At 64.4% G+C, this 57245-nt stretch carries 51 protein-coding genes (1 of these 51 running past the window's edge); 36 read left to right on the top strand and 15 right to left on the bottom strand.

The window, feature by feature from the left end:
* Positions 1-23 precede the first annotated feature (23 nt).
* Positions 24-233: a hypothetical protein gene (locus EV665_RS22760; protein WP_133035814.1), complete on the bottom strand. Its 210-nt coding sequence runs from the start codon at positions 231-233 to the stop codon at positions 24-26.
* Positions 234-552: 319 nt separating this feature from the next.
* On the opposite strand from EV665_RS22760, the gene EV665_RS22765 reads away from it, so the two are divergent.
* From EV665_RS22765 to EV665_RS22790, 6 genes are all read left to right on the top strand, one after another.
* Positions 553-1989 (top strand): NAD-dependent succinate-semialdehyde dehydrogenase, encoded by a 1437-nt coding sequence (locus EV665_RS22765; protein ID WP_133035815.1) that lies wholly within the window; start codon positions 553-555, stop codon positions 1987-1989.
* Between the two features lie 10 nt (positions 1990-1999).
* Positions 2000-2815 (top strand): HpcH/HpaI aldolase family protein, encoded by an 816-nt coding sequence (locus EV665_RS22770; RefSeq protein WP_133035816.1) that lies wholly within the window; start codon positions 2000-2002, stop codon positions 2813-2815.
* Entirely contained in the window at positions 2816-3805 is a 990-nt protein-coding gene (locus EV665_RS22775; RefSeq protein ID WP_133035817.1) for a hydroxyacid dehydrogenase, read from the top strand. It begins immediately after the preceding gene.
* Positions 3806-3807: 2 nt separating this feature from the next.
* Positions 3808-4005, top strand: a complete 198-nt coding sequence (locus EV665_RS32660; RefSeq protein WP_064331544.1) for a hypothetical protein — start codon at positions 3808-3810, stop codon at positions 4003-4005.
* A 111-nt stretch (positions 4006-4116) separates the two neighbouring features.
* Positions 4117-6642: a methyl-accepting chemotaxis protein gene (locus EV665_RS22785; RefSeq protein WP_133035818.1), complete on the top strand. Its 2526-nt coding sequence runs from the start codon at positions 4117-4119 to the stop codon at positions 6640-6642.
* Positions 6643-6798: 156 nt separating this feature from the next.
* On the top strand, positions 6799-7710 hold the full coding sequence (locus tag EV665_RS22790; protein WP_064331542.1) for a MurR/RpiR family transcriptional regulator: 912 nt from the start codon (positions 6799-6801) through the stop codon (positions 7708-7710).
* Between the two features lie 43 nt (positions 7711-7753).
* On the opposite strand, the gene iolG is transcribed toward EV665_RS22790, so the two are convergent.
* Positions 7754-8755: an inositol 2-dehydrogenase gene (gene iolG, locus EV665_RS22795; protein ID WP_133035819.1), complete on the bottom strand. Its 1002-nt coding sequence runs from the start codon at positions 8753-8755 to the stop codon at positions 7754-7756.
* A 115-nt stretch (positions 8756-8870) separates the two neighbouring features.
* Here iolG and EV665_RS22800 point away from each other — a divergent pair, with 115 nt between their 5' ends.
* The 9 genes from EV665_RS22800 (at position 8871) to EV665_RS33300 (ending at position 19229) form a co-directional block, all read left to right on the top strand.
* Positions 8871-10061 (top strand): Gfo/Idh/MocA family protein, encoded by a 1191-nt coding sequence (locus EV665_RS22800; RefSeq protein WP_133035820.1) that lies wholly within the window; start codon positions 8871-8873, stop codon positions 10059-10061.
* Between the two features lie 94 nt (positions 10062-10155).
* Positions 10156-11997 (top strand): 3D-(3,5/4)-trihydroxycyclohexane-1,2-dione acylhydrolase (decyclizing), encoded by a 1842-nt coding sequence (gene iolD / locus EV665_RS22805; protein WP_133035821.1) that lies wholly within the window; start codon positions 10156-10158, stop codon positions 11995-11997.
* Positions 11998-12011: 14 nt separating this feature from the next.
* Positions 12012-12821, top strand: coding sequence for an SDR family oxidoreductase (locus tag EV665_RS22810; protein ID WP_133035822.1), 810 nt, complete (start codon positions 12012-12014; stop codon positions 12819-12821).
* A gap of 19 nt (positions 12822-12840) precedes the next feature.
* The gene (locus EV665_RS22815; protein WP_133035823.1) at positions 12841-13893 is read left to right on the top strand and encodes a sugar phosphate isomerase/epimerase family protein; all 1053 of its coding nucleotides are present in this window, start codon (positions 12841-12843) and stop codon (positions 13891-13893) included.
* Between the two features lie 12 nt (positions 13894-13905).
* Entirely contained in the window at positions 13906-15081 is a 1176-nt protein-coding gene (locus tag EV665_RS22820) for a Gfo/Idh/MocA family protein (protein ID WP_245507801.1), read from the top strand.
* A 169-nt stretch (positions 15082-15250) separates the two neighbouring features.
* A complete protein-coding gene (locus EV665_RS22825; protein WP_133035824.1) occupies positions 15251-16183 on the top strand; it encodes a sugar ABC transporter substrate-binding protein in 933 nt (310 codons plus the stop codon).
* 65 nt (positions 16184-16248) lie between these two features.
* The gene (locus EV665_RS22830; protein ID WP_133035825.1) at positions 16249-17787 is read left to right on the top strand and encodes a sugar ABC transporter ATP-binding protein; all 1539 of its coding nucleotides are present in this window, start codon (positions 16249-16251) and stop codon (positions 17785-17787) included.
* Between the two features lie 29 nt (positions 17788-17816).
* The gene (locus EV665_RS22835) at positions 17817-18839 is read left to right on the top strand and encodes an ABC transporter permease (RefSeq protein WP_133035826.1); all 1023 of its coding nucleotides are present in this window, start codon (positions 17817-17819) and stop codon (positions 18837-18839) included.
* A 114-nt stretch (positions 18840-18953) separates the two neighbouring features.
* Positions 18954-19229 (top strand): MurR/RpiR family transcriptional regulator, encoded by a 276-nt coding sequence (locus tag EV665_RS33300; RefSeq protein ID WP_133035827.1) that lies wholly within the window; start codon positions 18954-18956, stop codon positions 19227-19229.
* A gap of 64 nt (positions 19230-19293) precedes the next feature.
* Here EV665_RS33300 and EV665_RS22845 read toward each other — a convergent pair whose 3' ends face one another.
* Genes EV665_RS22845 through EV665_RS22870 form a run of 6 tightly spaced genes read right to left on the bottom strand, consistent with a single transcriptional unit; the run spans position 19294 to position 23990 of the window.
* Positions 19294-19923 (bottom strand): 3-oxoacid CoA-transferase subunit B, encoded by a 630-nt coding sequence (locus EV665_RS22845; RefSeq protein ID WP_133035903.1) that lies wholly within the window; start codon positions 19921-19923, stop codon positions 19294-19296.
* Positions 19920-20624 carry a CoA transferase subunit A gene (locus EV665_RS22850; RefSeq protein WP_133035828.1) on the bottom strand — a complete coding sequence of 235 codons (705 nt, stop codon included), beginning with the start codon at positions 20622-20624 and terminating at the stop codon, positions 19920-19922. The genes EV665_RS22845 and EV665_RS22850 overlap by 4 nt, the downstream gene beginning before the upstream one ends.
* 45 nt (positions 20625-20669) lie before the next feature.
* Entirely contained in the window at positions 20670-21668 is a 999-nt protein-coding gene (locus EV665_RS22855; RefSeq protein WP_133035829.1) for a branched-chain amino acid ABC transporter permease, read from the bottom strand.
* 13 nt (positions 21669-21681) lie between these two features.
* The gene (locus EV665_RS22860; protein ID WP_133035830.1) at positions 21682-22545 is read right to left on the bottom strand and encodes a branched-chain amino acid ABC transporter permease; all 864 of its coding nucleotides are present in this window, start codon (positions 22543-22545) and stop codon (positions 21682-21684) included.
* A gap of 1 nt (position 22546) precedes the next feature.
* Positions 22547-23251, bottom strand: a complete 705-nt coding sequence (locus EV665_RS22865; protein WP_133035831.1) for an ABC transporter ATP-binding protein — start codon at positions 23249-23251, stop codon at positions 22547-22549.
* Positions 23244-23990 (bottom strand): ABC transporter ATP-binding protein, encoded by a 747-nt coding sequence (locus tag EV665_RS22870; protein WP_245507802.1) that lies wholly within the window; start codon positions 23988-23990, stop codon positions 23244-23246. The genes EV665_RS22865 and EV665_RS22870 overlap by 8 nt, the downstream gene beginning before the upstream one ends.
* A 159-nt stretch (positions 23991-24149) precedes the next feature.
* On the opposite strand from EV665_RS22870, the gene EV665_RS22875 reads away from it, so the two are divergent.
* Positions 24150-25775 carry a bifunctional 3-(3-hydroxy-phenyl)propionate/3-hydroxycinnamic acid hydroxylase gene (locus EV665_RS22875; protein ID WP_162853139.1) on the top strand — a complete coding sequence of 542 codons (1626 nt, stop codon included), beginning with the start codon at positions 24150-24152 and terminating at the stop codon, positions 25773-25775.
* Positions 25776-25810: 35 nt separating this feature from the next.
* Positions 25811-27091, top strand: a complete 1281-nt coding sequence (locus EV665_RS22880) for an ABC transporter substrate-binding protein (RefSeq protein ID WP_133035833.1) — start codon at positions 25811-25813, stop codon at positions 27089-27091.
* Between the two features lie 41 nt (positions 27092-27132).
* Here the strand turns inward: EV665_RS22880 and EV665_RS22885 are convergent, their stop codons facing one another.
* Entirely contained in the window at positions 27133-27816 is a 684-nt protein-coding gene (locus EV665_RS22885; RefSeq protein ID WP_133035834.1) for a GntR family transcriptional regulator, read from the bottom strand.
* A gap of 186 nt (positions 27817-28002) precedes the next feature.
* Between EV665_RS22885 and EV665_RS22890 the strand changes: the two genes are divergently transcribed.
* The 4 genes from EV665_RS22890 (at position 28003) to EV665_RS22905 (ending at position 32580) form a co-directional block, all read left to right on the top strand.
* Complete coding sequence (locus EV665_RS22890) at positions 28003-28884, top strand: fumarylacetoacetate hydrolase family protein (protein WP_133035835.1); 882 nt, start codon at positions 28003-28005, stop codon at positions 28882-28884.
* Positions 28885-28941: 57 nt separating this feature from the next.
* Positions 28942-29901 (top strand): VOC family protein, encoded by a 960-nt coding sequence (locus tag EV665_RS22895; RefSeq protein ID WP_133035836.1) that lies wholly within the window; start codon positions 28942-28944, stop codon positions 29899-29901.
* A 362-nt stretch (positions 29902-30263) separates the two neighbouring features.
* On the top strand, positions 30264-31721 hold the full coding sequence (locus EV665_RS22900) for a metal-dependent hydrolase family protein (RefSeq protein WP_206362182.1): 1458 nt from the start codon (positions 30264-30266) through the stop codon (positions 31719-31721).
* Positions 31722-31737: 16 nt separating this feature from the next.
* The gene (locus EV665_RS22905; protein WP_425376499.1) at positions 31738-32580 is read left to right on the top strand and encodes a porin family protein; all 843 of its coding nucleotides are present in this window, start codon (positions 31738-31740) and stop codon (positions 32578-32580) included.
* 44 nt (positions 32581-32624) lie between these two features.
* Here the strand turns inward: EV665_RS22905 and EV665_RS22910 are convergent, their stop codons facing one another.
* Together EV665_RS22910 and EV665_RS22915 are read right to left on the bottom strand one after the other, a co-directional pair.
* On the bottom strand, positions 32625-33665 hold the full coding sequence (locus EV665_RS22910; RefSeq protein ID WP_162853140.1) for a LacI family DNA-binding transcriptional regulator: 1041 nt from the start codon (positions 33663-33665) through the stop codon (positions 32625-32627).
* A gap of 53 nt (positions 33666-33718) precedes the next feature.
* A complete protein-coding gene (locus tag EV665_RS22915; RefSeq protein ID WP_084438117.1) occupies positions 33719-34906 on the bottom strand; it encodes a YyaL domain-containing protein in 1188 nt (395 codons plus the stop codon).
* A gap of 149 nt (positions 34907-35055) precedes the next feature.
* On the opposite strand from EV665_RS22915, the gene EV665_RS22920 reads away from it, so the two are divergent.
* From EV665_RS22920 to EV665_RS22935, 4 genes are all read left to right on the top strand, one after another.
* Positions 35056-35979, top strand: coding sequence for a carbohydrate ABC transporter permease (locus EV665_RS22920; RefSeq protein WP_133035838.1), 924 nt, complete (start codon positions 35056-35058; stop codon positions 35977-35979).
* A complete protein-coding gene (locus EV665_RS22925; protein WP_133035839.1) occupies positions 35972-36832 on the top strand; it encodes a carbohydrate ABC transporter permease in 861 nt (286 codons plus the stop codon). The genes EV665_RS22920 and EV665_RS22925 overlap by 8 nt, the downstream gene beginning before the upstream one ends.
* A 29-nt stretch (positions 36833-36861) precedes the next feature.
* Positions 36862-37947 carry an ABC transporter ATP-binding protein gene (locus tag EV665_RS22930; protein ID WP_133035840.1) on the top strand — a complete coding sequence of 362 codons (1086 nt, stop codon included), beginning with the start codon at positions 36862-36864 and terminating at the stop codon, positions 37945-37947.
* Positions 37948-38087: 140 nt separating this feature from the next.
* The gene (locus EV665_RS22935; protein ID WP_133035841.1) at positions 38088-39374 is read left to right on the top strand and encodes an ABC transporter substrate-binding protein; all 1287 of its coding nucleotides are present in this window, start codon (positions 38088-38090) and stop codon (positions 39372-39374) included.
* Between the two features lie 59 nt (positions 39375-39433).
* Here EV665_RS22935 and phnY read toward each other — a convergent pair whose 3' ends face one another.
* From phnY to EV665_RS22950, 3 genes are all read right to left on the bottom strand, one after another.
* Positions 39434-40846 (bottom strand): phosphonoacetaldehyde dehydrogenase, encoded by a 1413-nt coding sequence (gene phnY / locus EV665_RS22940; protein ID WP_380687626.1) that lies wholly within the window; start codon positions 40844-40846, stop codon positions 39434-39436.
* 76 nt (positions 40847-40922) lie between these two features.
* Positions 40923-42191, bottom strand: coding sequence for a phosphonoacetate hydrolase (gene phnA, locus EV665_RS22945; protein WP_133035843.1), 1269 nt, complete (start codon positions 42189-42191; stop codon positions 40923-40925).
* A 157-nt stretch (positions 42192-42348) separates the two neighbouring features.
* On the bottom strand, positions 42349-43215 hold the full coding sequence (locus tag EV665_RS22950; RefSeq protein WP_133035844.1) for a LysR substrate-binding domain-containing protein: 867 nt from the start codon (positions 43213-43215) through the stop codon (positions 42349-42351).
* 95 nt (positions 43216-43310) lie between these two features.
* On the opposite strand from EV665_RS22950, the gene psrA reads away from it, so the two are divergent.
* From psrA to EV665_RS22980, 6 genes are all read left to right on the top strand, one after another.
* Positions 43311-44438 (top strand): iron-containing alcohol dehydrogenase PsrA, encoded by a 1128-nt coding sequence (gene psrA, locus EV665_RS22955; RefSeq protein ID WP_245507803.1) that lies wholly within the window; start codon positions 43311-43313, stop codon positions 44436-44438.
* Between the two features lie 66 nt (positions 44439-44504).
* On the top strand, positions 44505-45419 hold the full coding sequence (locus EV665_RS22960; RefSeq protein ID WP_064331520.1) for a phosphate/phosphite/phosphonate ABC transporter substrate-binding protein: 915 nt from the start codon (positions 44505-44507) through the stop codon (positions 45417-45419).
* Positions 45416-46237 carry a phosphonate ABC transporter ATP-binding protein gene (phnC, locus tag EV665_RS22965; protein ID WP_245507804.1) on the top strand — a complete coding sequence of 274 codons (822 nt, stop codon included), beginning with the start codon at positions 45416-45418 and terminating at the stop codon, positions 46235-46237. Before EV665_RS22960 ends, phnC begins: the two co-directional genes overlap by 4 nt.
* On the top strand, positions 46237-47064 hold the full coding sequence (gene phnE / locus EV665_RS22970) for a phosphonate ABC transporter, permease protein PhnE (RefSeq protein ID WP_133035846.1): 828 nt from the start codon (positions 46237-46239) through the stop codon (positions 47062-47064). Before phnC ends, phnE (EV665_RS22970) begins: the two co-directional genes overlap by 1 nt.
* Before the next feature lie 9 nt (positions 47065-47073).
* Positions 47074-47913: a phosphonate ABC transporter, permease protein PhnE gene (gene phnE, locus EV665_RS22975; protein ID WP_133035847.1), complete on the top strand. Its 840-nt coding sequence runs from the start codon at positions 47074-47076 to the stop codon at positions 47911-47913.
* A 397-nt stretch (positions 47914-48310) separates the two neighbouring features.
* Positions 48311-49927, top strand: coding sequence for a GMC family oxidoreductase (locus EV665_RS22980; RefSeq protein WP_133035848.1), 1617 nt, complete (start codon positions 48311-48313; stop codon positions 49925-49927).
* A 14-nt stretch (positions 49928-49941) separates the two neighbouring features.
* On the opposite strand, the gene pdxR is transcribed toward EV665_RS22980, so the two are convergent.
* Entirely contained in the window at positions 49942-51462 is a 1521-nt protein-coding gene (gene pdxR, locus EV665_RS22985) for a MocR-like pyridoxine biosynthesis transcription factor PdxR (RefSeq protein WP_133035849.1), read from the bottom strand.
* A 160-nt stretch (positions 51463-51622) separates the two neighbouring features.
* On the opposite strand from pdxR, the gene EV665_RS22990 reads away from it, so the two are divergent.
* From EV665_RS22990 to EV665_RS23010, 5 genes are all read left to right on the top strand, one after another.
* Positions 51623-52726 (top strand): mandelate racemase/muconate lactonizing enzyme family protein, encoded by a 1104-nt coding sequence (locus tag EV665_RS22990; RefSeq protein ID WP_133035850.1) that lies wholly within the window; start codon positions 51623-51625, stop codon positions 52724-52726.
* Position 52727: 1 nt separating this feature from the next.
* Positions 52728-54215 carry an aldehyde dehydrogenase family protein gene (locus tag EV665_RS22995; protein WP_133035851.1) on the top strand — a complete coding sequence of 496 codons (1488 nt, stop codon included), beginning with the start codon at positions 52728-52730 and terminating at the stop codon, positions 54213-54215.
* A 182-nt stretch (positions 54216-54397) separates the two neighbouring features.
* Positions 54398-55474, top strand: a complete 1077-nt coding sequence (locus tag EV665_RS23000) for an extracellular solute-binding protein (RefSeq protein ID WP_133035852.1) — start codon at positions 54398-54400, stop codon at positions 55472-55474.
* A 94-nt stretch (positions 55475-55568) separates the two neighbouring features.
* The gene (locus tag EV665_RS23005; RefSeq protein ID WP_133035853.1) at positions 55569-56642 is read left to right on the top strand and encodes an ABC transporter ATP-binding protein; all 1074 of its coding nucleotides are present in this window, start codon (positions 55569-55571) and stop codon (positions 56640-56642) included.
* 5 nt (positions 56643-56647) lie between these two features.
* Positions 56648-57245, top strand: the 5' portion of a protein-coding gene (locus EV665_RS23010; RefSeq protein WP_133035854.1) for an ABC transporter permease. The gene runs 272 nt beyond the window's last position; 598 of the gene's 870 nt are visible here — the first part of the coding sequence; it begins with the start codon at positions 56648-56650; its stop codon lies beyond the right edge, outside the window.

Genomic DNA, 57245 nt, shown 5'->3' on the forward strand with positions numbered 1-57245 from the left:
GGGCTTAAGCCCTCCCGGCGGTCTCAGGCCGGCGCCGCAGTGGCCGACTTTTGCTCCGCCCCGTGGCCGGTTTTTACTCCGCCGTTGACATCGAGCAAGGTGGAGATTTCTTCCGACGTGCGGCCCTCGATCGTGTGAATTTTCAGAAGCGGCATGACAAGTCCTTTCTGTTCACGCACCGGAAACGATCCGCAGATCTTTGCGTCGATCTGGTCGCCGACGCGCACGGGCATTTCGCAGATCGTGCTGCGGCAGCCAGGCCTTGCTTGCGGCACTTGCTCCAATTGTCGCCACGCCGGCAGGGTGGATCCAAACGCCCCGGCACGCCCTCGTCATTCTTTAGGCAACTTATCTTGCAATTGATATCGTAATGCAATAATAATTTCTCCCTATGGAGGAGGAGCTGTTGCGAGCCCTTTCGTGCGCCAATCCCGCGCATGGTATGGCCGAATGCGCATGTTCGCACTTGACGCGCAACAAAAATTGCTCTTCGTTTGTTTGTAAAATTAACATTGCTTTGCGGGCGCAAGGGTGCTTGCAGAAGGAGGAGACATGTACGGCGCATACGGCTTGTTCATCGACGGTGTCTGGTCGGGGCCGGCGAGCGGCACCACGACGCAGATTACCGACCCGGGCAATGGCGATGTCCTCGGTGTCGTGCCCGTCGCAACGGTTGATGACACGGAGCGCGCCATTGCGGTCGCTGCCCGCGCCTTTCAGGCCTGGAAGGCGACGCCCGCCTGGGCGCGTGCCGATGCCCTGCACAAGGCCGCCGATGTCATGGCGGCGCGCGCGGCGGAAGCTGCGCGGCAGATGACGCTGGAGACCGGCAAGCCGCTCGCCCAGGCCGGCCGCGAATGGGGCCTCGCCGTCGACCAGTTCCGCTGGTACGCCGAGGAAGCCCGCCGCATCTACGGCCGGATCGTCGAGAGCCGCGCGCCGGGCGGCCGCATCGAGGTGACGCACGAGCCGGTCGGTGTCGTCGCCGCCTTCACCGCCTGGAATTTCCCGGCCGCGCTGATCGCCCGCAAGGTCGCGCCGGCCCTTGCCGCCGGTTGCGCGGTCATCGTGCGGCCCTCCGTCGAGGTGCCGGGCGTGGCGATGATCCTCTTCGATTGCCTGCGTGAGGCCGGCATTCCCGCCGGCGTCGCCAATCTCCTGATCGGCCCGACCGGCAATACCTACAAGCCCATCATGGCCTCGGCGGCGGTGCGCAAGGTCTCGCTGACCGGCTCCACCCGTGTCGGCCAGCAGATGATCCGCGACAGCGCCGAGACGGTGAAGCGCGTCAGCATGGAGCTCGGCGGCAATGCGCCGATGATCGTCTTCGACGATGCCGATCTGGAACGGACGCTCGATCTTGCCGTGCCGACCAAATACGCCAATGCCGGGCAGGTGTGCGTCACGCCGGACCGGTTCTACGTGCACGAGTCGCTGCATGACCGTTTCGCCGAGGGCTTTGCCGCCCGCGCCCGCGCCCTGAAGCTCGGCCATGGCCTCGACGAGGCGACGCAGATGGGGCCGCTGATCAACGAGCGCCGCATCGCCGCCATCGAGGAGGTCGTCGCGGATGCAAGCGACCGGGGCGGCAGGATTCTTGCCGGCGGGCACCGTCCCGCGGACATGAATGCCGGCTTCTTCTTCGAGCCCACCGTCATCACCGGCCTGCCGGACGACGCCAAGGCGCTTGCGGAGGAGAATTTCGGCCCCATCGCCGCCATCACGCCCTTCTCCAAAGCCGACGAGGTCTTCGAGCGGGCGAACGCCTCCGAGATGGGCCTGTCCGCCTATGTCTTCACCCGCGACGCCGCCCGCGCCCGCGAGGCTGCGGCGCGGCTGGAGGCCGGCATGGTCGGCGTCAACAGCTTTGCCCTGGCCGCGGCCGAGGCGCCCTTCGGCGGGATCAAGGCGAGCGGCATGGGCCGCGAAGGCGGCACCGAGGGCATCCTCGACTATACCAATGTCAAGCTTGCGCAAATGACGGTCTGAGGAGGCTCCCATGATCAGGAACGGTGTCAAGCAGCGCTGGGCCGAAGGAAAGCCGGTGCTCAACGGCTGGCTTTCCATTGCCAATTCCTTCAGCGCAGAGATCATGGCCGCGCAGGGCTACGACAGCATCACCATCGACCTGCAGCACGGCATCGTCGGTTATGACGGCGCGGTGCCGATGCTGCAGGCCATGCGGGCGAGCGGCGTGACGCCGCTGGTGCGCGTGCCCTGGCTCGACCCCGCCGATATCATGAAGGCGCTGGATGCCGGCGCCTACGGCGTCATCTGCCCGATGATCAACACGCGCGCCGAGGCCGAACGGCTGGTCTCCTATGTGCGCTATCCGCCCGCAGGCGTTCGCAGCTTCGGGCCGAGCCGGGCGCTGTTTTCGGCTGGTCCCGGCTATGCCGCCGAGGCCGACGACGAGATCATCTGCCTTGCCATGATCGAGACGGCGCAGGCCTACGAGAACCTGGAGGACATCCTCGCCACGCCCGGCCTCGACGGTGTCTATATCGGCCCCGCCGACCTGACGCTCGGCCTGCAGGGCAAGCGCTACGCACCCGGCTTCGACCGCCGGGAACCGGAAATGATCGAGGCGATCAAAACCATCCTCCACGCGGCCCACCGGGCGGGAAAACGCGCGGCGCTGCACAACGGTACGCCCGACTACGCTGCCGAGGCCGTCGGCTGGGGCTTCGATCTCGTGACCGTCTCCAACGACGTGCGCCTCCTCGCCGGCGCCGCTGAGGCGAGCGTGCGGACATTCCGTGAGCTGACGCAGGAGGTGGTTCCGGCAAACAAGATCGATACGGGAGGATACTGAATGCCGCGGGTTCTGGTTGCCGGCAAGATCCACGCTGACGGGCTGGCCATCCTGCGCCAGGCGCCCGGCGTCGTGGTCGATTACGTCGAGGAGGTTTCGGCGGAGAGCTACCGTCCGTTCCTTCCCACCGCCGATGCGCTGCTGATCCGCACGCAGCCTCTCACCGCGGGGCATGTCGAGGAAGCGCCGAATCTGAGGATCGTGTCGCGCCACGGCGTCGGCTACGATTCCGTCGATGTCGGCGCATTGAATAGCCGTCACATCCCGCTTGCCGTGGTCGGCGACGTCAATTCCCGGGCCGTGGCGGAACACGCCGCCATGCTCATGCTCTCGGCCGCGCGGCGTACCGTGCTCTTCGACAGGAAGATGCGTGCGGGCGACTGGAACTACAGGAACAGCCTCGACGCCACCGAGCTCGACGGCGGCACGCTGCTTCTCGTCGGCTTCGGCCGAATCGGCAAGCGGCTGGCGCAGATCGCCGGCGCGCTCGGCATGACCGTGCTCGCTTACGACAAGTTCCAGGATGCTGCCGGGATCGCGGCGGCGGGCGTCATCCCGGTCGACAACCTCATGGACGGCCTGCGCCGGGCCGACGTCGTTTCGCTCCATGTGCCCAAGGTCGGCGACAAGGCGCTCATCGGCGCGGCGGAACTGGCCACGATGAAGCCGTCGGCCATCCTCGTCAACACGGCGCGCGGCGGGCTTATCGACGAGGCGGCGCTTGTTGCGGCGCTCGACGAGGGGCGCATTGCCGCTGCCGGCCTGGACGTGTTCGAGGATGAGCCGCCGCGCGCGGATTCTCCTCTGCTCGCCAACGAGCGGGTGGTGCTCTCCCCGCACAATGCCGGCCTTACGGAGGCCTGCGCGCGTCGGATGGCAGTCGCCGCAGCGCAGAACATTCTCGATTTCTTCAAGGGCACGCTCGATCCGGCGCTCGTCGTGAACGGGGTTGAACGGGCGGAAACGAAGATCCCGGCGGTCGGAAGCTAACCATGTCGCTCCTTTCGTTTCGCGAGGTTGCCAAGTCGTACGGCGCCGTGCCGGTGCTCAAGGGCATCGATCTTTCGGTCGAGCCGGGCGAAGGGAAGTTCGCAACGCAGGCTCCGATCAACGGCCGCCACGTGCTCGGCAGCCCGCTGATCACCAAGGACAATGCCGCGGAATACTACTTCCCTGACGCTCCGTATTGAGGGTGTCCGCCTTGGTGCGCCCGAAAGGGCGCACCTTCTTGCGGTAACGACGACAACGGTCATCACGCCCGTTGTTTTGCGCAGAAAAATTGAGCAAAGACGGGGGAGCTTATGTTCGAAAAGCTGTTGTCGCGGGTTCGCATCCAGACGAAGGTCTTCATCTTCATCATACCTTTCATCCTGAGCATTGCCGCCGTCGGCGTCACGGGCTTCTACACATCCGGCCTGCTGCAAGCCCGCATGGAGATTTCCAACTCCGTTCTCCAGGCCTTGAGCGGCTTTCGCGACCTCTCGGCGGCAATGGCAAGGTTCCTGGAAGCGGCGTCGGAGGAAAGCCGCGACCAGGTCGCGGAGAGGCTGGTGTCGCAGCAATCCCTGTTGCGGGAAGGGCTCCAACAGCTCGATCCGACCGCCGAGGGGCGTGACGATCTTGAACGCGCCGTGACGTCCATCGATGGGATTTCGGCGCGGATGGGGTCGCTTTGGGACTTGCATGTCAAAACAACGGCCCTGGCGAACGATCTCCAGCGAGCCCAGAGCGCGATCGTTTCGGCTCAGTTCGATATCGCGGAGGGAATGAAGGTCGTTCAGCGCACGGCGGACGAGGAGGAGACGGTCGCACGCAATCAGCTCCGCGATGCCGACCGTGTCACCGAGCTTGCATCTTTCGCGGCGCGCCTGCGCGAAGAGGTGACCAGAGCCACTGATCCTGAAGCCAAATTCGCCGCCGTATCGGCTGGCATGAAGGAATTGATCCGCCATCAGCGCATGCTCGGCATGTCGCTGCCCTCCGACGAAACGACGATCCGACAGGTGGTCGCCGATGTTGCCACGAAGCTGAAATCGATCGTGGAGGCAAACGACATATCGATGGAACGCGCTGCCGGCCTGGAGGATGCTCTGGGATCCCTGGTAGCCGTCAAGGGCGCACTCGAAGCCGCGGCAGACCAGAAAATCAAGCAAGCGACGAAGACGTTCGCAGAGAGCGTCGAGCCGGTCGAAAAGGCGCGAACGGCCCAACGGGATGGACAGAAGCTGATCAACTCCGCCTATGCCATCCAGATCCTGATGGCGCGTTTTACCATGGCGCCGAGCGAGCATAATTTGCAGCGGCTGCTTCAGGAGTTCGCCGGCGTACGCCGCGATCTCGACACCCTGGAGAAAACTGCGGGCGAGTTTCAGCATTTTGGTGGCTTGAAGAACAAAATGCTCCCGGCGCTTGATGCCATCGAGAAGGCTGGCGCCGAGCTCGTCAAGGCGAATGACCAGCGTCTGAACGAGTTCACGGCGTCCGCCGTCGATCTGGATCAGACATGGCAGCAATTGACCGCATATGCAGAGCTTCAGCGGCAGACTGCGGCAGCCGAGCGGCGCGGTGCGAATTCCATCTCCGCGGGGGCGATAAGCCTCGGGATAGCCATCTCGGTCCTCGCCGGCATCGGATTGACCCTGACGTTCAAGGGGCCAATCAGCCAGATTACCGGAGCCATGCGTCGTCTGGCGGAAGGCAAGCTCGAAACCGCGATCGTTGGCGACAACCGCATCGATGAGATCGGCGACATGGCCCGCGCGCTGGGCGTCTTCAAGAACAACGCGCTTGCAAAGGTCGAGATCGAGGAACGAAGCAATGCCGAGAGGGTGAAAGCCGAAGAGGAGCGTCTGCGGAACGATGCCGACAAGCGGGAGGTGGAACGCCAGATCGACTTTGCGGTCAGTGCGCTTGCGGCAGGCCTGGCGCGCCTGGCGCACGGCGATATTTCCCACACGATCGAAACGCCGTTCTTCGGCCGCCTCGAACAGTTGCGTACAGACTTCAACTCGTCCCTGCTGCGGCTTCAGGACACCGTGACGCAGATCCGTTCGAACACGCAGATGATCGAAGGCAATGCCGGCGAAATGAGCCTCTCGGCCGTTGATCTCGCAAGGCGGACCGAACAGCAGGCCGTCGCGCTGGAGGAGGTCGCCGCCGCAGTCGAGCAAATCACCGCGACGGTCAGGGCATCCGCGGTACAGGCGGAGGAAGCCAATCAGATCATCGCGGAAACGAAACGCACGGCAGACGCCTCCTCGGAAGTTGTCGTCAGTGCGATCGACGCGATGGCGAAAATCGAGGAAGCATCGACGCAGATCGTTCAGATCATCGCTGCGATCGATGAAATCGCTTTCCAGACGAATCTGCTCGCGCTGAATGCGGGTATCGAGGCGGCTCGCGCCGACGAGGCTGGCAAGGGCTTTGCGGTCGTTGCACAGGAAGTGCGCGAGCTTGCCCAGCGATCCGCGGATGCCGCGCAGGAAATCAAGGAGCTGATTGCGAGATCAAATGCGGAAATCGTCTCCGGAGCGCGCGTCGTCCAGGAAACCAGTTCGGTACTCGGTGCGATCTCGTCAAAAGTCGTGACCGTTTCCCAGCAGATGGCGGTGATTGCCCGAGCCAGCCGGGAGCAATCGACGGCGCTTGACGAGGTGAACGCGTCGATCAACACCATGGATCAGATGACGCAGCAGAACGCGGCCATGGTGGAGGAAACGAATACGGCCACTAGCCACCTTGCCATGCAAACCAAGGCATTGATGTCGTTGGTGGCGCAGTTCAACTTGCCCGAGGCAAGGGATGACGTCACTGTGTCTGCAGCTTGAACGGTCCTGGATCCCGCGCAGCCTATCGGAGGATTCCGCGTCCCCTCAAGAACCATTGCAGGTTTCGTGTTTTTGCAATACTGCGATTGCCTATGAAGTTGGACCGCGCTGGTTACGCGCCGCCCTTGCGTAAATCAATCCTGGGAGTTGTGACTGATGCCACGAGTGAAGCAATCGGATCAGCCGCCACCGCGAACAGCGAACTATGAGACGTTCGTGAACATCGTAACGGAGGCCTATCCGGAGTTGAGTGATCGATTCCAGCAGGTTGCTCGCTATATCACGCAAAATCCCAATGTCGTGGCGATGCAATCGATCAACTTCATTGCGGATGAGTGCGGTGCGCACCCCTCGATCCTTGTGCGTTTTGCCCAGCATTTTGGTTTTTCGGGTTTCAAGCAGCTTCAGACGGTTTTCCAGAGCCGGCTGTCGACGGCTGCACCCGGCTACCGGGAGCGGATCAGCGCGCTTGACGTCGACCTGGAAAAGAACAAGCGCAAGGGCAATCTCGGCTTCCTCCACGACCTGGTCGTGCGGGACATTGCGACCTTGCAGGAATTGCTGAACGTAACGACGGAGGAAAGCCTCGCGCAGGCGGCACGCGCGCTGAAGAACGCCAACACGATCTTCATCGCCGGCCAGTTGCGTTCGGAGCCGATCGCGAAATTCCTGCGCTACGTTCTGTCCATGTTGCAATGTCGGGTCATTCTTCTCGATCCCGCCGGTGGCCTCGCGCCGGAAATGGCGCAGGTCATGGGCAAGAAGGACGTGCTCGTCGCGATCGCATTCAGGCATTACGCCAAGGAAGTGGTGGCGATCGCCGACGTCGCCGCGCAGAACGGGACCCCCATGGTGGCGATCACCGACAGCCAGCTTTCGCCGCTCGCCAAGAATGCCAGCGTGCTTTTCACGATTCCGGAGGATGAGTATTCGTTCTCGCGTTCGCTTGCGGCGCCGATGTGCCTGACACAGGCGATTGCGGTGGCGCTTGCCGCGCTGCTTCAGGACGACAAGAAGGGATCGCCGAAGATCCCGACGGTTACGGGCAACCAGCGCCGCAAACCGTAGGGACGGGCGACCGCCGGGTCAGCCGAGCCGGCGGTCGTGGAGGTCAGGCGCGGATTTCCCGGATGTTCACGAAGCGGCCTTCCGCGAGGGAGAGGTTCGCCGCTTCCGCGAGCGCCAGGGACTTCTCGCCATCCTCGAAGGTCGCGTCCGGCGTCCTGTTCTCCTCGACGCATTTCAGGAAGGATTCGAGCCCGAGGGTGAAAGCCTCCGCGTAGCGTTCGATGAAGAAGTTGAGATAGGGTTCGCCCACGCCGGTCGCGGTGGCGCCGAACCGTTCGAGCTCGTGGGCCTTGCGGTTGCCCGAGATCACCATTCCCTTCGAGCCGAACAGTTCGACACGCTGGTCGTAGCCGTAGACGGCGGCCCGGGAATTGTTGATGTGGCAAAGCTTGCCGCTTTCCGTGCGCATCACCACCATGACGGAGTCGAGGTCGTTGAGTTCGGCAAGCGTCGGGTCGATGAGGGTGCTTCCCGTGGCGAACACCTCGACCGGCTCCTCATCCAGCATGAAGCGGGCAAGGTCGAAGTCGTGGATGGTCATGTCCTTGAAGATACCGCCCGACGCCTTGAGATAGTCGCGGGATGCGAGGCCCGGGTCGCGGGAGGTGATGACGACCTGCTGCAATTCGCCGATCTCGCCGGCGCGTGCCGAATCTCGCGCCGCCCGGTGTCCCGGATCGAAGCGGCGGTTGAAGCCGATCTGGATCGGCCCGGAAAAGCCGCCGATGGCTTGGCGGCAGGCAGCCACCCGGGAAAGCGACAGGTCGATCGGCTTTTCACAGAAGATCGCCTTTCCCGCCCTCGCGGAGGCTTCGATGAGATCCGCATGGGTGGGTGTGGACGTCGCGATCAGCACGGCGTCTGCCTGGGCGATGGCCTCCTCGGCACTCGCAGCCACCGCGCAGCCGTAATGGCGCCCGACCTCCTCTGCCGCAGCCCCGATCGGATCATATACGACGGCGAGTTCAGCACTCGGCGCGCGCGCAACGGTGGCGGCATGCATTTTCCCAATTCGCCCGCAGCCGAGCAGTGCGATCTTGATCATCGGGTTCCTCCAAAAGACCGGTTACAGGTTGTGCAAAATTTGTTGCGCTTGTGATAATCCGTCAATAATAATTCTGCAAGAGCGATCTGTCGCAAGATTGAAGGAGGAGACAAACATGACGCAGCACGGGCAGGACGAGCATTTTCCACAGCCGGAAAGAAGGCTGCGCCTCGGCGTCGTCGGTGGGGGGCAGGGCAGTTTCATCGGCAAGGTGCATGCCCGCGGCGCGCGCCTTTCGAACCGCTGGGATGTGGTCGCCGGGGCCTTGTCGTCACGTCCCGAGGTGGCCCGCGCCTCCGGGCGTGAATGGTTGCTCGCGGAGGATCGCATCTACTCGGATTATCGCGAGATGGCCGAGCGTGAGGCCGCGCGCGCCGACGGGATCGATGCCGTCGCGATCACGACGCCGAACAATTCGCACCACGCCATTGCCGTCGCCTTCATGGAGCAGGGCATCGACATTATCAGCGACAAGCCGTTGACGACCAACCTGCCGGATGCGCTTGATCTGGTGCGCCGCCAGCAGGAGACGGGGCTCGTCTTCGGCGTCACCTATGCCTATGCCGCTTATGCCATGGTGCGGCAGGCGCGCGAGATGGTGCGCAGCGGCGCGCTCGGCGCGCTGCAGCAGGTGCATGTCGAATATTTCCAGGAATGGGCGCTGACGCCGCCAAAGGATGCGGGCGCCGGTGCGCAATGGCGCATCGATCCGGCCGTCGTCGGCCCGGCCTTCACGACCGGGGATATCGGCACCCATTGCCATCATCTCGGCGCCTTCGTTTGCGGACGCCCCGTGACGCGCCTCAGGGCGGAGTTCCATACGCTCGGCCCCGACAAGCCGCTGGAGGACACCGCCTTCATGCATGTTCGCTACGAGGGCGACATCCCCGGCACCATCATGATCTCGCAGGTGGCGGCCGGAACGCATTGCGGTATCCGCCTTCGGGTGTTCGGGGAAAAGGCGAGCCTCGAATGGAACCAGGAAGAGCCGGAACTCCTGCACTTCCGCCCCTTCGCCGAGCCCGCGCGCATCCTGACGCGCGGCGAGGGCAGCGGTATCGGCATTCATGCGGCGCGCTTCGTCCATATGCCGCGTGGCCACCCCGAAGCACTGAGCGATGCATGGGGCAATCTTTACGAAGAACTTGCAATCGCCATCGAGGCCCGTCGGGCGGGGCGCGCCATTCCGGAAGGGCTGCTGGAATACCCGACCGTGCTCGACGGCGCCCTGGGCGTGCGGTTCGTCGAGGCGGCCGCAGCGTCCAGCAAGGCGGGCGGGGTGTGGTTGGATTGCACGCTTGCGTGACTCATTTCACAAGCAGTCTTGCAATATTTAAATTCTTGCAATAAAAGTTCCGCAGTTCGATCGGCACCGTTACGCCGGTCAAGGGAGGTTTCTTATGTCCACGATCCGCCTGACCATGGCGCAAGCCCTGGTGCGCTATCTCTGCAACCAGTTCACCGAAATCGACGGCAAGCGCGAGCCGCTTTTCCCGGGCGTCTTCGCCATTTTCGGCCACGGAAACGTCACCTGCCTTTCCGAGGCGCTGGAAGCGGTGAAGGACACGCTGCCGACCTGGCGCGGCCAGAACGAGCAGTCCATGGCGCTGGCCGCCATCGGTTTTGCCAAGGCGACGCGCCGCCGCCAGATCATGGTGGCGACCAGCTCCATCGGCCCCGGCGCGCTGAACATGGTGACGGCGGCCGGCGTGGCGCATACCAACCGCCTGCCGATCCTGCTGCTTGCCGGCGACAGCTTCGTCAACCGTCGGCCCGACCCGGTCATGCAGCAGGTCGAGCATTTCGGCAATCCGACCACGACCGTCAACGATGCCTTCAAGGCCGTGACGCGCTACTGGGACCGCATCACCCATCCCGAGCAGATCATCGCCTCGCTGCCGCAGGCCGTCGCCGTCATGCTGGACCCGGCCGATTGCGGCCCGGCCTTCATCGGCCTGCCGCAGGATGTGCAGGAAATCGCCTGGGACTATCCGGAAAGCTTCTTCGCGCCGACCGTCCACAAGATCCCGCGCCCCCGGCCGGACCGCGACAGCCTTGCCGAGGCCGTTCGCGTGCTCAAGGCGGCGAAACGTCCGCTCATCATTTCCGGTGGCGGCGTGCGCTATTCCGGCGCGGAGACGGCGCTGGCCGACTTCGCAGAGAAGCACGGCATCCCGCTCTGCGAGACCATTGCCGGCAAGGGCACCGTCACCCATGACCACCCGGCCCATGTCGGCCCCATCGGCATCGTCGGCTCGACCTCGGCCAATGCACTGGCCGGCGAGGCCGACGTGGTGCTCGCCGTCGGCACGCGCCTCATGGACTTCACCACCGGCTCCTGGACGGCCTTCTCGCCCGACGCCCGCTTCGTCTCGATCAACGCGGCGCGCTGGGATGCCAACAAGCACCGCGCCGTCGCCGTCGTCGGCGATGCGCTGGAAACGGTGAACGAACTGGAAGCCGCCATCGGCGACTACAAGGCGGATGGCGCCTGGACGAAGAAGGGTGAACTGGAATTCGCCAAGTGGAACGAGGCGCTCGACGGCTACCAGAAGCCGACCAACGCGCCGGTGCCGACCTATGCCCAGGTCGTCGGCATCGTCAATGCCAAGGCCAAGGATCGCGATCTCCTCATCACGGCCGCCGGCGGCCTGCCGGGCGAGGTGATGAAGAACTGGCGCGTGAAGGCGCCGCACACCTTCGATTGCGAATTCGGCTTTTCCTGCATGGGTTACGAGATCGCCGCCGGCTGGGGCGCGGCCATGGCCGATCCCACCCGCACGCCGATCGTCATGATCGGCGACGGCACCTACATGATGATGAACTCGGACATCTATTCGACCGTGCTTTCCGGCCACAAGATGATCCTCATCGTCTGCGACAACGGCGGCTACGCGGTCATCAATCGTCTGCAGAACGCCAAGGGCACGCCGGGCTTCAACAACCTCCTGAAGGATTGCCGCGTCAAGGAGCCGTTCCCCGTCGACTTCATCAAGCATGCCGAGGCGATGGGGGCTCTCACCCGCCGCGTCGAAAGCCTCGCCGATCTCGGCGACGCCGTGGAATGGGCGCAGACCACCGACCGCACCACCGTGCTGACCATCGTCTCCGACGCCTTCACCTGGACGCCGGGCGATGCCTGGTGGGATGTCGGCGTGCCGCAGGTGAGCGCGCGGGCCGAGGTCAATGCCGCTGCCGCCGACCAGCAGGCCGGCCGCAAGAAGCAGCGCGTCGGCGTCTGAGGGGGAGCGGGTCCATGACAGCGCAACTTGCAGGAAAAATCGCGGTGATCACCGGAGGCACCCAGGGCCTTGGTGCGGCCACCGCGCGGCTCTTCGCCGAGCGGGGCGCCGAAGGCATTGTCATCTGCGGCCGTTCGGCCGAAAAGGGCGCGGCACAAGTGGCCGCGCTGGAAAAGCTCGGGGCCAAGGCCGTGTTCGTCGCCGCCGATCTCGGCAAGGTCGAGGATTGCCGGGCCGTCATCGCTGCCGCCGACCGGGCGTTCGGCCGGCTCGATATCCTCGTCAATGTCGCCGGCGCCACCAACCGGGGCAACATCCTCGAAACGACGCCCGAACTGTTCGACATGCTCTTCGCGGTCAACACGCGGGCGCCCTTCTTCCTCATGCAGGAGGCTATCCGCCTCTTCCGTCGCGAGGATGTGGCCGGCACGATCGTCAATATCTCCTCCATGTCGTCGATGGGCGGCCAGCCGTTCCTTGCCGCCTATTGCGCCTCCAAGGGCGCGCTCGACACGCTGACGCGCAACACGGCCTATGCCGTGCTGCGCAATCGCATCCGCGTCAACAGCCTCAACATCGGCTGGATGGCCTCGGAAGGCGAGGACAAGACGCAGCGCCTGCTGGACGGCCAGCCGGACGACTGGCTGGAAAAGGCGGCCGCCGCCCAGCCGAACGGCCGTCTCATCGATCCCGACGAGGTCGCCCGCGCCATCGCCTTCCTCGCCTCGGCGGAATCCGGGCTGATGACCGGCGCGATCGTCAATTTCGACCAGGGCATCTGGGGCGCTTACGACGGCGTGCCCCATCCCGCCGCACCGCTTTGAATTTCGATTGGAAACGGACATGAAGACCATCAAGGGACCCGGCGTGTTCCTCGCACAGTTCGCTGCGGACGAAGCGCCCTTCAATACGCTCAAGGGGCTCGCCGGTTGGGCTGCCGATAAAGGCTTCAAGGGCGTCCAGATCCCGACCTGGGATACCCGCGTCATCGATCTTGAGCGCGCGGCCGAAAGCCAGGACTATGTCGACGAGTTCAAGGGCGTGCTCGCCGAGCACGGTCTCGTCGTCACCGACCTTGCATCGCACCTCCAGGGCCAGCTCGTCGCCCTTCATCCCTCCTTCGACCTGCCGGCCGATTCCTTCGCGCCGAAGGCCGTTCACCGCAATGCGAAGGCACGCCAGGAATGGGCGGTTCGCCAGCTTCTGGCCGCCGCCAAGGCGTCCCGGCGTTTCGGCCTCGACCGCCACACCACCTTCAGCGGCACGCTGCTCTGGCCCTACCTCTATCCCTATCCGCAATGGCCGGACGGCCTGATCTCCGACGGTTTCGACGAACTGGCGCGCCGCTGGCGGCCGATCCTCGATGCGTTCGATGCGGAAGGTGTCGACGTCTGCTACGAGATCCACCCGACCGAGGACCTGCATGACGGCCTGACCTTCGAGATGTTCCTGGAGCGGGTCGACAACCATTCCCGCTGCAACATCATGTACGATCCGAGCCATCTCGTGCTGCAGTCGATCGACTACCTGACCTATATCGACCACTACCACCAGCGCATCAAGACCTTCCACGTCAAGGACGCCGAGTTCCGCCCGACGGGCAAGACCGGCGCCTATGGCGGCTACCAGCCCTGGGTGAGCCGCGCCGGGCGCTTCCGCTCGCCGGGCGACGGGCAGGTGGATTTCGGCGCGATCTTCGCCAAGCTGACCGGCTACGATTTCGACGGCTGGGCCGTGCTCGAATGGGAGTGCTGCCTGAAGAACTCGGAGGACGGCGCCGCCGAGGGCGCGCGCTTCATCAGCGACCACATCATCCGCGTGTCGGAACGCGCCTTCGACGATTTCGTCAAGTCCGGCGCGGACCGTTCCGTCAATCATGAAATCCTGGGTATCTGAGGAAAAAAGGACATGGCAAGCACGAACTTGTCCAATCGCAGGCTGCGCCTCGGCATGGTCGGCGGGGGTAAAGGGGCCTATATCGGCGGCATCCACCGCTTTGCCGCACGCCTCGACAACCACTACGACCTCGTCGCGGGGGCGTTCGACGTCGATGCGGCGCGCGGCCACGCCTTTGCGGCCGAGAATTTCATCGCGCCGGATCGCTCCTACGGCGACTATGCCGCGATGGTCGAGGGCGAGCGTGGCCGGGAAGACCGGATCGATGTCGTCGCGATCTGCACGCCGAACCACACGCACTATCCCATCGCCAAGGCCTTTCTCGAAGCCGGTATCGACGTGATCTGCGAAAAGCCGATGACGACGACGCTGGAGGATGCCGTCGCGCTGCATGAACTGGCTGAGGCGACCGGTCGCTTCCTCGGCGTCACCTATACCTATAGCGGCTATCCGATGGTGCACGAGGCCCGCGCCATGGTGGCGCGCGGCGATATCGGCAGGGTGCGGGTCGTGCAGGTGGAGTACCCGCTGGAATGGATGGCGACCGGCATCGAGCTTCAGGGCAACCAGCAGGCGGCCTGGCGCACCGATCCGAAGAAGAACGGCCGCGGCGGCTCCATCGGCGATATCGGCACCCATGCCTATCATCTCGCCGGTTTTGTCACCGGCCTGAAGGCCGAGGCCATCGCCGCGGACCTTGCGACCTTCGTCGAGGGCCGGGCGCTGGATGACAACGCCCATGTGATGATCCGCTACGAGGGCGGCGCGCGCGGGCTGCTCTGGTCCTCGCAGGTGGCGATCGGCCAGTCGAACGGCCTTCGCCTGCGCGTCTTCGGCGAGACGGGCAGTCTGGTCTGGCATCAGGAACATCCGAACGAACTGGTCTTCACCAAACTCTTCGGCGCGCCCGAGACCATCAAGCGCGGCCGCGACGATCTTTCGGAGGACGCGCGTGCCCGCACGCGCACCCCGCCGGGCCATCCCGAGGGTTACATCGAGGCTTTCACCAACCTCTATTCCGGCTTCGCTGCCATCATTCGCGCCAATGCGGAGGGAAGAGCGGCAGGACCGATGGGGGAGGGCATCCCGGCTTCGTATGACGGTCTCAAGGGTGTGGCTTTCGTCGACGCCGTCGTCGACAGCCATGAAAAGCACAATGGAGGATGGCTTCCACCGCGCTTTGCCTGAGGTAGCGCACGGCTGACATTCGGCACTCCCTGGGAGTGCCATGGAACACGAGAGATGGATCGGGCCGAAAGGCCGTTTGATCCGGGAGACAGCCTCTCCCGGCACTGGCGAAGCTTTGATCTTTAACAAGGGCGACAAGGGGTCGACCTATCCAAGAGGAGGAAATGCAATGAAGAAATATCTTATGGGTGCCGTCGCCGCCCTCGCGCTGATGTCCGGCTCGGCACGTGCCGAAACCATCGGCGTCGCGATGTCCCTGTTCGACGACAACTGGCTCACCGTTCTCCGGCACGGCATGGAAGACTACGGCAAGACGCTCGACGGCGTGGAAATCCAGATGGAAGACGGGCAGGGCGATATCGCCAAGCAGCAGAGCCAGGTGGAGAACTTCATCGCATCCGGCGTCGATGCCATCATCATCATGCTGGTCGACGCCGACTCCGGCGCTGCGATTTCCAAGACCGCGGCAGCGGCCGGTGTCCCGCTGATCTTTGTGAACAATGCACCGTCCAATGTCGACAGCCTTCCGGACAAGCAGGCGTTCGTCGGCTCGAACGAAGAGCAGGCCGGCACGCTCGAAACCGAAACCGTCTGCAAGAGCCTGGGCGGCAAGGGCAGCGTGGTGATTCTCCAGGGCCAGCTCGGCACGACCGGCCAGCGCGGCCGCACGAAGGCCACGCATGACGTTCTCGCACGGCCCGAATGCAGCGACATCAAGGTTCTCGACGAGCAGACGGCCAACTGGATGCGCACGCCCGCCCTCGACCTGGTCAGCAACTGGCTTTCCGCCGGCCTGGAATTTGATGCCGTGATCGCCAACAACGACGAAATGGCCCTCGGCGCCATCCAGGCGCTGAAGGCCGCCGGCAGGTCGATGGACAGCGTCGTCGTGGCGGGCGTCGATGCGACCCAGGACGCGCTGACCGCCATGCAGGCGGGCGATCTCGACGTCACCGTCTTCCAGAACGCCGTCGGGCAGGGGAAGGGCGCCATCGATGCAGCGCTGAAGATCGCCAGGGGCGAGACGGTCGAAAAGAAGACCTACATTCCCTTCGAACTCGTCACGCCGGAGAACGTCGCCGACTACGCGACGAAGAACTGAACCGATCCTCGGGAGCGCCGTTCACGGCGCTCCCGCTCAAGACGGCAGGATGGGAGGAGGAAGCGATGATAAGTCCGGGTACAATGGCGGCGGTTCGTGCCAGCGGGGCCGTTCCGAATTCGGAGTTTCTCTTGGAGGCAGAGGGGGTCCGCAAGGCATTCCCGGGGGTCGTGGCGCTCGACGATGTGCAGTTCAAGCTGAAGCGCGGCACCGTGCATGCCCTGATGGGGGAGAACGGCGCCGGCAAATCGACGCTGATGAAGATCCTCGCCGGCATCTACACGCCCGACCACGGTGAAATCCGGCTGCGTGGACACGACATCGAGCTCAAGTCGCCGCTCGATGCCTTGGAGAACGGCATCGCCATGATCCATCAGGAACTCAACCTGATGCCCTTCATGACGGTTGCCGAGAACATCTGGATCCGCCGCGAGCCGAAGAACCGCTTCGGCTTCGTCGATCACGGCAAGATGAGACGGATGACGGCGGAGCTGTTCAAGCGGCTCAAGATCGACATCGACCCGGAAACGGAAGTGCGCCACCTCTCGGTCGCCAGCCGGCAGATGGTTGAGATCGCCAAGGCCGTCTCCTACGAGAGCGACGTGCTCATCATGGACGAGCCGACCTCGGCGCTGACCGAGCGCGAGGTCGAGCACCTCTTCGAGATCATCCGCGATCTGCGCAGTCACGGCATCGGCATCGTCTACATCACCCACAAGATGAACGAACTCTTCGAGATCGCCGATGAGTTCTCGGTGTTCCGCGACGGCAAGTATATCGGCACACATGCTTCTTCAGATGTGACGCGCGACGACATCATCCGCATGATGGTCGGCCGCGAGATCACCCAGATGTTCCCCAAGGAAGAGGTGCCGATCGGCGACGTCGTGCTGTCGGTCAAGAACCTCACCCTCAAGGGCGTCTTCCACGACGTGTCCTTCGACGTGCGCGCCGGCGAGATCCTCGGCCTCGCCGGCCTCGTCGGCTCGGGCCGCTCGAACGTTGCCGAAACGATCTTTGGCGTCACGCCAGCAAGCTCCGGGACGATCGAGATCAACGGCAAGCCGGTCGATATCGACAGCCCGAACACCGCGATCCGCAACCGCATGGCGTTCCTGACGGAAGACCGCAAGGACACCGGCTGCCTGCTGATCCTCGACGTGCTCGAAAACATGCAGATCGCCGTGCTTCAGGACAAGTTCGTGAAATCGGGCTTCGTCCAGGAACGGGAATTGAGCCGGGTCTGCGAGGAAATGAGCCGCAAGCTGCGGGTCAAGACGCCCAACATGTACGAACGCATCGAGAACCTGTCGGGCGGCAACCAGCAGAAGGTCCTGATCGGCCGCTGGCTCCTGACCAATCCGCGCATCCTGATCCTCGACGAGCCGACGCGTGGCATCGACGTCGGCGCCAAGGCGGAAATTCATCGTTTCGTCACCGAGCTCGCCCGCGACGGTGTCGCCGTCATCATGATCTCGTCGGAACTGCCCGAGGTTCTCGGCATGAGCGACAGGATCATGGTCATGCACGAAGGGCGCGCCACCGGCTTCCTCGATCGTGCCGAGGCGACGCAGGTGAAGGTCATGGAACTGGCGGCGCGCTAGGCGCGACACTCGATAAAGGGAGAAGAAGAATGAACACCAATGTGACGGCCGGTGACACGCCAGCAGGGATGAACACTACGCGCCGGCGGTTGCCGCCGGAGCTGAACATCTTTTTCGTCCTGATCGGAATCGCCCTTGTCTTCGAGGTGCTTGGCTGGATTTTCGCCGGCCAGAGCTTTCTGATGAACAAGCAGCGTCTCACGATCATGATTCTTCAGGTCTCGGTCATCGGCATCATTGCCATCGGCGTGACCCAGGTGATCATCACCGGCGGCATCGATCTCTCGTCCGGTTCCGTGGTCGGGATGACCGCGATGATTGCCGCCGGCTTTGCGCAAGCATCGACCTGGGGCCGGGTCATGTACCCCTCCCTGACCGACCTGCCGGCAATTATTCCCATCGGCGTGGGCCTTCTCATCGGCATTCTGGCCGGTTTGATCAATGGCGCGTTGATCGCGTACACGCGGATTCCTCCCTTCATCGCAACGCTCGGCATGATGGTCTCGGCGCGCGGCGTTTCCAAATGGTACACGAAGGGACAGCCGGTTTCGGGCCTGACGGACCAGTTCAGCTTCATCGGTTCGGGGATTTGGCCCGTCGTCGTCTTCCTGGTCGTTGCGGCCGTGTTTCACATTGCGCTTCGATACACCCGCTATGGCAAGTTCACCTACGCCATCGGTGCGAATGTGCAGGCGGCGCGGGTGTCGGGCATCAATGTCGAGAGACATCTGGTCAAGGTCTACGTCGTCGCCGGCATGCTTGCAGGGTTGGCGGGCATCGTCACCGCAGCGCGTGCACAAACGGCGCAGGCCGGCATGGGTGTCATGTACGAACTCGATGCGATCGCCGCTGCCGTGATCGGCGGAACGTCGCTGGCGGGCGGCGTCGGCCGGATTACCGGGACAGTCATCGGTACGGTCATTCTCGGCGTCATGACCTCGGGCTTCACGTTTCTGCGTGTCGACGCGTACTATCAGGAGATCATCAAGGGTGCGATCATCGTGGCCGCTGTCGTTACCGACGTCTACAGACAGAAGAAGCGCAAGGTCTAAGGGAGAAGTAAATATCGGCCCACCAAGCCTGATGATGCGCAGCCGTGCAGCGCTGTCGCCGCACGGCTGCGCATAACTAAAATCCCGAAACCACTCCCGCTGGGATGACCTCGCGTGCCCACCATTCAAAAGCTGAAGGAACAGATTGCCCGTGGAGAGCACTCGTTCGGCGTCGAGCAGCAACGAGCACTTAGCCTTTTGTTCGATCACCCTGACGTAGCCGCGTTCGGACGACTGCCATCCGTGGCGAACCGTTGCGGCGTCTCCCAAACGACTATTGTGCACTTGGCAAAGAAAGCCGGATTTCTCGGGTTCAAGGAAATGCGCGCGGCATTTCAGCGTCACCTTCTTGAGCGGTCATCGTATCGTTCCCCCCCAAGGATCGGTTGATTAGTCCCCCTGCTATCGTGTTTTCGCGACCGTGAGGGTCTGGATAAGCCCCGTGCCCTGGGCGCTAGCCGACGATGGACGCCTCGGTTGCGGCGCGCAGGTTTGCTTCGCTCACGCCGTCGGCAAGCTCGACGAGCTTCAGCCCGCCGGGCACCACGTCGAGCACGCCGAGATTGGTGATGATGCGGTCGACCACGCCCTTGCCGGTCAGCGGCAGGGTGCAGGCCTTCAGCAGCTTGGGCTCGCCGTGCCTGGACGTGTGGTCCATGACGACGACGACGCGGCCGACGCCGGCCACCAGATCCATCGCGCCGCCCATGCCCTTGACCAGCTTGCCCGGGATCATCCAGTTCGCCAGATCTCCGGTTTCGGAGACTTCCATCGCGCCGAGGATCGCCATGGCGATCTTGCCGCCGCGGATCATGGCGAAGGACTGGGCGGAATCGAAGAAGGCCGTCTGCGGCAGCTCGGTGATCGTCTGCTTGCCGGCATTGATGAGGTCGGCATCCTCCTCGCCCTCGAAGGGGAACGGCCCCATGCCGAGCATGCCGTTTTCGGACTGGAGCGTCACCTCCACGCCATCGGGAATATGGTTGGCGACCAGCGTCGGGATGCCGATGCCGAGATTGACGTACCAGCCGTCCTGCAACTCCTGCGCCGCCCGCGCTGCCATCCGGTTTCGATCCCACATCAGACGGTCTCCTTCTTGCGGGTGGTGCGCTGCTCGATGCGTTTTTCGTGCTGTCCCTGTATGAGGCGGTGCACATAGATGCCCGGCAGGTGGATATGGTCGGGATCGAGGCTGCCGAGCGGCACGATTTCCTCGACCTCGGCCACGCAGACCTTGCCGCAGGTGGCGGCCGACGGGTTGAAGTTGCGCGCGGTCTTGCGGAAGACGAGGTTGCCCGAGGGATCGGCCCTCCAGGCCTTGACGATCGAGAGATCCGCGACGATCGACCGTTCGAGGATATGGGTCCTGCCGTCGAAATCCTTGTGCTCCTTGCCCTCGGCGATCACCGTGCCGACGCCGGTGCGGGTGTAGAAGCCGGGAATGCCGGCCCCGCCCGCGCGCATGCGCTCGGCGAGCGTGCCTTGTGGGGTGAATTCCAGCTCCAGTTCGCCGCTCAGATATTGCCGCATGAATTCGGCATTCTCGCCGACATAGGACGAGATCATCCGCTTCACCTGGCGGCTTTCCAGAAGGATGCCGAGGCCGAAGCCGTCGACGCCGGCATTGTTGGAGGCGATGGTCAGCGCTTGCGTGCCCGCCCTGTGGATGGCGGCGATCAGCAGTTCCGGGATGCCGCACAGGCCGAAACCTCCCGCGGCGATGGTCATGCCGTCGAACAGCAGGCCGGAGAGCGCGCTGTCCGCATCGGGGTGAATTTTTTTCATGGGCGCATCCTGTGAAGGTCTGAGGGGAAAGGCATGCGGGTTCGCTTACGGCTTGCGTTCGGTCGGCATGAGCGACCAGCCGAAACGGGTCTCGACCAGTCCCCAGAGCCCCTTTCGGGAGAACAGCATGACGAGGATGGCAAGCGAACCGAGGACGATCAGGTAGATCGCGCCGAGATCCGCCATCATCTCGCGCAGCAGGAAATAGAGGATCGCGCCGATCACCGCGCCTTCCAGCCGGCCGATGCCGCCGATGACCACGGCGAAGATGACCATCACCGTCCAGTCGTTGAGGCTGAAGGCGGCGCTCGGCGAGATGCGCAGCTTCTGAAGGAAAATGACCGCGCCGAGACCGCCCGACATGGCGGCGACGATCACATAGGTGACGAACCGGGTGCGCCAGATGTCGATGCCGAGCGAGGCGGCCGCCAGCCTGTTGTCGCGCACCGCCATCAGGGCAAGGCCTGCCCGTGAGCGCAAGAGCCCGTAGGCCCCGAGGAGCGTGGCGAGGCTGAGGCCCGTCACCAGCCAGAAGATGATGGATTCGCGCAGCTCCTTGCCGGCCGCGATGGCCTTGACCGATGCGGCCGGCAGCGACATGCCGGCGCCGCCGCCGAGCGCGGGGATCATGGCGAAGACGAGCAGCACGGTTTCGGCCGCGACCCATGTGCCGACCGCGAAATAGGCGCCGTCCAGCCGGAACAGCAGGGGCGCGAACACTGCCGCCAGCGCGCCGGCGGCAACGATCGCCAGCGGGATCGCCAGATAGGGGGAAAGACCCGCATGGGCGCACAGCACGAAGAGCGCATAGCCTCCCAGCCCGACAAAGGCCTGCTGGCCGACGGACAGCAGTCCGGCATAGCCCGCGAGCAGGTTCCACAGGACGGCCAGCGCCAGGAAGCTCAGGAATTCGCTGAACAGCCTGAGTTCCGCGCGACCCGCCCAGAAGGGCGCGGCGACGACGGCGAGCACGAGAAGCAGCGCGACGAGCGCGCGCGCATCGGGGCGGGCGTATCTCTTCGTGGTTTCGGCAAGTGTTGTCATGGTCGTACCCCGATCAGGCTGTCTTGGGGAAAAGGCCGCGCGGGCGGATGGCGAGGATCAGGAAGAAGACGATGTGGCCGGCGAGAACCTGGAACTGCGGCGAGATCTGTGCGCCGAGCGACTGCGCCACACCGAGAATGAGGCCGCCGGCCAGCGTTCCCCAAAAGCTGCCGAGGCCGCCGATGATCACGGCCTCGAAGCCGAAGAGCAGCCGGGCCGGGCCGGCGAAGGGATCGAAGTTCGACCGCATGGCGAGGAAGACGCCGGCAATCGCGATGGTTGCAAAGCAGAGCGCCGTCGCCAGCGCGAAGAGATGCGGGGTCTTCACGCCAATCGCGGTCGCAGTCTCCGGATCGTCGGACGTGGCGCGGAAGGCCCGGCCGATGGCCGTCCTGGCGAAGAGCGTTTCCAGCCCGAAGATCAGTGCGACGGCGACTGCCAGCGTCAGGAGCGGCAGGACCCCGATGTTGAGGCTGCCGAGGGCGAGGCTTGCCGTCTCCAATTCCCTGGACGGCAGGCGGAGCGCATTGCTGGTGAAGGCGGAGAGCAGGCCGTTCTGGATGATGACCGCCACGCCGAAGGTCACGAGCAGCGGCGGCAGGATGTCGTCGCCGAGGGTGCGGGCCAGCACGACCCGTTGCAGGGCGTAGCCCAGTCCCGCCATGACGGGCACCACGATAAGGAGCGTGGCCAGCGGATGCCACCCCGTCGCCACCAGCACGGCATGGGCCATGTAGGCGGCGAGCACGATGAAGTCGCCGTGGGCGATATTGACCAGCCGCATCACCCCGAAGATCAGCGACAGGCCGATGGCGAACATGGTGTAGAGGCCGCCGAGAAGCAGGCCCTGAAGGATCGGATCGAGCAGGCTTGCCATGTCACTCTCCGAAATAGGCAACGGTGATGTCGTGTTTGCCGATGGCGGCCGTGGGTCCCTGCAGGGCCTTGCGGCCCTCGCGCAGGCACACCAGCATGTCCGCGGTCTTGCGCACCCGGTCGATATCCTGCTCGACGAGGATGGCGCTGATCCCGGATCCGACGATGTCAGGCATGGCGGCATAGACGTCGTTGATCACGACGGGGGCGAGGCCGAGCGAGATCTCGTCGAACAGGATGAGGTGCGGGTTCGCCACGAGCGCGCGGCCGATGGCGACCATCTGCTGCTGTCCGCCGGAGAGCGACAGCGCAGGCTGGTGGCGTTTTTCCTCAAGAATGGGAAAGAGCCTGTAGAGCTTGCCGAGATCCCAATGGCCCTTGCGCCCATGGTCGGCTGCGAGGCGAAGGTTTTCCTCAACCGAGAGCGAGCGGAACAGGCGGCGGCCCTCCGGCACCATGGCAAGGCCGAGCCGGGCGAGCGTGTTCGCCGGCGCGCCGCCGATGGGCTTACCCTGAAAGTGCACCGTGCCCTTCGAGCGCGGCAGCAGTCCCATGATGGCCTTGAACAGGGTGGTCTTTCCCGCACCGTTCGCGCCGATCAGCCCCATGACATGCCCCTGCTGCAGGTCGAAGGAGATGTCGAACAGGGCCTGGAAGTCGCCGTAGCCGGATGACAAGCGGTCTATCGAAAGCAGCGGATCAGGCATGGGTGTTCTCCCCGTCGAGACCGAGATAGATCGCCGCCACCTCGGGGCTCTGCATGATGTCGCGGGGCTCGCCCTCGGCGATCTTCTGGCCGAAATCGAGCACCATCACGCGGTCCACGATGCTGAGAAGGGCGTGCAGGACGTGCTCGATCCAGATGATCGTGACACCGCTTTCCTTGATGGAACGGATAAGCTGGATCAGCTCGACGCATTCCGCGTCCGTCAGCCCTCCGGCGATCTCGTCGAGCAGCAGCAGTTTCGGAGCGGTCGCGATTGCGCGGGCCAGCTCCAGCCGCTTGCGGTCGAGCAGGCCGAGTTCGCCCGCCTTCTTCGCCGTCTTCGGCCACAGGCCGGTGCGGCGCAGCGCATCTTCGGCCTGCGGACGGGCCGCCTGTTCGGAAATTCCCTGGGCGAATGTCGCAGCGACCAGCGCGTTTTCGAAGACGGTCAGCCCGGAAAAAGGCTGCGGCACCTGAAACGAGCGGCTGATGCCCATGCGGCAACGCGCCCGCGCGTCCGTCGGGCTTATGTCCTTGCCAGCGAAGCGGATCGAGCCCGCATCGGGGCGCACGGCGCCGGTCAGGAGATTGAAAAGGGTCGTCTTTCCCGCGCCGTTCGGGCCGATGATCCCGAGCGCGCAGCCCGGCTCCAGCGCGAAGCTGACGTCGCGCGTCACGGCCAGCGCACCGTAACTCTTGCTCAGGCCCGTTGCCTCGATCGCGGCGGTCGACTGCATCATTCCGCCTCCTCCCCATCGCTTGAACCCGGGGCGCCTCCCAGCGCCGATGACGACAGTGCTAGGGCAAGAATGCACTAATTGCAAGATAATATATTTTCTGTTGCATTATCTATCAAACTTTGGCAGGCTGGGAACAGGATGGAGAAAGGGAGGATGGCCATGGCTGGTCCCGCAAGGAAATTCGATTTCGACGTGATCCAGATCGGCTACGGTCCGGTCAGCAAGGCGTCCGCGCTGTTCCTGCAGCGTCTTGGCTGGAGCGTGGGTGTGTTCGAGCGGTGGGAGGAGGTCTACCCCTTGCCCCGCGCGGTCTGCATCGACCACGAGCTTTACCGGGTGCTGCACGCGGCGGGACTGGGCAATGTCGCCGGCCGTGTCTGCAACGACGCGCCGACCTATCGCTGGTTCAACGCGGAATGGAAGGAGCTGCTCGCGATCGACTGGGCGGCCGGATCGATCTCCGGCGGCTCCGAGGTCAACTTCATCCACCAGCCCAGCTTCGAATGGGCGATGGATGCGCGCATCAAGGCGAGCGACGGCATTGCCCTCAACTTCCATTGTGAAGCGGTTGCCTTCCATCAGGACGACGACGGGGTCACAGTGACCATCCGCGACACCAAGACGGGCACGACCCGGGACTATACGGCGCGCTATCTGATCGGCATCGACGGTGCCAACAGCTTCGTGCGCGAGAGCCTCGGCATCAAGCGTGCCGATCTCGGTTTCGAGGCGGACTGGCTGGTGATCGACTTCGCCCTCAACGGCGGCCTGACCGCCCGTGATCTCGGCATTCCCGAATGCGGCCAGTATGCCAATCCGGTGCGCCCGACCACCATCGTTCCGGGCGGCGTCGAGGCCGACGGGCGCGTGCTGCGCAGGTGGGAGTTCATGCGGTTGCCGCACGAGACGCGCGAGGAGATGGTCGAGGAGGAAAAGGTCTGGGAATTGCTCAATGCCTGGATCAAACCCGACCAGGGAGAGCTGATCCGCCATGCGCTCTACACCTTCCGCAGCCTCGTCGCCGATACGTTCCAGAAGGGCCGCGTCTTCCTGGCGGGCGACGCCGCCCATGTGATGCCGCCCTTCATGGGGCAGGGCATGTGTGCAGGCCTGCGCGACGTCTGGAACCTCGCGTGGAAGCTCGACCTCGTGATGCGGGGCAAGGCCGATCCGTCGCTGCTCGACACCTACACGCCCGAGCGCGCGCCGCATGTCACCGACGTCATCAGGATTTCGATGTTCCTCGGCTCGATCATCTGCATGCCGGACCCGGAAGAGGCGCGCAAGCGCGACGAGATGTTCCTTGGCGGCAATGCGCCGAAGCCCGCGCCGTTCCCCATCCTGACCGATGGAATGCTGGAGCGGGACGGGCAAGGCCACGTCATCGCGCCCGCCGGCGAGCTTTCCTGTGCCGGCGCTGTCCGCTTCGGCGGACGGACCGGTCGCTATGACGATTTCGTCGCGCCCGGCGGCTTCACGCTGGTGCTGGAGGAGGGGGTCGCCCTGTCCGCCTCGGCGAAGGAGACGTGCCGGCGTTTCGGCATCACCGTCGTCACCGTCGCCGACCGCCGTTCGGCGACCGACGACCAGATCGGCGACACGCAGGGCCAGTTCGGGCGCTTCATGAAGGCGCACGGCATCAGCGCCATGCTGGTGCGACCCGATTTCTACCTCTTCGGCGGCGCTGCCGACAGCGCGCGGCTCGACCGGATGCTGGCCGACTTCGCCCGCCAGACACAGGCCTTCGGCATGAATGCAGAGCAACGGCAGGCCGAGCCCGCCTGACGGCGGGCCACGCAATCGACAGGGGAGGAGACCCAATGAACAGTCGAGGATATACGAGGCGCACCATTCTGCGCACCGGCGTCATGGCCGGCGGCGCGCTGGCCCTGCCGGGCCTTCTCAGCCGCCGCTCCCATGCGCAGTCGCAGACGATCCGCATCGGCTTCGTCTCGCCGCGGACCGGCCCCGTCGCGGCCTTCGGCGCTTCGGACGACTATGTGCTGAAGCAGGTGCGCGCGGCGATCGGCGCCGGCATCGAGATCGACGGGATCACCTATCCCGTCGAGATCATCGTCAAGGACACCCAGTCCAACCCCAACCGGGCGGCCGAAGTCGCCAACCAGCTCATGCTGGAGGACGAGGTGGACCTGATGCTCGCCTCGTCCACCGCCGATACGACCAACCCGGTGGCCGACCAGTGCGAACTGAACGAGATGCCCTGCATTTCGACGGATACGCCCTGGGACGGCCACTTCTTCGGACGCGGCGGCGATCCGTCGACCGGTTTCGACTGGACCTATCATTTCTTCTGGGGCGCCGGCCAGTTGGTCGACTGCTACACCTCGCTCTGGGACCAGCTTTCGACGAACAAAAAGGTGGGCGTGCTCTGGTCCAACGACAGCGACGGGGTTCCGCTTTCCAGCGCCACGACCGGTCTGCCGCCGCTCTTTGCGAAGAACGGCTACGAGGTCGTCGACGCGGGCTTCCACCAGCCGCTGAGCGACGATTTCTCCGCCCAGATCGCAAAGCTGAAGGCCGCCGGGGTGGATATCGTTTCGGGCGTCTTCCTGCCGCCTGATTTCACGACCTTCTGGACGCAGGCGGCGCAGCAGGGCTTTCGCCCGAAGGCCGTCACCGTCGCCAAGGCGCTGCTCTTCCCCTCCGCGGTCGAAACCCTCGGCGGCAACGGCAACGGGGTGTCGTCCGAAGTCTGGTGGTCGCCGAACCATCCCTACACGTCCGGCCTGACGGGCATCAGCTCGGCCGATCTCGCCAGGGGCTACGAGGCGGAGAGCGGGCAGCAATGGATCCAGCCGACCGGCTACAAGCACGCGCTGCTGGAAGTGGCCATCGACGTGCTGAAGCGCTCCGGCAATCCTAAGGACAAGGGCGCCGTCCTCGATGCGATCACCAGGACGGACTACAAGTCCATCGTCGGCCCGATTTCCTGGGCCAACGGGCCGGTGAAGAACGCCTGCCAGACCCCGCTCGTCGGCGGTCAGTGGCTGGCCGGAAGCGGCGGGACGTTCGATCTCTCCATCTGTGAGAACAAATCGGCCCCGGAAATCGCCGTGCAGAAGGCCTTCGCGGCCCTTTAGCCTGACCAGGCGCGGACGGCGGGCGGCAGCCCGCCGTTCGCTCAGCCTTCGTGCGCCTTCACGACATCGGATTCGATGAGAATGCGGGTCGTCTTCTCAAGGTGGGCGCGAATGGCGGCCGTCGCTTTCTCTACGTCGCGGCCCACGGCGGCATCGGCGATGTCGCGATGTTCCGACACGAGGTCGCGCTTGGCCCGGTTGAGGGGCACGGACACGCGCCGGTATCGTTCGGACTGGATGAACAGAAGTTCCCGCAGCCGAAGGAGCCAGGGACTGTCGCAGGCCGCCACCAGCGCTTCGTGGAAGCGCTGGTGCGCTTCCGCCCATGCCTCGCTGACCCTTGCGGGGTCGGCGGGGTCCTGCAGGCTCAACTTGGACAGCTCGAATTGCGTCGCCACGATGTTTGTTTCCCAGCGCAGGTCGCCATTCTGGATCGCATTCTCCAGGCAGAGACTCTCGATCGTTGCCCGCACGCGGGTGATGTCGCGCAGTTCAGCCTCGGTGATGGGCGCCACCCGAAACCCCTTGCGCGGCTCGGAGACGACCAGGCCTTCCGAGCTGAGACGTGCAAGGGCTTCGCGCACGGCCCCGAGGCTGAACTGAAACTCCTCGCAAAGATCCGCGATCACGAGCTTCTGTCCCGGCGCAAGACGGCAGGCGAGGATTTCGGCCCGGATCTGCGCATAGGCTTCCGCCGTGAGGCTGCCGCTTTCGGGTCGCGCCATGATCTCTCATTTCCTATTAAGCCTGAAACTCAGATAATCCATCAAATAATATATTTTCGGCATCAGCGCCAGAGCGAGCATGCCGGCTTCCTCATAAAAAGTATGAAATAAGAAATAATATATTTTATGTTGACGAATGTACGCATGTGAGTCAGGATACAGAAAAGCCAACCAAGGAGATTTCCCATGCGCTTCGCGTCCTATCGGCAGAATGGAAAGCAGGGCCTCGCCGTCGCCGTGGGCGATGCCTGGCATGGACTGACGGAGGCCGATCCGGCCTTTCCCGGTACGCTTCAGGCCCTGATCGAAACGGGCGGCGAGGCGCTGGCAAAGGCGGGCAACGCCCTTTCTTCGGCGCCTGCCGTGGATATCGATGCCGTGGAACTGCTTCCGCCGCTGTCCCATCCGGAGAAGATCGTCTGCGTCGGCCTCAACTATGTCGACCATTCCGCCGAAAGCGGCTTCAAGCAGCCCGACTATCCGACGATCTTCGGCCGTTTCAATTCGAGCCTCATCGCCCATGGCGCGCCGATCCTGCGCCCGTCCTTCTCCGAGCAGCTCGACTACGAGGGCGAACTGGTCGCGGTCATCGGCAAGGCCGGCCGGGACATCGCCGAGGCGGACGCCCTGGCCCATGTCAGCGGCTATTCGATCTTCAACGACGCTTCGATCCGCGACTACCAGTTCAAGGCGCCGCAATGGACGCCGGGCAAGAACTTCGACGATACGGGCGCCTTCGGTCCGGTCTTCGTGACGGCCGACGAACTGCCGCCGGGCTGCGAGGGCCTGCGCCTCCAGACCCGCCTCAACGGCGCGGTGGTGCAGGAGGCGTCGATCTCCGACATGGTCTTCTCGGTCGCCCGGCTCGTCTCGATCCTGTCCGGCTTCATGACGCTGAAGCCGGGCGACGTGATCGTCACCGGAACGCCTTCGGGCGTCGGCCTTGCCCGCAAGCCGCCGCTCTGGATGCGTGACGGTGACACCGTCGAGGTCGAGATCGAGAAGATCGGCATCCTGTCCAATCCGGTGCGCGACCGCGCGACAGCGAAGGCCGCCCTGGTCGCATGAGCGGCCAGGGTGTTTGGCCAAGGTATTTGGCCAAGGATTTGGGAGGAGGAGCCAGACATGACTGCGATTACCGGCAAGGTCCAGATCGTCAAGCGCCCCGGCGAGCTCGGGGTGCATTCGATGGACACCTTCAACATGGTCGTTCCGGACCTGCGCGTCGCCGAGGACTTCTACAAGGCCTTCGGCCTCGATGTGCGCGAGGAGGGTAACAGCCTCGGGCTTTATACCTTCGGGTCCGATCATCGCTGGGTCAGCATCGGCGAAGGCGGCCGCAAGAAGCTCAACTTCCTGTCCTTCGGCCTCTTCGAGGAAGACTTCGAGCCGATGAAGCGGCGGATCGAGGCCGAAGGGGTGCGCCTGCTGGACGCGCCGCGCGGCTTCGATTCCAACGGCGTCTGGTTCTACGACCACAACGGCGTGCTCATCGAGATCAAGGTCGCGGAAAAGACCTCGCCGGACGAGAAGATGCCGTTCGACATGGCCTCCTGCCCGCCGGGTGTTGCAGGTTCGCCGCAGCGCTCCAAGGCGCCGAAGGTACACCCCACCCGCCTTGCGCATGTGCTGATCTTCACCGCGGATGTGTCGAAGGCCATCGATTTCTACAGCCGGGTCCTCGGCCTGCGCCTGTCCGACCGCTCCGGCGACGGCATCTGCTTCATGCACGGCATCCACGGCTCGGACCACCACCTGATCGCCTTTGCCAAATCCGACGCGCCGGGCCTGCACCATTGCAGCTGGGATGTCGGCTCGATCAACGAGATCGGCAAGGGCGCCATGCAGATGGCGGAGAAGGGATTCCAGAAGGGCTGGGGCCTGGGCCGGCACGTGCTGGGCTCGAACTACTTCCACTATGTCCGCGATCCCTGGGGCAGCTACGCGGAATATTCCGCCGACATCGACTACATCCCGGCGACCTGCGACTGGGAGGCGGGCGACTACCCGCCGGAGGACTCCCTCTATCTCTGGGGCCCGGAACTGCCCAAGGACTTCGTCGTCAATCACGAAGCCGAAGGGTAAGCTATCTGCCGGCGCGGGCGACGGGGACGGCCGAACGACCGCCCAGCCGACACGCTTCGAACAAGCGCTTTCGCCGGGGATAGCGCAATCGGAAAGCGCTCAATCCAATCTCTCCCGATTGCAGACGGCCTTTGCGAATTGTGAAGGTTCGGCCAAATCCCGGACGAGATGTTCCATCCATGAAGTGGGTTCCCGTTTCCCAAGCCTCGGGGTGACGCCCTCGGGGCATCGTATCGTCTCCGAGTCTTCGGGCGCGGGTGCAACGTGCAATGGAAAATCGACTTGTTGGCGGACGGCAAATCGGCTTAACTGGTTGGCAAGCGGTTGACGGATCGCACGTCACAGAGACAAGAGGGCATATCTTGGCGCTTCGTTTCGGAGATAAATACCGCCATCTCGTCCACGGTCTCGATTGCCCGTGTCACAACCCGCAGGCCCAAAAGCTCTTCGCCCGCATCGATGCCGGCCTTTCGCGCCGGTCCGTGCTGAAGGGCATCGCGGCCAGCCTCGCCGCGCCGGCCCTGGGCGCGGCAAGCCCGGCTTTCGCACAAGTTTCCGCTAAACCGCTCCTGCTTCGCAATGCCAGCATATTCGACGGAACCGGTAGCCCGCTGATCCGCGGCCAGGGCGTGCTTGTCGAAGGCAGCCGCATCAAGGCGCTGGTTCCCGCTGCCGATACCGTTTCCGATGCCGAGGTGATCGACTGCGGCGGACGCACGCTGATGCCCGGCATGATCGATGCCCATTGGCATTCGATCCTTGCCGGCATTTCGCAAGTCGCGGCCATGACCGCCGATATCCCCTATGTGCATCTCGTCGCCGCGCAGGAGGCGGAACGGACCGTCCTTCGCGGCTTCACAACGGTCCGCGATGTCGGCGGCCCGTCCTTCGCCCTGAAGAGGGCCATCGATGAAGGACGCATTGCCGGCCCCCGCATCTACCCCTCCGGCGCCATGATCTCGCAGACGTCCGGACATGGTGATTTCCGCATGCGCACGGAGTTGCCGCGCGCGGCGCAAACCGACCTCAGCGTCGCCGAGCAGGCGGGTATCTCCGCCATCGCGGATGGCGAAGCCGAGGTCTTGCGCCGTGTGCGCGAGCAGCTCATGCTCGGTGCCAGCCAGATCAAGATCATGGGCGGCGGCGGCGTTTCGTCGTCCTTCGATCCGATCGATTCGCTCCAGTATACGGAAGCCGAGATGAAGGCGGCCGTATCTGCGGCGGCAGATTGGGGGACCTATGTCTGCATCCATGCCTATACATCCGCGGCCGTCCGCCGGGCGCTCGATTGCGGCGTGAAATCGATCGAGCACGGCCAACTGATCGACGAGGAGACGGTCAAGCGCCTTGCGGACGCGGATGCCTGGTGGAGCATCCAGCCCTTCCTTGCCGACGAGGATGCCAATGCGAAACCGTCGCCGGAGCAACGTGCCCAGCAGGAGCAGATTGCCGGGGGAACGGTGCGCGCCATCGAGCTGGGGAGAACGCACAGGGTCAAGATGGCGCTGGGCACGGACATTCTGTTCAGCCCGACGGGGACTGCGACCCAGGGCCGCCAGCTTGCGAAGTTTGCCCGATGGTATGACAATGCCGAGGTGCTGCGCATGCTGACCGGCGGCAATGCCGGGCTGATGGGGCTTTCGGGGCCACGCAATCCCTATCCGGCAAAGCTTGGCCACATCGAAGCGGACGCCTATGCCGATCTGCTGGTTTTCGACGGCGATCCGCTCGAGGACATTTCACTGATCGCCGATCCGGAGCGGACGCTGATGCTGGTGATGAAGGATGGCCGCATTCACAAGAATACGCTGCCGGCGTGAAAGGGAGGGGGCTTCCTTGAAGAGATATTTTGCTGCGGTCATCGTGACGCTGTGCACTGCTCACGCGACCCGTGCCGACGAGAATGCCGTTGAAGGTATTACCGACCCGGCCGCCGCGAGCAGGCATTCGGATTGGGCGCTGCAGGTCACGCCCTATATGTGGGCGACGGGTCTTGACGGGGACATCTCGCCCTTCCGCCGTGCACCGACGCTGCACGTCGAGAAGTCGTTCTCCGATGTGATGGACGATCTCAATTTCGGTGGCTTCCTCAATGTCTGGGGGCGTTACGACCGCTTCGTGCTCTCCGGCGACATCATGTATGTCAACACGACGGACAGCCATGCAACCGGCCCGCTGCCGGCGTTTCAGATCCCCGGCCTCGGCGTGATCCCGCCCGGGGCGAGCGTCGATGCGGATGTCGATACGACTGAATTCATGGCGACCCTGCAAGGCGGCTATCGCGTTGTGGATACACCGGAGTTCACCCTCGATGCGCTCGGCGGCGCGCGGTTCTGGTACATTTCGAACGACGTGTCGGTCACGGCAACCCATCCTCTTGCCGGCACGATCTCCGGCAGCCACGAAGAAAGTTTCAGCTGGGTGGACCCGGTTGTCGGCGCGCGGCTCTTTTTCAGCCTGACGGACAAGCTTTCCGTTCAGGCGCAGGCGGATGTCGGCGGTTTTGGCGTTGGATCCGACATTACGTGGTCGGTATTGGCGACGGTGAACTACACGTTCACCGACAGCCTGTCCGTTTCGGCCGGATACAAGGTGCTCGATGTCGACTATGAGAAGGACGGGCATGTCTTCGATACCCGGCTCTCCGGTCCGGTGCTTGGACTGACTTATCGGTTTTGATCTGGAAAGGTACGGTTCGGGTGGGGCGTCGTCCGGCCCTTCCGTCAGCCTCGCGGTCGGCCGACGGTGGCGCGCTCGACAAGATCGACGCCGAGGTTCAACCGGACAGCGCTTCGGGTCGGATTGGCGATGCGGTCGAGGAGCAGTTCCACGCCGGTGCGGCCAAGCTCGGTTCGCTCGATGCGCATCGTCGTGAGCGGCGGGCGGCTATTGCCCGACATGGCGACATCGTCGAGGCCGATAACCGAGAAGTGCTCGGGAATGGCAAAACCCAACGACTGCAGGCCCTGCATAACCCCGAACGCGACCATGTCCGAGCTGCAGAAAAGGGCGGTGACGTTCTCCAGCCGCCCGGCTTCGAAAGCGGAAACGATGGCCGCGCGAGCCTGCGTCTCCGCATATCCCATCTCGCCGAGGTCGAGAATGTGGCGGGCCGGATCGAAGCCGAGGCCGGCCTCGTCGATCGCGACGGAGAAGCCGTCCATGCGGCGCTGCATCGTCAACCGGTGCGGAAGGGTGACGTGCATGATGTTGCGGTGGCCGGCGGCCAGAAGATGCTGCGTGGCCAGCCATCCGGCCGACCAGTTGTCGGGAAGCACGCTGTCGAGCCGCATCGACCGGTCCATGCCGTTGATCAGCACGGCGGGAACGTTTGCCGCCGCGATGCGGCGGATCATCCCGGCATCGTCGAGGCCGATGGGGATGAGGGCGCCGCGATCCTCGGCCGCGAGAATTTCCTCGATCTCGGCATAGCCGCCTTCGCTCGCCGTCGCGATCAACCTGACCTCCACCGCCAGCGCATTGGCCGCGCATGCGTCCAGTACGCCCTTGATGATGTCTTCGTAGAACTGTGAGTCCGAATAGTAGGCGGCGGGAATGATCATCGTCGCCGTGGCCACACCGGCGCGCTGCATCGCCTTTGCAGTTCGCCCCTGGTAACCGAGCTGGTCGGCGGCGGCGAGCACGCGCTGGCGGCTCTCGTCGCTGACCCCGCCGCGGTTGTTCAGCACCTTGGACGCGGCGGCGACCGAGACCCCGGCGGCCTCGGCGATGTCGCGCAATGTGGTTGTAGGCGTATCAGACATTCTCTTCCCCGGCACGTTTGGCTCGATCTTTGTATCCCTTGGCGGGAGCATTCTCACCAGAAGAATTGCGTGTGTCCCAGCGAACGCATCAACGCTTCCATGAAATAATAGTCGCCATAGGGGAGCATGTTGTCGGCAAACTGCGAGCCGACATGGGCCGCGCCATGGGCGAGCAGGCCGAGCGCCTTGGGATCGGCCGTCAGGTCGCATGTATCGAGCAGGCCGCCGAGCAGCCGGTCGCCGAAATCCCGCCAGCGGGCCACCTCCATCGGGAGTTGCTCGGCGAGCATATAGGCGCCGGCCGCCATGATGGCCCCGGCGGAGCTGTCGCGATAGGCGCTGGCGCCGCCTGGTGCCATATAGTCCCATGCCGGCACGCTGTCTTCGCCCATCAGGGCCTCGGCCTTTGCCGCAAGGCGGCGTGCGGCATCGAGATAGACGGGATTTCCGGTGACGCGGGCGCTTTGCGCATAGCCGTGGATCAGCCAGGCCTGGCCGCGCGACCAGCAGGAGTCGTCGGCATATCCCTGGTGTGTTGCGCCATGCAGAGGCGCGCCGGTCACGGGGTCGAACAGGAAGGTGTGGAAGCTGGTATCGTCGGGCCGTACGAGATGGGCGAGAGCCGTCTGGGCATGGCCATCGGCTGCCACGCGGAAATCGGCCCGCCCCGTTTCGCCATGCGCCCAGTAGAGCAGCGCGAGGTTCTGCAGCGTATCGGCGATGATGCGGCCGCTGGCATGATGGGGATCGACCTGGCCATGCGGGGCGATCGCGTTCCAGGCCTGGAGATACCTGCCTTCGGGGCGAAAGCGCTCCAGCAGCAGCCGCGCCGCCTCCAGGGCCATGTCCCGCGGTTCGCGCGCGCCGGTCATCAGCCAGTCCGAGACGCAGGCGAGCGAAAACTGGAAGCCGAGATCATGGTCCTGCGCCTGCCGGTGGGCGAGGATCGACCGGAACACCGGCCGGCGTGCCTGGGCCGCGTGCAGGAAGGCGGGGTCTCCCGTCAGTTGCAGGGCAAGCCACAACTGCCCGGCATGGAAGCCCACCACCCAGTCGAAAGGACCGCAATAGACCCATTGGTTGTCGGCCGTTCCGATCTTGGGATTGCGCAGGCCGATCACCGGCATCGTCGCGCGCAACTTTTCCACGCACCGCTCGATCGCGGCCTGATGGCGCGCATGATTGCGGGTTGCGGCAGCAGGCTCGGTGGCCGCGAAGTAACTTCTGGCTTCGACATTCATGGAATTCTCTCCTCAGGCTGAGAGAACTTTCCTTCGAAAAGAAAATTTCGTCAACTACGAAAATTTCGATTGACGAAGAAATTTCTTGTCGGCATGCTCAAGTCACTCCCGGGCAGAGAGGGTTCCGGTGAGAGAGGAGGAGGTGAACGATGCTTGTCGACGACGTACCGCATCGGCGGGTGCATCGCTGGACACATTTGCGCCAGCACTTGGCAGGCTACGGTTTTCTGTCGCCCTGGTTGCTCGGTTTCTTCGTCCTCACGCTCGGCCCGGCGGCCTCGTCTCTTTACCTGTCGCTGACCGACTACGGCCTCATGTCCGCGCCGCGCTGGGTCGGTGCCGACAACTATATGCAGATCGCCACAAGTGATCCGCGCTTCCGCGCCGCCATGAACGTCACCTTCACCTATGTACTGCTCTCGGTTCCGCTGAAGCTCGTCTTCGCGCTGGCGGTCGCGATCCTGCTGAACAGAGGACTGCGTGGGCTGAACTGGTTTCGCGCAATCTTCTATCTGCCCTCCCTGATCGGCGGCTCGGTTGCCATTGCCGTGTTGTGGCGGCAGGTCTTTGCCGGCGACGGCATTCTCAACCAGGTCCTGATGGCGCTCTTCAGCTACGAGGGGCCGAGCTGGATCGCCAATCCCTCGACCTCGATCTATACGCTGATCGCGCTTGCCGTCTGGCAGTTCGGTTCCTCCATGATCATCTTTCTTGCCGGGCTGCGGCAGATCCCGCAGGATATGTATGAAGCTGCCAGCATCGACGGCGCCGGCCGCAGCCGCCAGTTCTTCAAGATCACGCTGCCGCTCCTGACGCCGGTCATCTTCTTCAATGCCGTGATCCTGACGATCGACGCCTTCAAGGCCTTCACCCCGGCCTTCGTCATCAGCGACGGCACGGGCGGGCCGATCGATTCGACGCTGTTCTACACGCTCTACCTCTACCAGGAAGCGTTCACGAACTTCCGCTTCGGCTATGCGTCTGCTCTCGCCTGGGTGCTGGTCGCGATCATCGCGGCGTTCACGGCCCTTTCCTTCCTCTCCGCAAAATACTGGGTGCACTACGATGACTGAGACCACCGTGGACGCCACCGGATCTTCGCCCTTGCTGCGCGCCTTCGCCTATGCGGCTGTTCTCGCCGTCAGCTTCGTGATGCTCTATCCGTTGCTGTGGATGGTCTCCAGCTCGTTCAAGCCGGAAAACGAGATCTTTTCCACCACCTCGCTGATCCCGGAAACCTTCACCACCGATGCCTATCGGCGCGGCTGGAACGGGCTGAGCGTCAGCTTCGGCTGGATGTTCCTGAACTCGACCGTCATTGCGCTTCTGGCCGTCGTGGGCAATCTCGTTTCCTGCTCGATGGCGGCCTATGCCTTCACGCGCCTGCAGTTCAAGGGCCGGAGCTTCTGGTTCGCCCTGATGCTGGGCACCATGATGCTGCCCCAGCATGCGGTGCTGATCCCGCAATATCTGATGTTCCTGAACTTCGGCTGGGTGAACACGATCCTGCCGCTGGTCGTGCCGAAATTCCTCGCGATCGATGCCTTCTTCATCTTCCTGATGATCCAGTTCTTTCGCGGCATCCCGCGCGATCTCGACGAGGCGGCGGTGATGGACGGCGCGGGGCCGCTGCGCATCTTCTTCAAGATCATCCTTCCGCTGTCCACCCCGGTCCTGGCCACGGCCGCCGTCTTCTCCTTCATCTGGACCTGGGACGATTTCTTCGCACCGCTGATCTATCTGAACGACATCGAGAAATACACCGCCCAGCTCGGGCTGCGCACCTTCGTCGATGCCACCGCCCAGTCCGACTGGGGTGCCCTGTTGGCGATGTCCACCCTGACCATCCTGCCGATCTTCATTCTCTTCGTCGTGTTCCAGCGCCTTCTCATCGAGGGTATCGCGACGACCGGCATGAAGCGTTGATCGCCCGTTATTCAGAAAGCGAGCATGACATGACCTCCCTGGCTCTCACCGGTATCAAGAAAAGCTACGGCGCCATCGACATCATCCATGGTGTGGACCTTGCCATCGAACCCGGCGAGTTCGTCGTGTTCGTCGGCCCCTCGGGCTGCGGCAAGTCCACGCTCCTGCGCATGATCGCGGGTCTGGAGCCGATCACCGGCGGCGAATTGCGCATCGCCGGCGCGCGCATGAACGAGGTATCGGCGGCAGAGCGCGGGATCGCCATGGTGTTCCAGTCCTATGCGCTCTATCCGCATATGAGCGTCTACAAGAACATGTCCTTCGGGCTGGAAACGGCCAGAATGCCCAAGGCCGAGATCGACCTGCGCGTGCGCAAGGCGGCCGAAATCCTGCAGATCACCAAGCTTCTGGATCGCAAGCCCAAGCAGCTTTCGGGCGGCCAGCGCCAGCGCGTTGCTATCGGCCGCGCTATCGTGCGCGATCCGCAGGTCTTTCTTTTCGACGAGCCGTTGTCGAACCTCGATGCGGAGCTTCGGGTGCAGACCCGCGTCGAGATCGCCAAGCTCCATGCCGATATCGGCGCGACGATGATCTACGTCACCCACGACCAGGTCGAGGCGATGACGCTGGCGGACCGGATCGTGGTGCTGAACGGTGGCCGGATCGAGCAGGCGGGAACGCCGCTGGAAATCTATAACACGCCTGCCAACCGGTTTGTCGCGGGCTTCATCGGCTCGCCGAAGATGAACTTCCTCAATGTTAGCGTCGACGGACGCGCTGGCGAGGCCGTGACGCTCGATCTTGCAGGGACGAAGCTGGCCGTTCGCGGCATCGATGCGCGGCCGGAAGGGCTGTGCCTCGGCGTGCGGCCGGAACATCTCGACGTCGGATCGGACCGGGGCACGCCGCTCGGGGCGATGATCGCGACGCATGTCGAACAGCTCGGCGGCCAGACCATCGTCTACGGATCGCTCAAGGACCGGCAGCCGATCGTCGCGACGCTCAATGGCCAGAAATCGGTACGGGCCGGGGAGGAGTTGCGCCTCACCGCCGACTTGGCGCAGTGCCATGTTTTTGACGCTGGCGGCCGCAGGGTCGCAGTCCAATCGGCATAGACCGGACAAGAATTGGTCTGCCAAGCCAACACCATTCTGCGAGCCCGACAAAGAGCCCGCCGCCTCCATTGCGTGTCTTCCGCCGCGCGCCTCCCGTGTGGAGGTTCGCAAGCCGATCCCTTTCATCGAGAGAACAATCCATGCTGAACCGACGCACCTTCCTTCAGAAAACTCTTGCTTTCGGCGCGGCCGCCGCCGTTTCGCATCTTCCCGCGCGTGCCGCCTGGGCGAACGAGCGCGACATGCGGCTGTTCTGGTTCGGCTCGCCCGGGCGCGCCGAGCGGACGCTTGCCGTCGCCAGGCTGTTCGAGGGCGCCAATCCCGGCGTGCGCATCCTGGGCGAGGTCGGCGGAAACGACTATTGGTCGAAGCTCACGACCATGCTGGCCGGTGGCAATGCGCCCGACATCTTCCAGTTGGAGCCGGGACGGTTTGCCGACTATGCCGGGCGGGGGACGATGGTCCCGCTCGACGACTATCTCGGCCGCACCATACGGACGGACCGGCTGTTGCCGGGTACGATGAAGCTCGGAACGGTGGCGGGCAAGGTGGCCGGACTGCCGCTTTCAAACAACGCCTTCGCCCTGCTCTACGACACCGAGGCGTTCGAAAAAACGGGCCTGACGCCGCCCGGGCGCGGCACGACCTGGGATGACTTTGCCCGCCTCTGCATCGAGATGACCAAGGCGCTCGGCAAGAAAGGCGTCTGGGCTGTCGGCAATGCCGCACGCTACAGCTATGCGCTCGAAGCGTTCCTGGTGCAGCGCGGCAAGCGCCTTTATGGCGAGGATGGCCAGATCGGCTTCGATGTGGAGGATGCCACGGACTGGTACGGCTATTGGGAGAGCCTCGCCGCCAATGGTGGATGCGTATCGGCGGAAGTGCAGGCGCTCGACAAGAACCAGATCGATTCCAATCCGATGAGCCGGGGGCATGCCGTCATGGCCATTGCTTTCTCGAACATGCTCGTCGCCTATCAGGCGCTGCAGAAGAACCCGGTCGGAATAACCAATCTGCCGGTGTCCGAGGTCGGCGGGCGGTCGGGCTTGTTCTATCGCGCGGGGCTTCATTTCGGCATTGCCCGAAATGCGCCGGACCCTGAACTCGCCGCGAAGTTTCTCGACTTCTTCATCAACGATGTCGAAGCCGGCAAGATTCTCGGTGTCGAGCGCGGGGTGCCGATCAACCTCGATGTCCGTACCGCCGTGGCGCCGACATTGGACGATGTCCAGAAGCGGTCCTTCGATTATGTCGAATCCATCGCTGATTTCGTGGGCGATTTCCCGGCGCAGGTGCCGGTCGGGGCATCGGAACTGGAGGATCGGGTCTATCGAACGGTCGCAGACCGCCTGGCCTTCGGCCAGATTTCCGCCGCGGAAGCAGGGCAGGAGCTGGTTTCGGCAGCTCAGGCAATCCTGTCCCGCTAGCGGCGCTTCCAGCCGGGCTGAATGGCGACGTTCAGCCCGGCAACGTGGATGTCATCCTGTCACCAGGGCAAGGAGAACGTCTTGACGTTCGTATAGGATTTCATCGCCTCGATGACGCCTTCCTTGTAGCCGTTGCCGGAATCCTTGATGCCGCCGAAGGGGGACATCTCGATACGATAGCCCGGCACTTCCCATATGTTCACCGTGCCGACTTCAAGGCCTGCTATGTATTTCTGCATGCGGCGGAAGTCATTGGTGCAGACGCCGGAGGAAAGGCCGAAGGCCGTGGAGTTCGAGAGCGCGATCAGGGCATCGTCGTCGTCAGGTGCCCGGATGATCGGAACGATAGGCCCGAAGGTCTCCTCCATGACGAGCTCGCAGGAATGGGGGACGCGGTCGACGACGATCGGCGGCAGCAGCGCACCTTGCCGGCCCGGGTGATAGAGGATCTCGGCGCCCGCTTCGGCGGCCATGTGCACCCGCTTTTCGAAGAGGGCCGCGGCCCGTTCGTGCACCACGGTGCCGAGCTGGGTCGTGCGGTCCATGGGATCGCCGAACCTGATCGCCTTCGCCCGCTCCAGCACCTTCGGCACGAAGCGGTCGGCAACGCGCTCCTGGCACAGGATGCGCTTGACGGCCGTGCAGCGCTGGCCTGAATTCTTCGTCGCACCGGCCACGGCGAGGTCCGCCGCCCAGGCGAGATCGTCGTCCGAGAGGTCGTTGAGGATGATCAGCGGATCGTTGCCGCCGAGTTCCAGAACCTGGCGCCTGTAGCCCGCCTTCGAGGCGATCAGCTTGCCGACCGGAACCCCGCCGGTGAAGGTGATGAGGTCGATATTGGGATTGGTGATCATCTCGTCGCCGATATCGCCCGGCCAGCCGGTGACGACGGAGAGCATTTCCGGGGGCAGGCCCGCTTCGTAGAGGATGTCGGCGAGCACGAGAGCGGTGATCGGCGTCAGTTCCGTCGGCTTGACCACCACGCAATTGTTGGTGGCGATCGCCGGCGCGATCTTGTGCGAGACCATGTTGAGCGGGTGGTTGAAGGGCGTGATCGCCGAAATCGCCTTCAATGGCTCGCGTGTGGTGAAGATCTTGCGCGCCTTGCCATGGGGCGTGAGGTCGCAGGAGAAGATCTCGCCGTCGTCATGGATGCACATCTGCCCCGAGAGCGTGAAGACATCGAAGGCGCGGCCCACTTCGTAAAGCGAGTCCTGCTTGGAAATGCCGAGTTCCAGCGTGACGAGATCTGATATCTCCTCCTTCCGGGCGTTCAGCAGTTCCGCCGTGCGCAGCAGGATGCGCTGCCGCTCGTAGCGCGTCAGCGTCGGCTTGTAGCTGGCCGCGATCTCGAAGGCCTTGCGGGCATGCTCGGCGCCGCCCGCCGGCACGGTGCCGATCACCGTGTCGGTATAGGGATAGCGCACCTCGACGGCGCCTTCTGCATCGACATGCTTGCCGGCGATGCGCATCGGTTCGTGAGGGACTTTTATGGCTGTCTCGGGGCGGGTCACGGCTTGCTCCTGTTCGCGAAAAGGGCGGGCAACATCAGGCTTTCCGGTCGGCCTGCGCCGCAGCCGTGACGGCATAATAGAAGGCGTCGAAGTTGCGCAGCGCGGGCGCGTAGGGCTGGTCGGGCAGCACCCGGTTGGTGATGAAGGGCACGGCCTGCTCCGTCAGGCCGCCATGGGAACGAAGCGGTTCGTTGAGGGCGGCCAGGTCATGCCGGTGCTCGCTGGTGCCGATCGTCTTGTTCTCCGAGGAAAGCATGACGATATCGCCCATGCGGTCCTCCGGCAGTTCGAAGGTGCGGCAGGCCTCCTCGCGGCCGAGGACGAGGTAGATGCCGTTGACCGCCCGCAGCCGCTTCATGATGGCTTCCCGGTCTGCGCCCTCCGGCAGGTAGGCGGTGGCGAAGGAACCGAGTGCGCCGTGATGCACGACATAGGGGTCGGTGATCGGCAGGATGACACGGGCGACATCCTTGCCGAGCCATTCGTCGAACAGGTCCTGGACGTAGACGACATCCGGCGACCCGTCCGCCTTGTGCTTCGGCTTCATGCCGTGGTCGGCCGTCACCACGATCGCCGCGCCGAGCGCGTCGAGCTCGGTCAGGTACTTATCGAACATCTCGTAGAAGTCGTTCGCCTGCTTCACGCCCGGCGCATATTTGTGCTGCACGTAGTCGGTGGTGGTCAGGTACATGACATCCGGGCGGAACTCCTTGAGGAGCTTGACACCGGCGGCGAAGACGAATTCGGAGAGCTCGGCCGAATAGACCTCCGGTACGGGGCGGCCAAGCCACTCGGACGCATTGTCGAGCCCGTTTGCCGCCTTCGTGGTCGTGTCGGCCTTTTCCGAGGAGAAGCAGATCGCGCGGCCTTCGCCATAGGCAAGGCCATGGCCGAGCAGGGCACGTAGCTTGTCCTTCGCCGTCACCACCGCCACCTTGGCGCCGGCGTCGTAGAAGGCCTTGAAGATGGTGGGTGCACGCAAGAACTTCGGGTCGTTCATCATCACCTCCTCGCCCGTCGCCGGGTTGTAGAGGTAATTGCCGCAGATGCCGTGCACGGCTGGCGGACGGCCGGTGGCGATCGAAAGGTTGTTGGGATTGGTGAAGCTCGGAATGACGCTGTGGGCGGTGCGCACGGTGCCGGTCTTGCACATGCGCTCCAGGGTCGGCATCAGGCCGGCCTTGATGGCCTCGTCGAGATAGGCCGGCTCGCAGCCGTCGAGGCAGATGGCGATGGCCGGCACCTTGGGCCAGGGATAGGCGCGGCCATTGGCGGTGACGGTGACGGGCGACATCTGGTTCATGGCGGGCGGTCCTTCCTTGTGATGAGCGGTCGGCGTCCCGCCGGCCTTGCATTGTCTCCCGCTTTTTCTGACGCAAAGTCATCCATTTGAAAAATTGCAATTATGTATTTGATCGATAGATCCTGGCTATGATTATCCGATGTGAGGCGGCCGCGGCTTACGGGGTGAGAACCGATTTCATGAAGGCCTCGATCTTCGGCGAATGGCGCCGTTCCAAGAGGCAGGAGAGGCGATATTCGGTCTGCACCACGGCATCGGAAAAGCGGATCGTGCCGAGGCGCGGATGCGCCACGAATTCGAAATCGGCGACGACGCCGATGCCGAGCCCCCGCTCGACCGCCTTCCAGACGCCTTCGCGGCTGCCGATTTCGAGGAAGGGCCTGACCGGGACATTCGCTTTCAGGGCCGCCTGCTCCAAAGCGCGTCGCGTCGTCGATCCCACTTCCCGCAGGATCAGCGGTTGGCCGGCGAGTTCCGCGATGGAGACCTCGTCGCGCCCGTACCAGGGGTGCTCGACATTGACGAAGACGACGACGTCATGGGTGCTGAACGGCACGGATGCGATCCGCGGATCGTCCACGGCATGCGCCAGGATGGCGACGTCGGATTCCAGATCGAGAACCCTCTGCAGGGTCTGGTCGGAGTTGCCGAGCAGCATGCTGACCTTGATCGAGGGATATTTTGCAAGAAACCGCGCGACCATCTCCGTCGCATGGAACGGCCCCACGGCGGCAAGGCGCAACATGCCGGTTTCGAGCTTGCCACTGCTCAACAGAAGCTCCTCTGCTTCCTCATGCAGCGTCATGATGCGTTTCGTCACGTCGAAGAGCGCCGCCCCCGTCTCAGAGAGCTCGATGCGCCGTCCGCGGCGCACGATCAGCTCGACGCCGTAACGCTCCTCCAACTCCTTTACCTGTGTGGTAACAGTCGGCTGGCTGATGTTGAGGGCGTCTGCGGCCGCAGTGAAACCGCGGTTTTCAGCCACGGCGTGGAAGGAGCGGAGATGCGTGAATACTATAGCCATAATCTATGATAATCCGCAAAGATTTGTATTAGTCAATGGATGGTGGCTTTGTCACAGTGTGTCTGCCAATCAATTTGCAGAACAGGAAGTCGTCCGTGTGGTCCTATCGAAACCCCGTTGATGTCCGTTTTGGCTCCGGCAGCTTCAACCGTCTTGCCGATGCCATCGCTGGCCGCCCCTATGCCCTGGTCACCTACGGCGATGCCTTCTTCCGAGGGCTTGCCGCACGTCTCGAACAGGCGGCCGGTGCGCCCCTGCTCGTGGTGGACGACATCGCTCCGAACCCGGACATTGCGCTTCTGGAAGTGCAGACCGCCCGCTTCGCCGGGCTTGCCCGGCAGCCGGAAGTCATCGTGGCGCTCGGCGGCGGCTCCGTCATCGACTCGGCGAAGGTTTTTGCCGCCGCCCGCGGCGATTTCGCCGCCATGGACGCCTACCTGAAGAAGCGTGCGGGCGCTGAGACGCTCTCCCCCTGGCCGCTGATCGCCGTGCCGACGACGGCAGGCACGGGCAGCGAAGTCACCTGCTGGGGCACGGTCTGGGACAATGCCGGCGGCGTGAAATACTCGCTCGCCCATCCCGGCCTCTATCCGGAATATTCGATCGTCGATCCCGAGCTCATGGCCGGAAAACCCCGCGACCTGACGATCCAGACCGGGCTCGATGCCCTGTCGCACTCGCTCGAAAGCCTTTGGAACCGCAGCGCCAATCCCGTATCGATGGCGCATGCCATTGCCGCGGCCCGCGGCGTGCTCTCCACCCTGCCGCAGCTCGCCGGCGACCTTGCGAATGTCGAGCTGCGCGCACGCATGGCGCGGGCCGCAACGCTCGCCGGCTTCGCCTTTTCCAACACCAAGACGGCGATCGCCCATTCGCTGTCCTACCCGATCACGCTGCGCCATGGGGTGCCGCACGGCATCGCCTGCTCCTTCTCGCTCCCGATGATCATCCGCAGCGTCGCCGGGGAGGGCGGCATCTGCGCGGAGGGCCTGCAGGCGATCTTCGGGGCGGATGCATACAAGACCGCCGACCAGCTGGAGGCCTTCCTGAACGGACTTGGCGTTGCGACGGACCATCGCCACTACGGCATCGATGACGCCGAGTGGCGCGACCTGATCACGCTCGCCTTCGACGGGGAGCGCGGACAGAATTTCATCGGCAAGCGGGACGTGCTTCTGGCGATCGCCGGTGACGGGGGAAGCAGGCAGATGGCAGTGGCATGACCGATTTCTAATTGCCGCGAGCGGAAGGCTCCGGCCGATCGATTGCATTTGTTTTGGGAGGAATGAATGACTACTTTGAAACGTACCGTGGCCGGCCTGGCAACGCTGGGAGCGATGATCGCCTACACGGCTTCCGGGGCCCTTGCGGAGGAGTGCAAGAACCCCGACACGCTGGTCTTCTCCATCATCCCGACGGAGGAGACGACGCAGGAGCTCGACATTTACAAGCCCCTGCTGGACAAGCTGAAGGAGAAGACCGGCAAGTCCGTCGAGTTCTTCATGCCGACCTCCTATGCCTCGGTCATCGAAGGCATGGTCAACGGCTGGGTCCAGATCGGCGTTCACGGGCCGAACTCCTATGTGCTTGCCAAGGAGAAGGACCCGAACCTCGAAGTCTTCGCCACCTATACCAAGACCAAGGGACATTTCCAGGAGGAGGGCCCGGGCTATCGCGCGGTGCTCGTCGTCAAGGCGGATTCGAAGTTCGACAGCATCGAATCCCTCAAGGGCTCGGTCGTCGGCCTTGCCGATCCGGCCAGCACCTCCGGCAACCTCCTGCCGCGCATGGTGTTCGGCGAGACGATCGGCACCGGGCCGGAGCTGGAGAAGTATTTCTCCAAGGTCGTCTATACCGGCGGTCATGACCAGTCGGCGCTCGCCGTCAAGGAGGGCCGTGTCGATGATGCCTTCGTCGCGACGCACCGGCTCGACAACGTCATCGACCGCGGCCTCGCGGCCAAGGAGGATTTCCGGGTGCTCTGGCAGTCCGACATCATTCCGCAGGATCCGATGGTCTACCGGGGCGATCTCTGCGAGCCGCTGAAGGCCTCCATTCGCGAGGCGTTCCTGACGCTGCACGAGGATCCGGCGGCAAAGCCGTTCTTCGACGGCATCGCCTCGACGAAGTTCGTCGCCATGAACGACAGCGACTACGATATCATCCGCAAGCTCGTCGCAGCGGAAAAGGCGGCAAGCCAGTGAGACACGAAAAGAACATCGCCGAGAGCCGCGCGACGCGCGGCTCCACGGCTGACACGGTGGCGTCCATGTCGATCCTGCAAGTGCGCAACCTCAAGGTCAGCTACGCGGCCAGCGGCCCACAGATCCTCAAGGGTATCGATTTCGCCGTCGACGGCGAGGATTTCTGCGCCGTCATCGGACCGAGCGGCGCGGGCAAGTCGACGCTGATCCGCTGTATCAACCGGCTCGTCGAGCCGACGGAGGGCGACATCGTCCTGTTCGGCCAGTCGGTGCGGCCGTTGCGGGGAAGCGAGCTGCGGCATCTGCGCCGGCGCATCGGCATGATCTTCCAGGAATTCAACCTGGTGAACCGCATGTCGGTCATGGACAATGTGCTCTCGGGCCGCCTCGGCTATACCGGTGCTTTCCGCAGCTTCTTCAAGGCCTTCCCGCGCGAGGATATCGACAGGGCGCTGCACCTGCTCGAACGCGTCGGTTTGCAGGATCACGTCGACAAGCGCGCGGATGCGCTTTCCGGCGGCCAGCGCCAGCGCGTCGGCATCGCCCGCGCATTGATGCAGAAGCCGGAAATCCTGCTGCTCGACGAGCCGACCTCGGCGCTCGACCCGAAGATATCGCGCGACGTGATGCGGCTGATCCGGGAGCTTGCGACGGAGTTCAAGGTTCCGGTCCTGTGCAACATCCACGATGTCCAGTTGGCGCTCGAAAGCTGCAACCGCATCATCGGCATGCAGGACGGCTACAAGAAGTTCGACGGGCCGTCGAAGGGGATGCGCAAGCAGGACCTCGACGAGATCTACGCCATGGAGGTGCTGTGATGAGCCTGGCGGCAACCTCTGTTTCTGAGCACGGCTTCGATGCCTGGCTCGCCCACAAGCGCAGCCGCCGCATCAAGAACTGGCTGATCGTGGCGGCAGGCGCCGCCGTGCTGGCCTGGTGCGTCCGCGATACGATCCTGTTCGACACCGACTGGGCGCGCATGGGCGGTGCGCTCGGCATCGGCGGCACGCTCGAACGCTTCTTCTGGGTCGACTGGTCGCTCGCGCCGAAGCTTCTCGTGCCGGCGCTCGAAACGCTGATGATGGCGACGCTCGGCACCATTCTCGGCTGCATCCTGTCCTTGCCCGTCGCCTGGTTCGGTGCGGCGAATGTCACGCCAAGCCGCTTCATCCTCTATCCGCTGGGCCGCTTCCTGATGGTGCTGTCCCGCTCGATCCACGAGATCATCTGGGCGCTGCTGTTCGTCGGCGCCGTCGGTCTCGGCGCCTTGCCCGGCATTCTGGCCGTCGCGATGCGCTCCATCGGTTTCATCTCGAAGATCACCGCGGAAGCGATCGAGAACATCGATCCGAAGCCCGTCGAGGCGATCAGGGCCGTCGGCGGCAACCAGTTCCAGGTCATGTATTACGGCATCGGGCCGCAGATCCTGCCGGTCATCATCGGCACTATCATCTTCGAGTGGGACATCAACATCCGCCGCTCCGCGATCATGGGCCTGGTCGGCGCCGGTGGCCTTGGCCTCGTCTTCTTCCGCCAGATGGCGATGTTCAACTATGGCGGCGTGACGCTCGTGGTCCTTGCGGTCCTCGCGCTGATCGCGCTCGGCGAGGTGGTGTCCCATTTCGCGCGCAAGGCAGTCATCTAGGAGGCGGCAATGGCACTCGCATCTCTACAATCCATCCCCGCCGCGCCGCGCCGCTGGTCGCGCTATCGCCACCCGCAATCGACGATCCGTTTCGCCGTGCTGCTGGCCGTCCTGACGTTCCTCGCCTGGTCCGTCGCCTTCCTCAACGTCGATCTCCTGCGCATCCTCGGTGCCTTCCCGCGGCTGGCGGAGATCCTCGCCACCCGCTATTTCCCGCCGGATCTGAACTATGTTTCCGACGCGGATTTCATCCGATCGGTCATCCGCACGCTGGAAATGTCACTGCTCGGCGGTTTCTTCGGCGTGGTCTTCTCCATCCCGCTCGCCTGGCTTGCCGCGCGCAACATCACGTTCAGCCGGCGCATCGCCTATCCCTTGGGCCGCTTCGCCATCATGGGCAGCCGCTCGATCCACGAGACGATCTGGACCATCCTCTTCGTCACCGTGCTCGGCTTCGGCATGCTGGCCGGCACGCTCGCGCTCACCGTCTTCTGCATCGGCTTTGCCGGAAAGCTCTTCTCCGACGAGCTGGAGGCGATCGACATGGGGCCGGTGGATGCGATGCGCTCGGTCGGCGCCAGTCCGCTGCAGGTCTTCCAGTATGCGGTCTTGCCACAGGTGCGTGTCGCCTTCACCGGCATCGCGATCTACACCTGGGACGTTGCCTTCCGCGCGGCGACCGTCGTCGGCTTCTTCGGGGGCGGCGGCATGGGTTGGTACCTGAAACGCACCACCCAGCAGCTCGAATCTACCCGCGTCGCGGCGATACTGCTGGTGATCATCGCTCTCGTTCTGATCGCGGAAATCGGATCCGGATGGCTGCGGCGACGGATTTCCAGAATGCGCTAACGGGGGTGGCCGTTCGGCGACCAGGATACCAATCCAGCCGAGAACACGCCGTGATCCCGATCGAAAGCAACGACTGGCTGCTCCAGGTATACGGTGGGGATGGCTTGTAATCGGCGGCGCTTGGCCAGGATTTGCCATTCAGCCTTTGCATGATGCGGGAAGCAACATCCTTCAGAACCCATCTGCCGCCTGCCTGCCGGCCTTTCAGACCTTGATCCACCGGTCTGCGCTGCCTGTGAGCAGGTGCAGGGCTGGAGCGATGGACCACCGGCCGGGCCGGGGAGCGGACTGGTATGTCAATCTGATCGAAATGGACACTGCCCTTGAATCCGGTTCACGATAGGAAGGGTCCCCAAGGCACGGGGAGCCTCGAAGGGCCCGGGGAGTGAATCGGCAGATGGATGAATTCGACTATGTGATCGTCGGTGCGGGCTCGGCGGGCTGCGTGCTGGCGAACCGCCTTTCCGATGGCGGGCGGCATCGCGTGGCGCTGCTGGAGGCCGGCGGCAGCGACCTGAACTTCTGGGTGCGCATGCCGATCGGCTATGGCAAGGCCTTCTATCACGACAGGCTGAACTGGAAATACCTGACGGAGCCGGTGCCGGGTTTCGACGGCCGCCAGTCCTATTGGCCGCGCGGCAAGGTGATCGGCGGGTCCAGCTCGATCAACGCCATGGTGTTCATCCGCGGGCAGGCCGAGGATTTCGACGGCTGGCGCGCGCTCGGCAATCCGGGATGGGGCTATGAGGACGTCCTGCCGCTCTTCCGGCGCATGGAGAACAATGTCGCCGGTGCCGATGAATGGCGCGGGAAAGGCGGGCCGCTGACCGTCACCAATATCGAGGGGGTCGTGCATCCGCTCTGCCGGAACTATCTTGCCGGCGGCACCGAGGCGGGCCTGTCGCGCAATCCGGATTTCAACGGCGTGACGCAGGAAGGTGTCGGCATCTACCAGATCACGACGCGCAACGGCTTCCGCTGCTCGACGGCGACCGCCTATCTCGCTCCGGCCCGCAGGCGGGCGAACCTGCGCGTGATTACGGCCGCACATGCGACCCGCGTGCTGTTCGACGGCAAGCGGGCGGTCGGCGTCGAATACAGGCAGGGTGGAGAGGCCCGGCAGGTTCGCGCGCGGTGCGCGGTCATCCTGGCCGCGGGGGCGGTCAACACGCCCCAGTTGCTCCAGCTTTCCGGCGTCGGCGATCCGGCCCTCTTGAAGCGCCACGGCATCGATGTCGTGCATGCCGCGCCGGCTGTCGGGCGCAACCTGCAGGACCATATCGGCTTCGATCATCTCTACAGGAGCCGGCAGCCGACGCTCAACGACGTGCTGCGGCCCTGGTTGGGGCGGCTGCGGGTAGGGCTGCGTTACGTTCTGACGAGGAGCGGTCCGCTCTCGCTCAGCGTGAACCAGGGCGGCGGCTTCTTCCGCACCAGCCCGGAGCGCATGCGCCCGAACATGCAGCTCTATTTCTCCCCGGTCAGCTATACCCGCGCCATTCCCGGCCGGCGGGCGCTGATGAGCCCGGATCCCTTTCCCGGCTTCCTCGTCGGCGTGTCCAACTGCCACCCGACGAGCCGCGGGCAGCTCGCCATCCGCTCCGCCGATCCCTTCGCCGCGCCGGAAATCCAGCCCAACTACCTTTCGACGGAAGAGGACGTGCAGGAACTGCTGGAAGCCGCGCATTTCCTGCGGCGCCTTTCGCGCACCGGTCCGATGCGCGAAATCATCGAGGAGGAGATTCGCCCTGGCCCCGCGATTCTTGATGACGAGGACCTGATCGCCGACATCCGCGCGCGCTCCGGCTCGGTGTTCCACCCCTGTGGCACCTGCGCCATGGGGCCGGATGCGGCGACATCCGTAGTCGACCCGCGCCTGCGCGTCCACGGCCTGGAGGCGCTGCGCGTCGTCGATGCCTCGGTCTTCCCGCGCATCACCGCGGGAAACCTCAACGCACCGACCATCATGGTGGGCGAAAAAGGAGCCGACCTCATCCTTGCCGATACGCGCTGAGGCGCGGGCGCGTTTCAGGCGCTGATGCGGCTCCGGCCTTTCGCCTTGCGCATGTCCTTCAGGACCGCGCCGAGCGTTTCCGCCGCGCTTGCGATCATGCGCGGCGGGGCGGAGCTGAAGCCGAGGACGAGGCCGCGTTGGCGCACCGGCGTGATGGCGAAGCGGCCGATCGGCGAGACGAGCACATTCCGCTCGGCCGCGCGACGGGCGACGGCAAGTTCGTCAAGACCCTCGGCGAGGCTGCCGACCGTGTGGAAGCCCGTTTCTGTGGGGGCGACATCCAGCAGGCCGGCCATATGGCGGGCGGCCCCGTCCAGCAGCGCCTGAAGCCGCTCGGCGTAGACGCGCCGCATGCGCCGGATATGACTGGCGAAATGGCCACATTCGATGAAGCTCGCGACGACCGATTGGAGGCTCGCGGGCGAGCCCTGCAGGGTCGCTCCGGCGATGCGGTAGAAGATATCGACCAGGCCAGGCGGCGCGACGACATAGCCGAGGCGCAGCGCCGCGAACAGCGTTTTCGAGAAACTGCCGACATAGATGACGCGGCCGGACGTATCGACGCTTTTCAGCGTCGGTGGCGGGTGGCCGGCATAGTGGAACTCGCCGACATAGTCGTCCTCGATGATCCAGGCGCCGGCCCGTTCGGCGGCGCGCAGCAGCTCGAAGCGGCGCTGCAGGCTCATCGTCACGCCGAGCGGATGCTGGTGGGCGGGCGTCACGAAGGCGAGGCGGAAATCCGGCGCGATCTCCAGCCCCTCGGCGACGTTGATGCCTTCCTCGTCGATGCTGAGCGGCACCAGCCGTGCGCCCGAGGAAATAAGGCTGTTGCGCGCGCCGATCGCGCCCGGGTTCTCGATCCAGACCGCATCGCCGGGATCGAGCAGGGTATTGCCGATGCGGTTGAAGGCGTCCTGAGCGCCGTTGAAGATGAAGACCTGTTCCGGCTCGCAGATGATGCCCCGGTTGGCGCGCAGATGCATCGCAACGGCGCGGCGCAGCTCCGTCAGGCCCTCGGCCGGCGGATAGCCGAGCAGGAGGTTGCGCGGCTGGCGCCAGTAGCGCGCGACCATGCTCGCCCACAGCGCCATCGGGAACTCGTCGAAGGCCGGGATGCCGGTGATGAAGGGCCGCGGGTTTTCCGGATGGGCGAGGCGTGGAAAATAGTGCTCGGAGGCGTCCGCGCTGAGCTGGGCAAGGCGCGGCGGGCTGCGGATCTCGTCTCCGGCCGGGCTTTCCGGGGTCCTGGCTGGCCGGCCGTCGCGCAGGGTGTCCGTGACATAGGCCCCGGCGCCGATGCTGGAGCGGATCAGACCTTCGGCGGCGAGCTGCTCGTAGACGCTGATGGCCGTGGTGCGCGAGACGCCGTGATCCTTCGCCAGCGTGCGGCTGGAGGGCAGGCGCTCGCCGGGCTGGAGCCTTCCGGAAAGAATCATGTCGCGCAGCGCCGAGCAGAGCTGGGCGCTGATCGGCGTACGGGAACTGCGGTCGAACTGCAGCGTGGGCAGCAGCGCGCCGCCCGGATATTTTACCATCTCGCCCTCCGGCCTGTCGTCCCGCCGCAATAGTGGTCCGCTACGAAAAGCAAAGTGGACCTTCTCGCTCGAAGATTTTCCGATGATTGTCGGACCAGTTCGCGGCGTCAAGGGCTCATTGCTCGCCAGACGCCTTCGCCAGAGGACAGACCGGACCGCCATGAAGATCAAACGCATCGAGACCTTCTGCAATCGCCATGTCGGCTTCGTCCGCATCACCGACGAGACCGGTGCGACCGGCTGGGGCCAGGTCTCGGCCTACCATTCCGACATCACGTCCGAGGTGTTGCACCGCCAGGTCGCGCCCTATTCGCTCGGAACCGAGATCGTCGATCTCGATGACCATCTCGACCGCATCTTCGAGCGCGAGCACAAGTTTCCGGGTTCCTACCTCTACCGAGCGATGTGCGGCCTCGACACGGCGATCTGGGACCTGCGCGGCAAGAAGGCCGGCAAGCCGGTTGCCGCACTGCTCGGCGGCTCGGCCGGTCCGCTGCGCGCCTATGCCTCCTCGATGAAGCGCGACATCACGCCGGCCGACGAGGCCGAGCGGTTCAGGCGGCTGCGCGGCGAATACGGTTTCGACGCCTTCAAGTTCCGCGTCGGCGCGGAATGCGGGCGCAATGAAGACGAATGGCCGGGCCGGACGGAAGAGATCATCCCGACGATCGCCCGGGCCGTCGGGGAGGGAGCCGATCTGCTGGCCGATGCCAATTCCTGCTATTCCCCGGCCCGCGCCATCGAGGTCGGCCGTATCATGCAGGACAACGGCCTCGTGCATTATGAAGAGCCGTGCCCCTATTGGCAGCTCGAACAGACGAAGCAGGTGACCGAGGCGCTCGACATCGACGTCACCGGCGGCGAGCAGGATTGCGATCTCGCCATCTGGCGGCGCATGATCGAGATGCGCGCCGTCGACATCGTGCAGCCCGACATCTGCTATCTCGGCGGCATCAGCCGGACGCTGCGCGTGGTGCGCATGGCCGAGGCCGCCGGCCTGCCGGTGACGCCGCACGCCGCCAATCTCTCCATGGTGACGCTTTTCACCATGCATCTGCTGCGCGCCATCCCGAACGGCGGCAAATACCTCGAATTCTCGATCGAGGGCGAGGATTACTATCCATGGCAGGACGGCCTGTTCCGCAAGTCGCCCTATGCCATCGTCGATGGTAAAGCGACCGTGACCGAGGAACCCGGCTGGGGCGTGGAGATCGATCCGGAATGGCTGGCGCGTTCCAGCTACCAGATGAGCGAGGCGAATTGAGATGAGCACCGAAACCCTCGTCGGCGAATATTTTGCCAGCGGCACGCTTTCCGGCCTGCCGTCGGGACATTTCATCGACGGCACGTTCGTTGCTGCTTCGGGCGGCCGCACGATGGAGACGTTTGACCCCGGCGCCGCCCGCCCCTACCACGCCTTCGCCGCTGGCGATGCCGGCGACGTGGACCGGGCGGTCGCCGCCGCCCGCCAAGCCCAGCGCGCCTGGGGGCGCACCAAGGCGAGCGCCCGCGGCGCGGTTCTCCTGCGCGTGGCCGAACTCATCCGGGCGGAGGCGGCGCGGCTTGCCGTGGTGGAAAGCCTCGACAGCGGCAAGGCCCTGCAGGAGGCGGAAGGCGACGTTGCGGGCGCCGCGCGCTGCTTTGAATATTACGCCGGTGCCGCCGACAAGATCCAGGGCGACACCTTTCCGCTTGGTGTCGACTACATCGGCTATTCCATCGAGGAACCGGTCGGCGTCACCGCCCATGTCATTCCCTGGAACTACCCGCTCTCGACGGCCGCCCGCAGCATCGCGCCGGCGCTCGCCGCCGGCTGCACCGTGGTCGCCAAGCCCGCCGAGCAGACGCCGCTGACGGCGTTGATGCTGGCCGATATTCTCGCCCGCGCGGGCCTTCCGGCCGGTGTCTGCAATGTCGTCACCGGCACGGGCGCGGAAGCGGGCGGGCCGCTGGTCGCGCATCCGGATGTCCGCCACGTCACCTTCACCGGCTCCGTGCCGACGGGCATCCGCGTGATGCAGTCGGCCGCTGCGAACGTCACCAGCGTCGTGCTCGAACTCGGCGGCAAGTCGCCGGTCGTCGTCATGGCCGATGCGGACATGGGCGCCGCCGTGGAGGGCGTGCTCGGTGCGATCTACGAGAATGCCGGGCAGATCTGCTCCGCCGGTTCGCGCCTCGTCGTCGAGCGCGGGGTGCATGCCGAACTGGTCGAGCGTCTCGCCAAACGTGCGGCCAGCCTCAGGCTCGGCCATGGTCTGCGCCGCCCGCAGGTCGGCGCGCTCTCCTCCGCCGCGCATCTCGACAAGGTGGCCGGCTATGTCGAGGGCGCGCGTGCGCGCGGCGTCACCATCGCCGCCGGCGGCCGACGGGCGACGGACCCGCAGAGCGGCGCCGGCTGGTTCTTCCAGCCGACGATCCTCGACGCGGTGACGGCGGACGATCCCGTCATCCAGGAGGAGATTTTCGGCCCCGTTCTCTCCGTGCAGGTCGTCGACGGCGAGGAGGAGGCCGTGGCGGTGGCGAACGGCACCGATTTCGGCCTCGTCGCCGGCATCTACACAAGCGATTTCGGCCGTGCCCACCGCATGGCGCGCGATATCGACGCCGGCCAGGTCTACATCAACGAATATTTCGCCGGCGGCATCGAGGTTCCCTTCGGCGGCAACAAGCTGTCCGGCTTCGGCCGCGAGAAGGGCTTTGCGGCGCTGCGCAGCTACACGCGCACGAAAAGCCTGACGGCGAAGATCGGCTGATCGTCATAATGGTCTTACGGCAAGGAGATAATGGACCTTTCGGGGAAGCCAATCTCGTCCTTTGATGCCAGCGGCTAGAAATCGGGAACAGAGCGTCATCGACGGGAGCGAGATGGCCCTCCATGGGAAAGAACGCCGGAAAAACGGCGACTTGCAACAGCCAAACGGAAGAGGAGAACAGCATGAAAACGACATTCGCGCTCGCCGCGACGACGGCGCTTGCCCTGTTCATGGCAGGCAATGCGGCGCAGGCCGAGACCCTGCGCCTGCTCACCTGGGGCGGTTATGCGCCGGACAACGTCATCAAGCTCTTCGAGGAGGCGAATCCTGACATCACCGTCGAGGTGACGCTGTCCAACAACGAGGAGATGGTCGCAAAGCTCCGGGCGACCGGCGGCGCGGGCTACGACCTCGCCCAGCCGAGCCATGACCGCATCTTCGCGGCCCAGCAGGAATACAACATCTACAAGCCGCTCGATCTCTCGAAGATCGAGACGGCGAACCTGGCGCCGAACCTGCTCGACGGCGTGAAGGCCAATGCGACCATCGATGGCAACCTCTATGCCGTGCCGCATCAGTGGGGCACGTCCGGCATCGTCGCCGACATTTCCAAGGCGCCGAACGTCAAGGGCTGGGGCGACCTCTGCAATCCGGACTACAAGGGCCGCACCTCGATGCGCCTGCGCCGCACCATCCTGCTCGGCACGGCCTTCTCGCTCGGCAAGGACCCGTTCGCTCTCTATGGCGACAAGGCGGCCTACCAGACGATGCTCGACGAGGTGACGGAAAAACTGATCGCCTGCAAGGACAATGTGAAGACCTACTGGAACGGCGGCGACGACCTTTCGACGCTGCTGCTCTCCGGTGAGGTGGTCGTCTCGGAGGCCTGGGATTCCACGGCCTTCAAGCTCTATGGCGAGAACAAGAACCTCGTCTATGTGCCGCCGGAAACCGGTGCGCTCGCCTGGATCGACACCTTCGTCATCCCGCGCAAGGGCGAAGCGGACGATGCGGCCTACAAGTGGATCAACTTCGTCATGAAGCCCGAGATCGTCAAGCTGATGTCGAATTCCACCGGCGCCATTGCCGCCGTCAGCAACGGCATCGATCTCCTGCCGGACGACAAGAAGGCTGCCGTCAAGGCCGCCTTCGACGAGCAGGACCTCGCCAACCTCAAGTTCTTCGCCAATATCCCGGCGGGGCTGGAGGACATGGAAGGCAAGGCGCTGGAGCGCATCAAGGCCGCGACGTCCAACTGATCGCCCTCCAGGGCAGTTCCGGCCGGCCGAGGGCGTCCTTGGCCGGCTGCTTTCCAGATGGCCGCAAAAGCGCGCCGCGAGCAATGAGCACTCCATGCACGATCTTCAATGCGAAAGCCTGAGCAAGCGGTTCGGCGCCTACACCGCCGTCGACAGCGTGTCCTTCGATGTCCCGCGCGGATCCTTCTTCTCGATCCTCGGCCCTTCCGGCTGCGGCAAGACCACGCTGATGCGCATGATCGCCGGCTTCGAGACGCCGACGAGCGGCGACATCCGCATCAAGGGCCGGTCCGTGCTTTCGACGCCGCCGAACAAGCGCCCCGTCAAGATGGTGTTCCAGCATCTCGCGCTCTTCCCGATGATGAATGTCGGCGAGAACATCGCCTATGGCCTGCGCTGCCGCGGCGAGAACAGGGCTGACATCGCCCGCAAGGTGGCGACGGTGCTCGACCGCGTCGGCCTGCCCGGCACGGCGGAAAAGCAGGTTTCCCAGCTCTCCGGCGGTCAGAAGCAGCGCATCGCGATCGCCCGCTGCATGGTGCTCGAACCGGACGTGCTGCTGCTCGACGAGCCGCTCGGCGCGCTCGATCTGAAACTGCGCGAGCGCATGAAGATCGAGCTCAAGCAGCTCCAGCACCAGTTCGAGACGACTTTCCTCTACATCACCCACGACCAGTCGGAGGCGCTTTTGATGTCCGACAATGTGGCGGTCATGAATGCCGGCGAATTCGAGCAGATCGGCGCGCCGCAGGACCTCTACAACAATCCGAAGACCGGCTTCGTCGCCGGCTTCGTCGGCGACAGCAACCGCTGGCCCGGCCGGGCGCTCTCGGTCTCGGACGGCAAGGTGCGCGTGGCGATCGACGGCGGCGGTGAGGCGATCGCGCTCGCCGGGGACGAGCGCATCGCGGCCGGCGGGCCGGTCGAGCTTTTCGTGCGCCCGGAGGTCATCTCGATCGGCGCCGGCAGCGAGAACACGCTCGGCGGCACCGTCGAAAGCCTGCTGTTCAACGGCGCGAGCAGCCGCATCCTCGTGCGCATGGCGAATGGCCACCTCGTCGAGGTCGGCCAGGCGGTGATGGACGGTTCGGTCAGCATTGCGCCCGGCGAAACGGTCGAGATCGGCTGGAGCCGGAGCCACGGCCGCGCCTTCTCCGTTGCGGGGTGAGGGCGATGGCGCGCACCGATATCGGAAAACTCTCGCTCATCCTGCTCTTCGCCCCCTTCGCGCTGTGGATCGCGCTGCTGATCATCCTGCCGCAGCTTGGCATCGGCTATATCTCGCTGCGCGAGAAGGTGGGGCCGGGTGAATATACGTTCGGCTTTGCGAACTACATCGCCTTCCTCTCGGAGCCGATCTACTGGAACACGCTGCTGCGCACCGCCTGGATGTCGATCCTGGTGACGGCCATGGCGCTCGCCGTCGGCTTTCCCGTCGCCTATTACATCGCCAAGATCGCCCATCGCCGCTCGCGCGCCGCGCTCTTCTTGATGTGCCTCATCCCGCTTTGGGTGAGCGATCTCGTGCGGGCCTTCGGCTGGATCGTCATCCTGCGCGAGACCGGTCTCGTCTCCAGCTTTCTGCAGAAGATCGGCCTCGTCAGCGGCCCGGTCGAACTGCTCTACAATGACGCCACCGTCGTCATGGGCCTCGTCTACACGGTCGTGCTCTTCATGATCGTGCCGCTCGTCTCCACACTTGACGGCATGGACAATTCGCTGATCGAGGCGGGCTACAATCTCGGCGGCAGCCGCTTCACCGTCTTCCGCC

It is taken from the genome of Shinella granuli (assembly GCF_004341885.1).
GTDB classification, from domain to species: Bacteria; Pseudomonadota; Alphaproteobacteria; order Rhizobiales; family Rhizobiaceae; genus Shinella; species Shinella granuli.

Excerpts from the sequence above, each read along its gene's own strand:
- EV665_RS22760 (WP_133035814.1), bottom strand. The coding sequence starts at position 233 with ATGCCCGTGCGCGTCGGCGACCAGATCGACGCAAAGATCTGCGGATCG.
- EV665_RS22765 (WP_133035815.1), top strand. The coding sequence starts at position 553 with ATGTACGGCGCATACGGCTTGTTCATCGACGGTGTCTGGTCGGGGCCG.
- EV665_RS22770 (WP_133035816.1), top strand. The coding sequence starts at position 2,000 with ATGATCAGGAACGGTGTCAAGCAGCGCTGGGCCGAAGGAAAGCCGGTG.
- EV665_RS22775 (WP_133035817.1), top strand. The coding sequence starts at position 2,816 with ATGCCGCGGGTTCTGGTTGCCGGCAAGATCCACGCTGACGGGCTGGCC.
- EV665_RS32660 (WP_064331544.1), top strand. The coding sequence starts at position 3,808 with ATGTCGCTCCTTTCGTTTCGCGAGGTTGCCAAGTCGTACGGCGCCGTG.
- EV665_RS22785 (WP_133035818.1), top strand. The coding sequence starts at position 4,117 with ATGTTCGAAAAGCTGTTGTCGCGGGTTCGCATCCAGACGAAGGTCTTC.
- EV665_RS22790 (WP_064331542.1), top strand. The coding sequence starts at position 6,799 with ATGCCACGAGTGAAGCAATCGGATCAGCCGCCACCGCGAACAGCGAAC.
- iolG (WP_133035819.1), bottom strand. The coding sequence starts at position 8,755 with ATGATCAAGATCGCACTGCTCGGCTGCGGGCGAATTGGGAAAATGCAT.
- EV665_RS22800 (WP_133035820.1), top strand. The coding sequence starts at position 8,871 with ATGACGCAGCACGGGCAGGACGAGCATTTTCCACAGCCGGAAAGAAGG.
- iolD (WP_133035821.1), top strand. The coding sequence starts at position 10,156 with ATGTCCACGATCCGCCTGACCATGGCGCAAGCCCTGGTGCGCTATCTC.
- EV665_RS22810 (WP_133035822.1), top strand. The coding sequence starts at position 12,012 with ATGACAGCGCAACTTGCAGGAAAAATCGCGGTGATCACCGGAGGCACC.
- EV665_RS22815 (WP_133035823.1), top strand. The coding sequence starts at position 12,841 with ATGAAGACCATCAAGGGACCCGGCGTGTTCCTCGCACAGTTCGCTGCG.
- EV665_RS22820 (WP_245507801.1), top strand. The coding sequence starts at position 13,906 with ATGGCAAGCACGAACTTGTCCAATCGCAGGCTGCGCCTCGGCATGGTC.
- EV665_RS22825 (WP_133035824.1), top strand. The coding sequence starts at position 15,251 with ATGAAGAAATATCTTATGGGTGCCGTCGCCGCCCTCGCGCTGATGTCC.
- EV665_RS22830 (WP_133035825.1), top strand. The coding sequence starts at position 16,249 with ATGATAAGTCCGGGTACAATGGCGGCGGTTCGTGCCAGCGGGGCCGTT.
- EV665_RS22835 (WP_133035826.1), top strand. The coding sequence starts at position 17,817 with ATGAACACCAATGTGACGGCCGGTGACACGCCAGCAGGGATGAACACT.
- EV665_RS22850 (WP_133035828.1), bottom strand. The coding sequence starts at position 20,624 with ATGAAAAAAATTCACCCCGATGCGGACAGCGCGCTCTCCGGCCTGCTG.
- EV665_RS22855 (WP_133035829.1), bottom strand. The coding sequence starts at position 21,668 with ATGACAACACTTGCCGAAACCACGAAGAGATACGCCCGCCCCGATGCG.
- EV665_RS22860 (WP_133035830.1), bottom strand. The coding sequence starts at position 22,545 with ATGGCAAGCCTGCTCGATCCGATCCTTCAGGGCCTGCTTCTCGGCGGC.
- EV665_RS22865 (WP_133035831.1), bottom strand. The coding sequence starts at position 23,251 with ATGCCTGATCCGCTGCTTTCGATAGACCGCTTGTCATCCGGCTACGGC.
- EV665_RS22870 (WP_245507802.1), bottom strand. The coding sequence starts at position 23,990 with ATGATGCAGTCGACCGCCGCGATCGAGGCAACGGGCCTGAGCAAGAGT.
- EV665_RS22875 (WP_162853139.1), top strand. The coding sequence starts at position 24,150 with ATGGCTGGTCCCGCAAGGAAATTCGATTTCGACGTGATCCAGATCGGC.
- EV665_RS22880 (WP_133035833.1), top strand. The coding sequence starts at position 25,811 with ATGAACAGTCGAGGATATACGAGGCGCACCATTCTGCGCACCGGCGTC.
- EV665_RS22885 (WP_133035834.1), bottom strand. The coding sequence starts at position 27,816 with ATGGCGCGACCCGAAAGCGGCAGCCTCACGGCGGAAGCCTATGCGCAG.
- EV665_RS22890 (WP_133035835.1), top strand. The coding sequence starts at position 28,003 with ATGCGCTTCGCGTCCTATCGGCAGAATGGAAAGCAGGGCCTCGCCGTC.
- EV665_RS22895 (WP_133035836.1), top strand. The coding sequence starts at position 28,942 with ATGACTGCGATTACCGGCAAGGTCCAGATCGTCAAGCGCCCCGGCGAG.
- EV665_RS22910 (WP_162853140.1), bottom strand. The coding sequence starts at position 33,665 with ATGTCTGATACGCCTACAACCACATTGCGCGACATCGCCGAGGCCGCC.
- EV665_RS22915 (WP_084438117.1), bottom strand. The coding sequence starts at position 34,906 with ATGAATGTCGAAGCCAGAAGTTACTTCGCGGCCACCGAGCCTGCTGCC.
- EV665_RS22920 (WP_133035838.1), top strand. The coding sequence starts at position 35,056 with ATGCTTGTCGACGACGTACCGCATCGGCGGGTGCATCGCTGGACACAT.
- EV665_RS22925 (WP_133035839.1), top strand. The coding sequence starts at position 35,972 with ATGACTGAGACCACCGTGGACGCCACCGGATCTTCGCCCTTGCTGCGC.
- EV665_RS22930 (WP_133035840.1), top strand. The coding sequence starts at position 36,862 with ATGACCTCCCTGGCTCTCACCGGTATCAAGAAAAGCTACGGCGCCATC.
- EV665_RS22935 (WP_133035841.1), top strand. The coding sequence starts at position 38,088 with ATGCTGAACCGACGCACCTTCCTTCAGAAAACTCTTGCTTTCGGCGCG.
- phnY (WP_380687626.1), bottom strand. The coding sequence starts at position 40,846 with ATGCGCATCGCCGGCAAGCATGTCGATGCAGAAGGCGCCGTCGAGGTG.
- phnA (WP_133035843.1), bottom strand. The coding sequence starts at position 42,191 with ATGAACCAGATGTCGCCCGTCACCGTCACCGCCAATGGCCGCGCCTAT.
- EV665_RS22950 (WP_133035844.1), bottom strand. The coding sequence starts at position 43,215 with ATGGCTATAGTATTCACGCATCTCCGCTCCTTCCACGCCGTGGCTGAA.
- EV665_RS22960 (WP_064331520.1), top strand. The coding sequence starts at position 44,505 with ATGACTACTTTGAAACGTACCGTGGCCGGCCTGGCAACGCTGGGAGCG.
- phnE (WP_133035846.1), top strand. The coding sequence starts at position 46,237 with ATGAGCCTGGCGGCAACCTCTGTTTCTGAGCACGGCTTCGATGCCTGG.
- phnE (WP_133035847.1), top strand. The coding sequence starts at position 47,074 with ATGGCACTCGCATCTCTACAATCCATCCCCGCCGCGCCGCGCCGCTGG.
- EV665_RS22980 (WP_133035848.1), top strand. The coding sequence starts at position 48,311 with ATGGATGAATTCGACTATGTGATCGTCGGTGCGGGCTCGGCGGGCTGC.
- pdxR (WP_133035849.1), bottom strand. The coding sequence starts at position 51,462 with ATGGTAAAATATCCGGGCGGCGCGCTGCTGCCCACGCTGCAGTTCGAC.
- EV665_RS22990 (WP_133035850.1), top strand. The coding sequence starts at position 51,623 with ATGAAGATCAAACGCATCGAGACCTTCTGCAATCGCCATGTCGGCTTC.
- EV665_RS22995 (WP_133035851.1), top strand. The coding sequence starts at position 52,728 with ATGAGCACCGAAACCCTCGTCGGCGAATATTTTGCCAGCGGCACGCTT.
- EV665_RS23000 (WP_133035852.1), top strand. The coding sequence starts at position 54,398 with ATGAAAACGACATTCGCGCTCGCCGCGACGACGGCGCTTGCCCTGTTC.
- EV665_RS23005 (WP_133035853.1), top strand. The coding sequence starts at position 55,569 with ATGCACGATCTTCAATGCGAAAGCCTGAGCAAGCGGTTCGGCGCCTAC.